Consider the following 56709-nt stretch of genomic DNA (forward strand, 5'->3'; position numbering starts at 1 on the left):
CGTCGGATTCGCCGCGACAGCGATGTCCTCGCTTTTCGGGGTGTGGCACGGGGTCAGCCTGCTCTTCTCCGACTTTGTCGAGCACCTGCGCGGCCAGACCGAGCGGAGCGAACGACCGGAACGGAACTGGCCGTTTCGCGCCTATCTTGCCTGGCTCACCTTCCCGCCGATGCTCTTGCTGTTCTTCGACGAGCCGTTCCTGCTCGTCATCGTCTATGGCGTGGTCGGGGCTTTCTTCATGCCGTTCCTCGCCGTCACCCTCCTCCTGCTGCTGAATTCGGAGCGCGTCCCGGCCCATGACCGCAGTGGCTGGCTCTCCAACGGGGTGCTGACCGTGTCCGCCCTGCTGTTCCTCGTCCTGTGTTTTCAGCAGCTCTGGTCTTTCTTCGCGGCGTGAAGGCCCGGAGGCGAAAGGATAGTTTCGCACGACCGATCGTTCCCTGTCATGTGACGCCGCCTGTGACCGAATTCGACGAACTTGCCGCATCCGCCCGGGCCTGCCGCGCGTGTTCCACAGTGCTGCCGGTGGAGCCTCGGCCGGTGTTCCAGATCTCACCCGAAGCGCGGCTGCTGATCGCGGGCCAGGCACCGGGGAGCAAAGTCCACGCTTCGGGGATCCCCTTTGCCGATGCGTCGGGTGCACGGCTCCGCGAATGGATGGGTGTCACCGAGGCCGAGTTCTACGACGCGCGGAGGACCGCCATCCTGCCAATCGGCTTCTGCTATCCCGGCCGTGCAAAAGGGGGCGATGCGCCACCGCGTCCCGAATGCGCAAAGCTCTGGCGAAACGATCTGCTGGCGCTGATGCCGCAGATCCGGCTGACTCTGCTGGTCGGCACTTACGCGCAGCACGACGCGCTGGGGCCCGGGCGAATGACCGACCGGGTACGGCGCTTTCGTGATTTCCTGCCGGACCGCTTTCCCCTTCCTCACCCGTCGTGGCGCTCGCATATCTGGATGCGGGACAACCCTTGGTTCGAGGCCGAAGTGCTGCCGGAGCTGCGCGCCAGCGTACGCCGGGCGATCGGGGAGTCGCGTGGGGGTGCGAACGCCAGCGGCATGGGCTCCGGGCGCGGTCAGCGGATGCGATAGAAGTCCGCCACTCGCTCCAAGGCGATCTTCAGCACCACCTTGCCGCTGCGCGCAGGCCAGGCGAGAGCGCGTTCGGCATCGGGTAGGCCCTCACATGCGCAAACCACACGCCAGAGAATGTCCGACAGGCCGCTGCCGGCGAGCGCTATGGCGCCGTCGAAACGCTCCTTGGCCGCGATCTGCCGCTCGGTGGGCGAGAGCCCCGGCCCTCGCCCCTCCCCTTTGATCCGGACCGGGTCCCAACGCATGGTGACGTTCGGCCCCAGCCGCGCTCGCTCGTAGTCTGCACGCAGGCACTCGCCGGCGGCGAACAGGCGGTCGCTCAGATGCCCCCGCGCATGCAGCCAGGCGAGGGGCGACTCGGCAAGGTTCACGGTCACCGTGCGCCGGCTTCTGCGGTCGATCCCCTTGCTGCCAGGGCCGGCGGGGGTGAGTTCACGTTCGGCAAGCTTTCGACGCATTGCGATCTCCTGTTCGATCTACGAATGACCACTTGCCAAAACGACACGCATGTAGGAAAGTGAAAACCAAATCGGTTATCGCGGAGAATGGCATGATCAATCGTATCCGGGACATTCGCAAGGAAAAGGGTTTGACGCTCGCCGACCTCGCCGCCGCCTGCGATCCGCCCACCACTGCGCAGACCATCGGCCGCCTCGAGACGGGAATGCGCAATCTTTCCACCAAATGGATGGACCGTATCGGCACCGCGCTCGGCGTCGATCCGGAGACTCTCGTCCGCTCCGACAGGTCCGAACATCCCCAGGTCATCGCGACTTTGGGAACGGGCGGCGCGGACGCTCTCGCCCGACCGCGCGACGCGCTCCCGCCGACTCAGCTCGGCGGCGAGGGACCGCTCGTTGTGCTTACGGTCGAGGCATCGGTGGGGCCCTATCTCGCGGGCGACCAGCTCTGGCTGCGACAGATCGATCCCGAGGCGGCCTCGCGCGCGGTCAACCGCGATGTCCTGGTGCCGCGCAAGGGCGGGCGCTTCGCCTTCGGGCGATTGATCGACCGGCAGGAGAACCTGATCGGCATCCTTCCTCCCGGAGCGGGACAGAAGCAGCAGGTCGTGGATTCGCCGTCCTGGATCGCAGTAGCCGAAATGCTGGTGCGGCGACTGTGACGACCCGCCGTCTGCTCTCGATCGCCACGCTCTACCCCAACGCCCACACACCGCAGTTCGGCACGTTCGTGGCGCGCTCGCTCGAGGCGTTGGCGGCACGCGACGACTGGCAGGTGACGGCAATCAATCCGATCGGCATTCCGCCCCTCGCGGTCGGTCGCTATCGTGCCCTCGCCAAGGCCGCCTTCGACGGGACCGAAAACGGCGTCGAGGTCTATCGGCCGAGCTATCTACTGATCCCCCGCGTCGGCGCGCGCATCAATCCGAGCATGATCGCGCGGGCCGTGCTCCCCCTCGCCCGGCGGCTGCATGAAGAGCGCCCATTCGATCTGGTCGACGCGCAGTTCTTCTATCCCGACGGTCCGGCCGCGGCGTGGATCGCGCGCCAACTCGGCCTGCCCTATGCAATCAAGGCCCGCGGAGCCGACATCTCCTATTGGGGCTCGCGAACCTTCGCGCGCGAACAGATGCTCGAAGCGGCAGCGGGTGCGCGGGGACTGCTCGCGGTTTCGCACGCGTTGAAGGATGACATGGTCGCGCTCGGAATGCCTGAAGGGCGGATCGGCGTCCATTACACGGGACTCGACCGCAACCGGTTCCGCCCGCTCGCACATTCGGGGCTGCGCACGAAGCTCGGCGCGTCGCTCGGAATCGCGCTGGGCGAGAAGGAGAAGATCGTTGCGTCCGTCGGGGCGCTGATCGACCGCAAGGCGCAGGATCTGGTGATCGGCGCCATCGCGGGCATTCCGGGTGCGCGGCTGCTGCTCGTCGGCAAGGGGGAGGACGAGAGATACCTGCGCGGCCTTGCACGCGACCTGCGGGTGGAAGACCGGGTGCATTTCCTGGGCTCGATCGATCACGACATGCTGCCGGTCGTGATGTCTGCCGCAGATGTCATGGCGTTGCCGTCGAAGAAGGAAGGGCTCGCCAACGCGTGGGTAGAGGCGCTCGCCTGCGGAACACCGGTCGTGATTTCGGATGCCGGCGGCGCGCGCGAACTCGTTACCGGGCCCGACGCCGGCTACATCGTCGCGCGCGACATCGAATCGATCGCGGCGGCGCTGCGCAAGCTGTTCGCGGATCCGCCCCCGCGCGAGCGGGTGGCGGCGACCGTCGACCGCTTCGGCTGGCCAGCCCACGCCGCGGAACTCGCGCGGCGGTACGAGGGGCTGATCTAAGGTCTCAGACCTCGCCGCGCGCCGCCTTCTCCTGCCGGTCGGCCGCAGTCTCCTGCGGCACGAAGCTGTGCGAGTCGACACCAAGCCAGATCAATATCGGCGCGGCCATATAGACCGAGCTGTAGGTGCCGACGAACAGGCCGAGCGTGATCGCGGCGACCATGCTGAACAGGCTCGCCGGACCGAACAGAAGCAGCGGGATGAGCGCGATGAACAGCGTCAGCGAGGTCATCACCGTGCGCGCCAGCGTCTCGTTCACCGACAGGTCGAGCAGTTCGGGGAGCGGCATCTTCCGATATTTCTTCAGGTTCTCGCGTATCCGGTCGTAGATCACGATCGTGTCGTTCAGCGAATAGCCGATGATCGCGAGGATCGCGGCGATGCTCTGCAGGTTGAACTCCATCTGGAACAGTGCGAACATGCCGAGCGTCAGCGATACGTCGTGGAACAGCGCGAACAGGGCACCGACGCCGAACTGCCATTCGAAGCGTATCCAGATGTAAAGCGCCACCGCCAACATTGCAGCGATCAGCGCGAAGGCTGCATCCCCCCGGAACTCGTCGGAGACTTTGCCGGAGACGTTCTCGTTCCCGTCTAGCCGAAAGTCATCGAAATTGGCCCGCAGCTCGCTCACGATCTCATTTGCAATCGACTGCGCCGCCTCCGGATCGCCCTCGGCACTTTCGGGCAGCGGAACCCGGATCGACACCTGGTTGTCCTCACCGAAGCGCTGCACCACCGGCTCGCCGTGGCCGAGGCTGGCGACCCGGTCGCGCAGTTCGCCGACCGGAGCCTCGGTGCTCTCGGTGAAGGTCGCCGTGATATTGAGACCGCCGGCGAAGTCGACGCCGTAGTTGAGCCCCTTGGTCAGCACCAGCGCCCAGCTCGCGGCGATCAGCAGCAGGCTGACGACGTAGAACGGCATGCGCCACCGGAGGAACTTGATGTTCGTGTTGTCAGGGACGAGCTTGAGCAGTTTCATTTCCCTTGTCCCCTTACAGATGGATGTCCTGCGGCCGCGCCTTGCGCAGCCAGCCGGCGACCCACATCCGGGTCAGCGACACGGCGGTGAACACGCTGGTGAACAGGCCGATCACCAGCACGACCGCGAAGCCGCGGATCGGGCCGGTGCCGAACATGAACAGCAGCGCGCCGGCGATGAAGTTGGTGATGTTCGCGTCGAAGATCGCGCGGCTGGCCTCCTTGTAGCCGTTCTCCACCGCCGCGATCACGCGCCGTCCGCGCTTGCGTTCCTCTCGTATGCGCTCGTTGATCAGCACGTTGGCATCCACCGCCGCGCCGATCGTGAGGACGAAGCCGGCAATGCCGGGCAATGTGAGCGTGGTGTTCATTGCCGCCATGATCCCGAGGATCATCAGCACGTTGAACACGAGCGCGATCATCGCATAAACGCCGAACCGGCCATAGGTGGCGATCATCAGCACGATCACCGCGACCGAGCCCACGATCATCGCGATGATACCCAGGCGGATCGATTCGGCACCGAGGTCTGGCCCGACGGTGCGCTCTTCGACCACCGTCAGATCGACCGGCAGGGCGCCGGACTGGAGCGATATCGCCAGCTGCTGGGCGGTCTCCGGTGTGAAGTTGCCCGAGATTTCCGACACGCCGCCCAGAATCTGATCCTGGATCACGGGCGCGGAAATCACCTCTCCGTCAAGAATGATCGCGAACTGCTTGCCGACATTCTCCGAGGTCAGCTTGGCGAAGCGATTGCCGCCCTGCTGGTCGAACTGGATAACCACGACGTCCTGGTTTTCCTGGTTGCGGCTCGCTTGCGCGCGGACCAGCGTACTTCCGTCGATCCCGCCGAGGCGATAGACCGCGAGGCTCTGCCCGGCAAAGCCGCTGTCCGGCGCATAAGGGAATATCTGCTGGCCCGGCTCCACGACACCCTGCGCGAGATCGGACGGAAGCGCGTTCTCGTTGACAAGCTTGAATTCGAGCTTGGCCGTCCGGCCGACCAGTTCCTTGACCTGCTCCGGATCCTGCAGGCCCGGCACCTGCACCACGATGCGGTTGTCGCCCTGCCGGATGATGGTCGGTTCGCGCGTGCCGAGCGCGTTGATGCGCCGGTCGATCACGTCCTGCGAAGAATCCATTGCCGCGTTGAGCGCAGCGTCCAGCCCGGCCTCGGTCGGCGTCAGGATGATCCGCGTCTCGTCCACCACCGAGAGATTCCATTCGCGCACCAGCCCCTCGCCGTTGAGCAACGGCTCGAGCAGTTCGCGTGCGCGATCGACGTCGGCGACGCTCTCGACCATGAAGCTCAGGCGGCGGTCGGCGGTCGACACGTCACCGATGCGGATCTGCGGCTCTGCCCGCCCCAGCGTCGAGCGGACCGATTCTTCCATGTTGCGCAGGCGCTGGCTGACGATCTCCGCCGGATCGGCCTCCAACAGGATGTGGCTGCCGCCGGCAAGATCGAGGCCGAGGTTGACCTCCGGATCGGGCAGGGCCGCGGGCCAGCGGGCGCCCGACAGCGAGAAGAGGGAAGGGAGTGCGAGGACGGTGAGCGCGAGCGTCAGGCCCCAGAACCACCCCTTCTTCCACAGCGGGAACTCGAGCATTCGCTATCTCCCGCTCAGTCGTTGGCAGCCGTGCCGCCGGGCGGGACGATGTCGCCGATCGTGTTCTTCACTGCCTTGACGCGCACGCCCTGGGCCAGCTCGATCTCCGCATAATGCTCGTCAACCTTGGTCACCTTGCCGACGAGACCGCCGGCGGTGACGACCTGGTCGCCTTTCTTGATCCCGGCGATCTTTTCGCGATGCTGCTTCTGCTGACGCATCTGCGGACGGATGATCAGGAACCAGAAGATCGCGATCATGCCGACGATCGGGAGCCAGTTGATCCACGCAGGCGGCGCATCTGCGCTGGCTGCCGCGGCAAGGAAATCGAGCATGAAAATGAGCCTATCCAGGTTGTGACCAGAATCGTCGCGGGAAACACGTGCGGCCCGCCGGTCACGGGACCCTCGCCTCCCCGGCGATCAGGTGGGCGCGCCTAGCAGCATTGCAAGTGCAGAGCAACGAATCGCGCAGCCCACACGAGCCGAAGATCGGCGCTTGCAAGCACCGCACCCCCGCCCTATAGGGCCGCCCTCCACTGGATACGGGACGTAGCGCAGCCTGGTAGCGCATCACACTGGGGGTGTGGGGGTCGCTGGTTCGAATCCAGTCGTCCCGACCAGTGGCAGCTTTCATCGCCGATATTGCACCTCCGACGCTTCGCACCTAGGCGCGGCGCGCAGGAGGATTTGTCGATGAGCATGCCCAGCATCCGCCCCCGCATGCGGTCATGGCTGTTCGCCCCCGGCGACAGCGAGAGGAAGATGGCCAAAGCGGCCGGCGGGCCGGCCGACATCGTGCTGCTCGATCTCGAGGATTCCGTGGCACCCGAGTGCAAGCCGATGGCGCGCGAGATGGTGCGCCGTTTGCTGGCGGAGCGCTCGGATCGCGAGCGGCTGTGGGTGCGGATAAATCCATTGCGGGGCGGCGAGGCGGTCGACGATCTCGAAGCGATCATGGGCGCCACACCGGGCGGCATCTTGCTGCCCAAGGCCGAGGGGCGCGCGGATCTCGAAGCGCTGGACACGCATCTGACGCGGCTGGAGAAAGCGCATGGGTTGGCGCGCGGCGCCACCAGGGTTGCCGCCCTGGTCACGGAAACCCCGAAGGCGATGTTCCGTACCGGCGACTACGACGGCGCGCCGCGGCTCGTCGCGATGAGCTGGGGGGCGGAAGACCTCTCCTCCGCGCTCGGCGCGCGCGTCCAGTTCCGGCCCGACGGCGGCTACATGCCGACCTACGAGCTCGCCCGCAGCCTGTGCCTGCTCGGCGCCGCGGCGGCCGGCGTGGCGGCGATCGAGACCATCCAGGCGGACTTCCGTGATCTCGACGGCCTGCGCGAACGCGCCACGATGGTGCGCGGACAGGGCTACCGCGGGATGCTCGCAATTCACCCGGCGCAAGTCGACGTGATCAACGAGGCCTTCACGCCAAGCGAGGAGGAGATCGCCCACGCGCGCGCCGTGATTGCAGCCTTCGCCGCGAACCCGGGGGCAGGCACGGTAGGACTCGACGGCGCAATGCTCGACCGGCCGCACCTCGCCCTGGCGCAGGCGCTACTGGCGGACGCGGGCACCCACACCTAATTCGATAAAACTATTTTCCTACATGTGCCATTTTGGTTATGTGGTTTGGCGAATCGCAATCAGCGGAGCGCAGCCATGTCCATTATCGAATCGCTAATCGGCCCGATCACCTCGATCATCGACAAGGTCATTCCCGACAAGGAAGCGCGGGCGAAGGCCAAGCTCGAGCTGCTCGCGCTCGAAGGCACGCACGAGTTGAAGCAGATCGAGGCGCGTCTCGCTGCAATCGTCGCCGAGGCCAATTCGCGCGATCCCTGGACCAGCCGTGCGCGGCCGAGCTTCCTCTATGTGATGTACGCGCTCATGCTCTTCGCGCTGCCGATGGGGATGATTTCCGCCGTCGACCCAGAGGCCGCGCAAAACGTGAGCGCCGGCATGACCGCCTACCTGCGCGCGTTGCCGACCGAGCTCTACACTCTCTTCGGCACCGGCTACCTCGGCTACACCGCCGCGCGCCAGTGGGGGAAGGCGAAGGGCGTCGACAGTTGAGGCAGATGCGCTCGATCTTGCATTTGTACATTATCTTGTACATATAGCTGCGCAAGGAGATCTGTCATGGACGTGATGACCTACAGCGACGCGCGCAAGAACCTGAAAAGCGTGATGGACAAGGTGGTCAGCGATTGCTCCGAGGTGATCGTCACCCGCCGCAATGGCGAAGCAGTGGTGATGGTCTCGCTGTCCGAATGGAACTCGATCATCGAAACCGAACACCTGCTCTCGAGTCCAGAGAATGCCAGGCGGCTGCGCGAAAGCATCGCCGAACTCGACCGCGGCGAAGGCGTCGAGCGCGAACTGATCCAGCCGTGAGAGTGGTCTTCTCATCGCACGCGTGGGAAGATTATCGGCATTGGTGCGAGAACGATCGGAAAATACTGTTGCGCCTGAATGGGCTGATCGAGGAATGCCGCAGGAATTCTTTCAAAGGATCAGGCAAACCCGAACCGCTTCGAGGCGAACTTGCTGGCCTCTGGTCACGCAGAATCAATCAAAAGGATCGCCTTGTCTATCGGGTCGCCGGGAAGCATCCTGATCAGCGACTGGAAATCCTTCAGTGCAGGGAGCACTACTAAACCTGTGGCCAACACCGTCTATGTCCTCAACGGACCCAACCTCAACCTGCTCGGCATGCGCGAGCCGGAGATCTACGGCGCAGACACGCTCGACGACATCGCCGCCATGCTCGACGACCGCGCCCGCGAGTTGGGCCTGGAGATCGAGATGCGCCAGTCGAACCATGAGGGGCATCTGGTCGACTGGCTGCACGAGGCGCAGGCCGAGGGAGCGAAGGCGGTGCTGCTCAACGCGGCGGCCTATACCCACACCTCGATCGCACTGCTCGATGCGATCAAGGCGATCCGCACTCCTGTGATCGAAGTGCACCTCTCCGATCCCTCGACCCGCGAACCCTTCCGCCACCATTCCTATGTCGGCCTCGCGGCGGCGAAAACCGTCCAAGGCCTTGGCGCGCGCTCCTATCTGGTCGCACTGGAAGCCGTCGCGGAATTGTAACTTCGCCGCCGCCCACCCCTTGCCAGTCCGGCCCGAGCCGCGCATAGGCGTCCGCCTGTAGCGAACAAGGGTTGTTTATGGCCGAAAACAAAGGCAGCGCCGGGCGCAAGTCCGGCATGGACGTCGATACCGGTCTGGTCCGCGAACTGGCCGAACTGCTCGCCGAAACCGGGCTGACCGAGATCGAAGTGGAAGACGGCGACCGCAAGGTTCGCGTCGCACGCGGCGGCACGGCCGCGGCGCCGATGGCCTACTCGGCGCCCCCTCCGGCCGCAGCGCCTGCTCCTGTCGCTGCGCCGGGAGAGGCCGTCGCTGCGCAGGACGATCATGCCGGCGCGCTCAAGTCGCCGATGGTCGGCACCGCCTATCTCGCGGCCGAGCCGGGCGCCGATCCCTTCGTCAAGGTCGGTGACAGCGTGAAGCAGGGCGATACCCTGCTGATCGTCGAAGCGATGAAGGTGATGAACCCGATCACCGCCGACAAGTCCGGCACGATCAAGGCGATCCTGGTTGAAAACGCGCAGCCGGTCGAGTTCGACCAGCCCCTGATCGTCATCGCCTGAGCCATGAGTATTTCACGCATCCTGATCGCCAACCGCGGCGAGATCGCGCTGCGTATTCACCGCGCGGCGCACGAAATGGGGATCGAGACGGTCGCGGTTCACTCGACCGCGGATGCCGATGCGATGCACGTGCGGCTCGCCGATCATGCGGTGTGCATCGGCCCCCCGCCGGCCGCCGACAGCTATCTCAACGTCGCGGCGATCATCTCGGCGGCGGAGATCTCGCAGGCCGACGCGATCCATCCCGGCTACGGCTTCCTTTCGGAGAACGCCAAGTTCGCCGAGATCGTCGAGGCGCACGATATCGCCTGGATCGGCCCCAAGCCCGAGCATATCCGCACCATGGGCGACAAGGTCGAGGCGAAGCGCACCGCCGGTGCGCTGGGCCTTCCCCTCGTCCCCGGTTCCGACGGTGCGGTTTCCGACTATGACGAGGCGCGGCGGATCGCCGCCGAAATCGGCTATCCCGTCATCATCAAGGCCGCGAGCGGCGGCGGCGGGCGCGGGATGAAGGTCTGCGCCGCCGAGGATCAGCTCGAAACGCTGATGAAGCAGGCCGGGAACGAGGCGAAATCCGCGTTCGGCGATGCCACAGTCTATATCGAGAAATACCTCGGCAATCCGCGCCACATCGAGTTCCAGGTATTCGGCGACGGGCGCGGCAACGCGATCCATCTGGGCGAGCGCGACTGCTCGCTCCAGCGCCGCCACCAGAAGGTGCTCGAGGAAGCGCCTTCCCCCGTGCTCACGCCCGAAGAGCGCGACCGCATGGGTGCGATCTGTGCCGATGCCATGGCCCAGATGGGCTATCGCGGCGCGGGCACGATCGAGTTCCTGTGGGAAGACGGCGAGTTCTACTTCATCGAGATGAACACCCGCCTGCAGGTCGAGCATCCGGTGACCGAGATGATCACCGGCATCGATCTCGTGCGCGAGCAGATCCGCATTGCCGACGGCAAGGACCTGTCGTGCCGGCAGGAAGACATCGAGTTCAAGGGCCACGCGATCGAGTGCCGCATCAATGCGGAAGACCCGTTCACCTTCGCCCCCTCGCCCGGCAAGGTGAACTACTATCACGCTGCGGGCGGCATGCACGTGCGCGTCGATAGCGGGCTCTATGCTGGCTATTCGATCCCGCCGTATTACGACAGCATGATCGCCAAGCTGATCGTCTACGGCCGCAACCGTGAACGCTGCATCATGCGCCTCCGCCGTGCGCTCGAAGAAATGGTGGTCGAAGGCGTGAAGACCTCGATCCCGCTCCACCAGGAACTGATCAAGCAGCCGGATGTGCTGAACGGCGACTACTCGATCAAATGGCTCGAGGAATGGCTGAAGGAGCGGGAGGCCGAGTAGCCTGATAAAATCCTCCCCATTTTGCGAAGCCAAATGGGGAGGTGGCAGTCGCCGCAGGCGACTGACGGAGGGGAAAGTGCCACGCGCAAAGCGCATTCGGGACATCAGCAAGGCGCGTGCGCTCCGCGCCGAGATGAGCTTGCCCGAAGTGCTTTTGTGGCAGGAACTGCGCCGGAAGGCCTGGCGATGTCAGATTTCGGCGGCAGCATCCTATGGGCCGCTACGTTCTCGATTTCTACGTTGCCTCTTCGAAACTTGCCATCGAGATCGATGGCGAAGCGCACGACATGGGCGATCGTCCGGAGCGCGATACTGCCCGCGACGAGTGGCTACGCGGGCAAGGCATTGAGGTTGTGCGCATTCCGGCGAGTGAGGTTCTGCGCGATGCTAAGGAGGTTGCGGACTCGATCGTTCGCTACTGCCTCGGCAAGTAACCCCTCCACCACCGCCCTGCGGGCGGCGGTCCCCCTCCCCATTTGCACTGCGTGAAAATGGGGAGGATCCGAACTGCGAGTGATCCTCCCCATTTTGCGAAGCCAAATGGGGAGGTGGCGCCCGCCGCAGGCGGGTGACGGAGGGGGCTACTCCAACGGCACCCCAGGCTCATGCTTCGCTGTGCGGATCGTCAGCGAGGTCTTCACGCTGGCCACGTTGGGCGCAGGGGTCAGCTTGCTGGTCAGGAATTCCTGAAAGCTCTGAAGATCGCGGCTGACGATCTTCAGGATGAAGTCGATCTCGCCGTTGAGCATGTGGCATTCGCGCACTTCGGGGAGGCCGCGCATATGCTCCTCGAATTCGCGCAGCGCGTCTTCGGCCTGGCTCTTGAGGCTAACCATGGCGAACACGGTGATCGCGAAGCCCAGCTTCGATGCGTCGAGCTCCGCGTGGTAGCCCTTGATGACGCCTTCTTCCTCGAGCGCGCGGACGCGGCGCAGGCACGGCGGTGCCGTTAGGCCGACGCGGTGCGCGAGCTCGACGTTGGTCACGCGCCCCTCGTTCTGCAGCTCGGCCAGCAAACGCCGGTCAATGTCGTCCAGATTCGCCATTGTGGGTGCCCCCAACGGACCCCGCGCGCGGACGCACGGTACGTAATGAACTAAACTGGCCCCATCGTCACCAGTTGGCTAATTTTATTAGCATTGCCAGCAATTGTCCCGCTTTGCAACGCGCTCTGCACGCCGCTGCCGCCCGCGGTGGAAAGTGGTAGAACGGTGCGTTCCCGGAACGCCTTCGGGCGCTTATATGTTGCCGTAGGATCCATGCAGTTCGACGATCGCCTTGCCACAGTGCTGCGCCACCGCGCGAGCGACGGACGTGCCGCGCGCACGCAGTTCCGGCAGTTGCTCGACCTGCTCGGCGCCCGGCGCGACGGCCATGACCGCAACCTGCTCTCCGCCGCGTGGCTGCGTCTCGGCGCCTTGGGCGAGACTGTTCCGGCAACCGACCGCGCCGCGATGATTCGCGACACCGGCTGGCGCTTCCGCAATCCCGAGCTTGCCGCCCATCTGGCTGAGGACGAACCGGAGGTGGCCGCCGCCGCGCTCGCCCGGGCCGATTTGACCGAAGACGACTGGGAGGCGCTGATCCCGCGCCTGCCGATTCGCGCGCGCGGCTTCCTCCGGCTACGCAGCGGCCTTCCGCCGCGGGCGGGGGAACTGCTCGATCGGCTCGGCATACACGATCGCGGGCTCCCGGTCCCGGACCCCGTCGCGCTGCGCCAGGAAGAGCGCGCGCACCCACCGCAGCGCGAGCCGCTCGAGCTCAACGTTCCCGCAAACGACGGCGGCGATGTCGCGCCCGAGGAGGAGAGCGCGATCGGAGCGCTCGTCAAGCGAATCGAGGCGTTCCAGCGCGCCCGCGCCGAGAGCGGCTCGACCGATACATCCCCTCGCCTGCCGCTAGGCGAGCAGGAGGAGCCTGCGCGGCCGCCACTGATGGGCTTCGGGTTCACCACCGACAGCAACGGACGCGTCGACTGGGCCGAGCCGCGCGTCGCGCCGATGGTGGTGGGGACTGTGCTGGCAACGGATGAGATTCGCCATGCGTTGAAGACCTGCCTGCGGGTCGATCGGGCACCGGTCGAGTTGCGCGGCGCTCCGCAGATCGCGGGAGAATGGGTGGTCGACGCCGCGCCGCGCTTCACCGTGCCGGGAGGGCGGTTCTACGGTCTGGCAGGCAAGTTCCGACGTCCCGCACCGCACGCGATCCCGGATGCGGTCCCCGACGCCGCGCGCGAGGCGGACCGTATCCGCCAGCTGCTTCACGAACTGCGCACTCCGGTCAACGCGATCCAGGGGTTCGCGGAGGTCATCCAGCAGCAGGTCTTCGGACCCGTACCCCACGAGTATCGTGCGCTTGCCGCCAATATCGCCGCCGACAGCGCGCGGATGCTCGCCGGCTTCGACGAACTCGACCGGCTCGCGCGGCTGGAAACAGGCGCGATCGAGCCGCTCGAAGGCGATTGCGACTTCGCGCTCCTGTGCCACGGGCTGGCGAAGCAGCTCGAAGGCGTCCTGGCGCCGCGCATGGCGGGTTTCGAAACGGACATTCCCCGCTCGCCGCTGGTCGTGCCAATGGCGCTGCGCGAGGGGGAAGCGCTGGCCTGGCGGCTGTTCGCCACGCTCGCGACCTCGCTCGGTGCGGGAGAGACGGTGGAACTCGCGATGCGTGCCGAAGGCGGCGCGATGGCGCTTACCGCGACACTACCCGCCGCACTCGCCGCCGAGGACGACGTGTTCACCGCTTCGCTGCACGCCGCGCCGGGTACATTGAGCGCGGGAATGTTCGGCGCCGGCTTCGCCCTGCGCCTTGTCAGGGCCGAGGCGCGCGCCGCGGGGGGGGATCTCGAACATGTGGACGAGCGGTTGCGGCTCACATTGCCGCTCTTGACCGCCGCCAGGGGCGATCCTAGCCCCGATCCGACCCGCCAAGAAAGGCGACGACCGCAAGCGCGCTGAACGATGCGGCCCTCGCGTCTGGAGTGCAGCGCTTGAGCCAGCCCAAGACCTCCCCGCCCCCGCCCGGTTCCAGGGCGCGCTTCGCAAGCGATTTCGGACGGCGCGTCATTCTTACCGTCGACACGGAAGAGGAGTTCGACTGGAGCGGCCCCTTCACCCGCGACCGGCACGGGCTCGACCACCTGCCGCGCCTGCGCAATTTTCAGGAGTTCTGCGAAGGCCTCGGCGTCGTGCCCAGCTACCTGGTCGACTGGCCGATCGCCACCTCGGCGCTCGCGAAGGACATTCTCGCCACGCCGCTCGCGAACGGGAGGGCGGAAGTGGGCATCCAACTTCATCCTTGGGTCAACCCTCCGTTCGAAGAGGAAGTGAACGAACGCAACTCGTTCGCCGGCAATCTTCCGCCGGACATCGAGCGTGCGAAGTTCCTGCGCCTGCGGGACGCCATTGCCGAGAACTTCGGCGTCAGCCCCCAGCTCTATCGGGCGGGACGTTACGGCTTCGGCCCGGCAACCGCCGAACTGCTGCGCGAAGCTGGCGTCGGCGTCGATACCTCTTTCCGGCCGCTGTTCGACTACAGCGACCGGCACGGCCCCGACTACAGCGGATATCCGCTCGAGCCGTTCTGGCTAGACGGGGAGATGTCGGTGCTCGAGCTGCCGCTGACCACGGTGTATTGGGGCATGCTGCGGCGACAGGGGCGCCTGCTGCACCCGATGATCTCGCGCATGCCGCGCATGAGCGGCGTCTTCGCAAAGCTCGGCCTGCTCGAACGCATTCCGTTGACGCCAGAGGGAACCTCGATCGACGAGGCGATCCGCGCACTCGACATGGCGCTCGACGACCGGCTGCCACTGATCGTACTGTCATTCCACAGCCCCTCGCTCGCGCCGGGCTACACCTCGTACGTCGAAACCGACGCCGATCTCGACGCGCTCTACGATTGGTTCCGGGCGGTTTACGCCTATCTTGGCCAGCACGGCGTGAAACCCACGAGCGTGGCGGAGATCATGCGTTCGGTAGAAACGTAGTAAGCCATCTTGCCACCCGCGGGGCCACAAGCTAGGCGCGACACGCTGAAACGGTATCCATGGGCCTGTAGCTCAGTTGGTTAGAGCTGGCCGCTCATAACGGCTAGGTCGCGGGTTCGAGTCCTGCCGGGCCCACCGGATGCCGGGATGCCACAAGGGTCGGGGAGTAGCGCAGCCCGGTAGCGCGCCTGCTTTGGGAGCAGGATGTCGCAGGTTCGAATCCTGTCTCCCCGACCAGCATTTTGTGACTCGCGAGTGTCCCGGGGACCTCCGGCCAAAATGCTCCCAAGCGAAGCGGGGAGGTTTCGAGGAGCGACGGTTATTTCCACGATCTCTCCTTCCTCCACGCGCTCCCTCGACACTCGCGCCGTCTGGGCGATCGCCCTTCCCGCGATGCTCACCAATGTCGCGACTGCGCTGATCGGGCTTGGCGACATGTGGATCGTGGGACGGCTGGAGGACGCCGCGGCGCAAGGCGCGGTGGACGTCGGCGCGCGGCTGTTCGCCGTTCTGTTCACAGTCATGAACTTCCTCAAGACGGGCACGACCGGGCTGGTCGCGCAGGCGGGCACGCGGAGCGGCGCGCAGGAACAGGCGGCGATATTGCTGCGCGGCGCAGCAATCGGGATCGCGATCGCAGCCATGCTGCTGATTGCCAAGCCGGTGCTGATGCCGGCGCTGCTCGGGGTGCTGGGCGCTCAAGGAGAGGTGCTCGCAGCCGCGCAGACTTACGCCGAGATCCGTTACTGGACCGCGCCGGGGGTCATGCTCAATCTCGCGCTGATCGGCTATCTCGTGGGGCGGCGGCGGATGGCCGCGGTGCTCGTGTTCGAGGTCGCCTACAACCTGCTCAACGTCGCGCTGGGGCTGTGGTTCGTGCTCGGCCTCGACATGGGGATCGCAGGCGTCGGCTGGTCCAGCTTCGCCGCGGAGTACGCCAAGCTCGCCGCGGTCGCGATCTTCGTGCTGCGGGCCGATCAGGGGCGCACGATCCTCGATGCCGCGCGCGAGCGCACGGTGCTGCGCTGGAACAGCCTGCGGCCGTTCCTATCGCTGAACCGCGACCTGTTCCTGCGCACCGTGGTGCTGATGGTCGCGCTGGCCGCGCTCACCCGGCTGAGCGCCGAGCGCGGCGCGGTGGTGCTCGCGGCGAACGGCATCCTCTACCAGATGTTCGTCTTCACCGCGCTGCTGCTCGACGGGTTCGAGAACGCCGCGCAAGTGCTGAACGGCGAGCGGGCCGGCGCGGCGGACCGGGAAGGTTTCGCGCGCTACATCAAGGCGATCCTGCTGCGCGGCTTTGGCGCAGCGGCGCTGGTTGCCCTCACCTTTGCAGCGCTGGCCGATCCGATCCTCGCCAGCTTCGCCGCGACCGATGCGGTGGCCGAGGCAGCGCAGCAGCAGGCCTTCTGGCTGATCCTGCTCCCCTTCGCCGGCGTCGCCGGATTCGTGTTCGACGGCGTGTTCGTCGGGGCGAGCTGGACACGGGCGCTGCTCGTTTCGATGCTCGGCGCCGTGCTGGTCTATGCCGGCGTGCTATGGCTTGCCTGGCCGCACGGCAACTGGGGCCTGTGGCTCGCCTTCACGCTGTTCCTCGTCGCGCGCGCGGCGATACAGGCGGCAATGCTTCCGAGCCTCATGCGGCGCGAACTGGGCCGCTAGTTTTCCCGCTCGACGCCCTCGAGCAGGCGCTCGCTGGTCGTTTCACCGTGCAGAACGCTGACGTCGCCGGTGGTTTCGAGCACGACCGCGCGCACTTGCGAAAGGTCGGAGACGTTGGCCTCGCGCAGCTTGGCGAACAGGTCGCTCTCTGCCACGCGAGTCCGGTCGAGCGCGTCACGCAGAATCTCGCCGTCGCGCATCAGCAGCACCGGTTCGTTCTGGATCACGTTCTCGATCGCGGGGGAGATCCTGCGCAGCCTTGCCGCGCCCCATTGCGCCAGGAACAGCCCCGCCATCGCCACCAGGGGCTGCGCGAACCCGCTCCAGTTATCCGCCTGCGACGCCCCGGCGACGAGGCTGCCCAGCGCGATCGTCATGACGAAGTCGAAGCTGGTCATCTTGGAAAGCGAACGCAGGCCGTTGACCCTGACGAGCAGCACCACCCACGCAAGCGCGGCGACCGCGAGCAGCAGGCCGCGCGCCACTATGTCGAGCGTGTCGTTCGCAAACAGGATCGGCCGGTCCTTCCGTTACCGACCGAACAACGTTACTCGCCCTTGATCGGTCCCGGTTCGTTGGCGAGGATGCCGACCACCTGGGTCCATACCGCCACGTTCTGGCGCAGCTGCACCGGATCGACCTTGTCGAGCGTGTCGTCGGGCGTGTGGTGCAGGTCGAAATAGCGCGTGCCGTCCTGCTGCAGGTCGATGATCGCTGTTTTCTGGTCGCGCGCGATGTTGATGTCCGCCCCGCCGGTGGCGACGCCGGTGCCGTTGGAGACGCCGAAGCGCGCGACGGCCGCCGCGATCCTCGCGTGCAGGTCCGGATTGCTCTCGCGGAAATTGCTCTCGAACTGCCAGATGCGGTCCGCGCCGAAATCGCTTTCGAGGCCGACCGCGATCGGCTCGTCGATATGCGCGGCGGAGTAGGCCCTGGAGCCCCACAGCCCGGTCTCCTCCGCCCCGGCCATAAGCACGCGGATCGTGCGCAGCGGCTGGCCTGCGGCAGCGACATGCTTGGCGGCCGCGGCGACGATGCCGCAGCCCGCGCCGTCGTCGATCGCGCCGGTGCCGTTCCACCAGCTATCGATGTGGCAGGCGACCAGCACCGGCGGCAGGGAGGGATCGCGCCCGACGATCTCGCCCACGACATTGCCGCTGGTGGTCGTCCCGAGCTCGCGCGGTTCGAGCGTCAGCTTCATCGTGATCGGCCCCTCGGCGCGGTCGAACATCCGCTCGAGATTGAGCGCATCAGGGATCGACAGCGCGCCCGCCGGAGTGGCGGCGACTCCTTCGGGAAAGCTCGTGCCGCCCGCGTGCGGGTTCCGATGACGATCGGTGCCGACGGACTTGATGACGGTGGCGACCGCACCCTTGCTCGCGGCGATCCCCGCACCGACCCAACGCGTGGGCCCGGCGAAGCCGTATTGCGATCCGTCCTGTGTCGGCGTCATCGCGTGGCCGATATAGGCGATCTTGCCATTCAGACTGCCCGCGGGCGCGGCCTCGAGCGCCGCGACGTTGGCGAACTCGACCACTTCGGCGGTGATCCCCTCGGGACCGGTCGAGGCACTGCCGCCAAGCGGCTGGACGACCAGCGGCTGCGGGAACGGACTGACGATCTCGGCGCGGTGCAGTTCGCCCGGCACCCAGGTCTCCATCTCGAACGGCTCGTCGGCGACGTTGGCGAAGCCATTGGCCTTGAGCCATGCAACCGCCCAGTCGCGCCCGCGCTTCTCCGCCTCGGTGCCGGCCTGGCGCGGCCCCACTTCGGTCGTGATCCCCTCGACGAAGTCCCACGCGAGCGTGTCACTTTCCAGCGCAGCATCGGCGCTTGCGGCAGCGGCGGGAGTTTCGGAAGCGACGGTCTGCGCGGCGGCGAGCGTCGGGAGCGATGCGGCGGCGAGCGCCAGTACCAGAGTCCTCATAGGCGCGCTTGCTATCGGCGTCTTGCGGCCAAGTCCAGCTTGCCCGCGCCCTCCCCAACGCCTATCTGCGCGCCAACTCTCGAAACACCCGTTTGTACCCGAAGGACGACTGATGGCCGCCCAATACGCATTCGTCATGAAGAACATGACCAAGACTTTCCCAGGTGCCGCCAAGCCGGTGCTGCAGGATATCAACCTGCAGTTCTACCAGGGCGCCAAGATCGGCATCGTCGGCCCCAACGGCGCGGGCAAGTCGACCCTGATGAAGATCATGGCCGGCATCGATACGGACTTCACCGGGGAGGCCTGGCCGGGCGAGAACATCACCGTCGGCTATCTGCCGCAGGAGCCGGAGCTCGATCCGAACAAGACCGTGCTCGAGAACGTCAAGGACGGCGCGCGCGAGGTCGCGGACATGGTCGAGCGCTTCAACGCGATCAGCGCCGAGATGGGCGATCCGCAGGACGACACCGATTTCGACGCGCTGATGGAGGAGATGGGCACGCTCCAGGAGAAGATCGACGCGGTCGACGGCTGGACGCTCGACAACCAACTCGAGATCGCCATGGAGGCGCTGCGCTGCCCGCCCGGCGACTGGCCGGTTACCGAGCTGTCGGGCGGCGAGAAGCGCCGCGTGGCGCTTACCCGCCTGCTGATCCAGAAGCCCAGCATCCTGCTGCTGGACGAGCCGACCAACCACCTCGATGCCGAAAGCGTCGAATGGCTGGAGAACCACCTCAAGGAATATGCCGGCGCGGTGCTGATGATCACCCACGACCGCTACTTCCTCGACCACGTCGTCGGCTGGATCCTCGAGCTCGATCGCGGCAACTACTTCCCCTACGAAGGCAACTACTCGACCTACCTCGAGAAGAAGGCCAAGCGTCTCGAGCAGGAATCGCGCGAGGAGAGCGGGCGGCAGAAGTCGCTCAGCCGCGAACTCGAGTGGATCCGGCAGACGCCGGCCGCGCGCCAGACCAAGTCCAAGGCGCGTATCCGCAAGTTCGAGCAGCTTCAGGAAGCGCAGAGCGACCGCAAGCCGGGCAAGGCGCAGATCGTCATCCAGGTGCCCGAGCGCCTCGGGGGCAAGGTGATCGAGGCCAAGAACATCTCCAAGGCCTATGGCGACAAGCTGCTGTTCGAGAACCTGTCGTTCATGCTGCCCCCGGGCGGCATCGTCGGCGTGATCGGCCCCAACGGCGCCGGCAAGTCCACGCTGTTCAAGATTCTCACCGGCAAGGAAGAACCCGATAGCGGCAGCGTCGAGATCGGCGACACGGTGCGCCTCGGCTATGTCGACCAGAGCCGCGACCATCTCGACCCCAAACACAACGTGTGGGAGGAGATCTCCGACGGGCTCGACTACATGAAGGTCAACGGCCACGACATGTCGACGCGGGCCTATGTCGGCGCGTTCAACTTCAAGGGCCAGGACCAGCAGAAGAATGTCGGCAAGCTGTCGGGCGGTGAGCGCAACCGCGTCCACATGGCCAAGATGCTCAAGCAGGGCGGCAACGTCCTCCTGCTGGACGAGCCGACCAACGACCTGGACGTCGAGACGCTCGGCGCGCTGGAAGAGGCGATCGAGAACTTCGCCGGCTGCGCCGTGGTCATCTCGCACGACCGCTTCTTCCTCGACCGGCTGGCGACCCACATCCTCGCGTTCGAAGGCAACAGCCACGTCGAATGGTTCGAAGGCAACTTCGAAGCCTACGAGGAAGACAAGCGCCGCCGCCTCGGCGACGCCGCCGACCGCCCCACCCGCCTCGCATACAAGAAGCTGACCCGCTGACCCTCTTCTCCCCTCCCGCTTGCGGGAGGGGCCGGGGGTGGGCCTGTACCCTCCCGCGACGGCCGAGCTGCCAAAAGAGTGCGCTCGCGGAGACGCAGAGGAGTGCGCCAAGCTCTTAACCCTGTCATCCCCGCGAAAGTACCCTGTCATCCCCGCGAAAGCGGGAATCCCGGGTCTGCGGTTCGACTATGGATCCCCGCTTTCGCGGGGATGACAGAGGGGCGCCCCCAATCGACCGTCCCACGCCGCGACACGCGCGGTCGGCGGACCGGCTCCTCCCTTTGAAACACTCGCCCAACACCGGCGTTCTTCCCCCTGAGGAGAAGCCGATGCGATCGACACGGGAAGTCATCGAGGACCATCTTGCGCTGCAGCGCGAGCACGATCTGGGTGCGGACGTCGAGCGGAACTACGCCGACGACTTGCTCGTCATGGCGAAGGACGGCGTATTCCGCGGCAAAGACGGGATTCGCAAGACGGCCCGCATCCTCCAGGAAAACCTGCCCGACGCCACCTATCGCTACGAACTGCTGCGGGTGGCCGACGACTACGCCCTGCTCGGCTGGTCCGCGACCGCCGCCAACGGCGCACGCACGCGCCACGGCGCCGACGCCTTCGTGGTGAAGGACGGCCTGATCGCCGTGCAGATCATCCACTACGACGTGGCACCGCCGAACTAGCCGGCGCGCACCAAGACCTTCAGGCCACCTGTTCGGCGCTGCGCCAGAGGTCGCGGATGCCCTCGGGCAGGATCGCCTTGATCTTCTCGATCTGCCCGGTGTCGATGTTGCGCGACAGCACGTCGAACACGGCCCGGATCGCCTCCTCCGGATCGACCGGCCGGGTGTCGGCCAGCCATTCGGTCACTTCGGCGACGAACTCCTCGCGGTTGCATCGGACTGGCTGCCGCGCGGGCTGGTACTGATCGTAGTAGACCCCGCGCACGAGCAGCGGGAGCTGCGCGCCGAGGTGCGCCGCCTCCTCCACCGGCAAGCGGTCGCGCAGCTTGTGCAGCACTGTGCTCAGCGCTTTCCACGCGACCTGCCGGTCGGGGCCTAGCCGCTCCATGATCTGGTCGAGCCAGATGTTGGTCGTCTGCAGGGTCTTGTCGAATACCTCGAGGCCGTTGGCGCTCATCGGTCTTCTCCTTGGTTGGCGTCAGGTGGCGTGCAGACCGCCCGGCTGCGCGATCTGGCTCAGCGCCTCGCCGGAGTCGCGCTCGTCCTTCTTCGCGAGATCGCCGATCGAGACGATGCCGACCAGCCGCTTGTCGCGATCGACCACGGGCATCCGGCGCAGCTGCTGGTCCCCCATGTTCTCGAGCACTTCGTCTGCATCGTCGTCGGCGTAGCAGTACAGGACCTCGCCGCTCATCGCCTCGCGCACGGGCGTGTCGCATTCGCGGCCCTTGGCAACGGCGCGAACCGCGATGTCGCGGTCGGTGATCATCCCGACGAGGCGCTCGTCCTGACCCACCGGAAGCACGCCGGCATCGATGCGGTCCATGATCTGGGCGGCTTGCTGGATGGTGTCGTCCGGGCTCGCCACCTGGACGTCTCTCGTCATACATTCGCTGACTTGCATCGTTCGTCTCCGCTAGTTGGCTGGTTCGCCCCCTCACCATCCGGCGCGGGGCGCCGGGAGGCGCGGAGCAGGACGTGGAAAAGGCCACGTCTACCTGGCCAATGGATGGCCAGCGATAACGTTGCGTCGACCGCCGCAGACAGGCCACGCCTTGGCTCGGGGCGCGCCGCTCCATACGCATATCCGTCACCCCAGCGAAAGCTGGGGTCGCGTGCCGCCAGGTTGTACGGTGCGGAGAGCGATCCCAGCCTTCGCTGGGATGACGCGATTAGCGGGGGAAGGTGGCTCTCAGCCCGCCGCCTTGACGATCTCTGCCCAGGCGGCCTCGTCGATCACCTCGATGCCGAGCTCCGCCGCTTTCTTGAGCTTGCTGCCGGCCCCGGGGCCGGCAACCACGAGGTCGGTCTTGGCGCTGACCGATCCGGCGGCCTTGGCGCCGAGGCGCTCGGCCTGGGCCTTGGCCTCGTCGCGGCTCATGGTCTCCAGCTTGCCGGTGAAGACGACCGTCTTGCCCGCCACCGCGCTGTCCTTCGTCTCGATCACGTAAGCCGGCGGATCGACCACGCCCGCGCCGGGCTCGGCGCCGATCAGGTCGTGCCACACATCGCGGTTGTGATCCTCGTGGAAGAAGTCGGCCAGCGCGAAGCCGACCGCGGTGCCGATCCCGTCGGCACGCACTTCGAGGATGTCCTTGATCGCCTCGACCATGCGGGTGTTGAACTTGCCTTCGGATTCGTCCGGCCCGCGCGGGTTCTCCTCGCGGTAGGCGTGGATCTCCGCCGCCTTGCCCGGCAGACGCCGGATGTCGCTCAGGCCCTTCATCAGGTCGCGCGCGGTGACCGCGCCGACGTGGCGGATGCCGAGCCCGAACAGCAGCCGCGCGGCATCGGGCGCGCGCTTGGCCTCGATGCTCGCCAACAGGTTGTCCACAGACTTGTCCTTCCACCCCTCGAGCGCGAGGATCTCGTCGCGCCGGCGCTCGAGGCGGAAGATGTCGGCCGGGCTTTCGAGCCAGCCGAGGGCGAAGAACTGCTCGATCGTCTTCTCGCCCAGCCCCTCGATGTCGAGCGCGCCCCGGCTGACGAAGTGCTTGAGACGCTCGGTCCGCTGCGCCGGGCAGATCAGGCCGCCGGTGCAGCGCACGTCGACCTCGCCCTCCTCGGCGACGGCCTCGCTGCCGCACTCCGGGCATTCCTCCGGGAAATGATAGGGCAGCCGCTTGGCATCGCGGGTCAGGTTCTCGACCACTTGCGGGATCACGTCGCCCGCGCGCTGGACCTTGATCCGGTCGCCCGGCCGCACACCGAGCCGCGCGATCTCGTCGCGGTTGTGCAGCGTGACATTGGTCACCGTCACCCCGCCGACGAGCACCGGCGCGAGCCGGCCGACCGGGGTCAGCTTGCCGGTGCGCCCGACCTGGATGTCGATCGCCTCCAGCGTCGTCTCGGCCTGCTCCGCGGGAAACTTGTGCGCCAGCGCCCAGCGCGGCGCCTTGGCGACGAAGCCGAGCCGCTCCTGCCAGTCCAGCCGGTCGACCTTGTAAACCACGCCGTCGATCTCGTAGCCGAGCTTTGCGCGCCCCTCGCCGATCGCGTGGTAGTGCGCGAGCATCTCCTCCAGCGACTGGCAGCGCTTGAGATCAGGGCTGATCGGCAGGCCCCATTCGCCGATCCGCCGCATGACCACGTGCTGCGTTTCGCCCGGCACTTCCGATGCCGCGCCCCACCCGTGGGCCCAGAACCGAAGGGGCCGGCTGGCGGTCACGCTCGGGTCCTTCTGCCGCAGCGAACCGGCGGCGGCATTGCGCGGATTGGCGAACTGGCGGACTTTGGCGGGGTCGAATTCCTCCCCCTTCGCCTCCGCCTGCGCCCGCGCCTCCTCCATCAGCCGCCCGTTGAGCGCAAGGAAGGCCTCGCGCTCCATGTAGACCTCGCCGCGTATCTCGAAGACTTCGGGAAACTCCCTCTCCCCTCCAGGGGAGAGGGTCGGGGAGAGGGGGATATTGTCCTCCTCCCCCTCTCGCTCCGCCGCGTCGCGGCTCCTCCCTCTCCCCTGAAAGGGAGAGGGCTTCAATTGCTGCGGAATGTCCGCAATGCACGCCACGTTCGCGGTGACATCCTCCCCCACCAGCCCGTCACCGCGGGTCGCCGCGCGGACGAGCGTGCCGTTCTCGTACCGCAGCGAGCACGACAGCCCGTCGATCTTGTCCTCCGCGGTAAAGGCGAGCGGCGCGTCCTCCGCGAGCGCGAGATAGCGCCGCACGCGCGCGACGAAGTCCGCCACCTCCTCCTCGGCGAAGGCGTTATCGAGGCTCATCATGCGAACCTCGTGCGTCACCTTCGACAGCGGCGACCCCGCAACCGCATGCCCGACCGCTCGCGACGGCGAATCCGCCCGCACGAGATGCGGAAACCGCTCCTCCAGCTCGGCATTGCGGCGCACGAGCGCATCGTATTCCTGATCGGTGATCTCCGGCGCGTCCTCGGCGTGATAGAGCCGGTCGTGCCGCGCGATCGCCTTCGCGAGCCGCATCAGCTCGTTGGCGGCCTCGGCCTCGGAGAGCGATTCAATATCCGTCATGCAGCGGCGTTTGCCACCGGCTTGAACTCCGCGCGAGTGCCGAATTCCGCAATCAGCGAGCGGCCCTTTGCGATCGCCGCCTTGACCTGCGGCAAGGCCAGCGAGGCGGCGTGAGCCTCTTCATCCGCCCATATCTCGACCACCCACAGCGCATCCGGATTGGCCGCATCCTCGCCGACGAGATAGGCGAAGTTGCCCGGCATCTTCTCCGTGCCCTCGGTCAGAATCGCCGCGAGCGCCGCGCGCTGGCCGGGCTGCGCGATGATCTGCCCGATCAGGCCGTATTGCGGTTGTTGCTCTTCCATGATCCTCCCCAGCGCTTCCACCCGCCGCGCGGGCAACACCGCCGCCGCAAAAGCGGCAAGCGCCGCCAGATGCATTCGCCGGTCCATCATCGAGCAACCTCTCCGCCCCGCAACAGATTCAGCATGGCGGGTTCGTTGGCGGCGTGGGCTTCGGAGCCGGGTGTGAGGACATCGAAGTGGCTGGCGCCGGGGTTCTCTCGAATCTCCAACCGTGTGCCCGCAGCGCGAATTGCCGCCTGCGCGGGTTCAGGCGGAGACGGGAGGACAGCCTGGACGAACAGCAGTTCCTCCAGCTGCGGTGCATGGTCCGCGGGCGTAATCGCGCCATAGCGCGCGGGCACGGCGCCCGGATCGCCGCCCATGAACGGATCGACCGCCGAAAACTCGCACAGGGCGTCGAACGCCGTGCGCTCCGCCCCGATATCCGCCGGGCCGTCGAGGACGATTGCCGCGCGCACCGCCAGTGGCTCGCGCGCGCCAAGCGGGCTGTCGCTCCCCTGCGCCATTGCCAGCCACTGGGCCGGGAGCGCGCCGGCCGAGTGGCCGACCAGCGTCACCCGCGCACGGTCGATCGGGTGCGCGGCGGATACCCGGTCGATCAGCGCGGCCGCGGCCTGCCAGTCCGCGAAGCTGCCCGGCCAGCCGCCGCCGTCGCCGACCTCGCGGTAGTCGACGTTGAGCGTGGCGATCCCCTGCCCCTGCCAGCGCGTCGCGAGCGGCGCCATGTAGGCCTGGTTGGCCACGCCGGTCTTCCAGCACCCGCCATGGAAGATCACCGCGAGCGGAAACGGCCCCTCTCCCACCGGCAATCGCAACTCCGCGAACCCGCGGTGATGATCGGCATAGCGCAGCACCGCGTCCGGCTCCGACGGCTCCAGATGCGCATCGGTGCCGAACGTGTCGCCGCCGGCGGGCGCGGCCGAGGACGTGCCCGTGGCCATCAGCAAGGCGATCCCGAGCGCGGCATGCCTCACACCCCCTCCAGCAACCGGTCCGCCTGTGCGCGTGCCTCGGGCGTCACTTCGGCGCCCGAGAGCATGCGCGCGATTTCTTCCTGCCGACCGCTCTCGTCGAGCAGCAGGACGGAGGTCTTCGTGACGGTGCCCTCGCTCGACTTCGCGATCAGGTAGTGCACGCGGCCGCGCGCGGCGACTTGCGGGCTGTGCGTCACCGCGAGCAGCTGCCCGCCTTCCGCCAGCCGCGCAAGGCGTTCGCCGATCGCGCTGGCGACCGCGCCGCCGACGCCGCGGTCGATCTCGTCGAAGATCACCGTCGCCGCCCCGCCCTGCTCGGCGAGCGCAACCTTGAGCGCAAGGATGAAGCGCGACAGCTCGCCCCCGCTGGCGATCTTGGCCAGCGGGGCGAAGTCCGCACCCGGATTGGTTGCGATCAGGAATTCGACGCTGTCCAGTCCGTGCGGCCCCCAGCGTTCCTCGGGCAGTTCGCCGACCGCGGTGCGGAACCGCGCCGCATCGAGCTTGAGCGGCGCCAGCTCCGCCGCCACAGCCTGGTCAAGTTTCGCCGCCGCCGCAAACCGCGCCTCATGCAAGGCGCCTGCGCGCCGGCGATAGAGCTCCCCCGCCTCGCGCGCCGCCGCTTCGAGCGCGTCGAGCTCGGCCTCCCCGCCTTCGATGGCGTCGAGCGCGGCGCGAAACGCGCGCATCTTCTCGGGCAGCTCGTCCACCTCACAGCGGTGCTTGCGGGCGAGCGCGCGCAAGTCGAACAGGCGCGTCTCGGCCGCCTCCAATGCGGCCGGATCGTGCACGAGGGCCTCGGCCGCAGCTTCCAGCTTCGCCTCAGCCTCGCTCGCCTCGATCACCGCGCGATCAAGCGCGGCCAGCGCTTCAGCCAGCAGCGGGTGCTCGGGCGCGATCCGGTCGAGCCGCCGCGCCGCCACCCGGAGCGCGGCGAGCGGCGAATCGGATCCGTCCCAGACATGACGCAGCTCCTCGAGATCGCCCGAAAGGCGCTCGCCTTTCTGCATGGCCGCGCGCGCTTCGGCGAGCCGCGCCTCCTCGCCCGCTTGCGGCTCGAGCGCGGTCAGCTCCGCCAGATGCGCCAGCAGCAGATCCTGGTCGGCCCTGGCCTGATCGATCGCCGCGCGCGCACTTTCCAGCCGCTCTTCGGCCCCGCGCCAGGCATCCCACGCCGCGGCGACACCCGCGGTGTCCGCCCCGGCATAGCGGTCGAGCAGGGCCCGGTGGCCGCGCGGATTGACCAGCCCGCGGTCGTCGTGCTGTCCGTGCAGCTCGACCAGCACCGGCGCGAGCGCGCGCAGCAGCGCGACGCTGACCGGCTGGTCGTTGACGAAGGCCTTGCTCCCGCCATCGGCGCGTACCTGGCGACGGACGATCAGCGGTTCGCCGGGCTCGATCGCGATCTCCGCATCGTCGAGCGCTTCGGCCACCGCATCGGGCAGCCGAGCGAACTCGAAGCTCGCGGTCACGCTCGCGCGGTCCTCGCCGCCCCGCACCAGCATGGTCTCCGCCCGATTGCCGAGGACGAGGCCCAGCGCGTCGAGCAGGATCGACTTGCCCGCGCCCGTCTCGCCCGTGAGCACGCCAAGGCCGCGCCCGAAATCGAGATCGAGCGCTTCGATCAGCACGACGTTGCGGATGGACAGGCGGGTCAGCATGACTGGCCCGATTCTCTAGCCTGTATAGGAAAGCGCGTCACCAACCGGCACGCGCTTGCGAACAGCCGCGATCAGCTCGCGCTGACACCCGCCGCGTGGTCCTGCACCAGCTCGTAAGCCTTCTCGTACCATTCGGTGCCCGGATAGTTCGCGCCCAGAACCGCGGCGTATTTCACCGCCTCCTGCGGAATACCGAGCGCCAGGCTGGTCTCGGTCAGGCGGTAAAGCGCCTCGGGCGCATGGCTGGTGGTCTGGTAGTTGTCGACCACGTTCTGGAAGCGGATCTGCGCCGCAAGCCATCTGCCGCTCCGTTCGTAGAAGCGCCCGATCTCCATCTCCTTGCCGGCGAGGTGATCGTTGACGAGGTCGAGCTTCAGCCGCGCATCGGCCGCATATGCGGTCTGCGGGAAGCGGCGGACGACCTCGTTCAGAGCGGTACGCGCCTGCTCGGTGATCGCCTGATCGCGATGCACGTCGCTGATCTGCTCGTAATAGCTGAGCGCGATCAGATAATAGGCGTAGGGCGCGTCCTTGTTACCGGGATGGATCGACAGGAAGCGCTGCGCGCTCTGAATTGCCTTGTTGTAGTCGCGCGCGACGTAGTAGCTGAACGCGCTCATCAACTGGGCGCGGCGCGCCCACGGCGAATAGGGGTGCTGACGCTCGACTTCATCGAACAGCGCGGCGGCGAACTTGGCATTGCCGTTATCGAGCCGCCGCTTCGCTTCGGCATAGAGCGTTTCCACGTCGCGCGCGACATAGGCGAGCGAATCTCCGGAGCCGCCGCCGGTCCCTGCGCAACCTGCGGTGAGGACGGTCGCCGCGCATGCGGTGGCGGCGAAAGCGAGCTTGAGCGGCGAACGCGGACGTGTGGTCATGGCAGCGGCCTATACCGCCGCACTCGCTGAACGCAAAGTGAAGTTGGCGGCGGGGACGGCCATCATCTTGTCGTCGGCCACCCCTATCCCTTCATCAATCAAGAACGTCATCCCAGCGAGCGCCGGGATGGCGGAGGGCTCTATCCCGCCCCTTCACCGCATCACGGCGACGCGGTCATCCCCGCCGGCGCGTCCCACAGGAGGTGACGGTTATCCAGCATGACGAGATTGTTCGCACGAATGATCTCGCCCTTCGTCTGGTACCCCAGCAGCTGCTCGGGCGGAGTCTCGGGATTGACGATCATCACCCGGATTTCCTCGGAGGTGAAATCGCTCAGGCCTCGCGCGCGCTCCACGCCGTCGGTGTCGTAGAGGTGCAGCACGTCGCCGCGGGTGAAATCGCCATCCATCGCCTGAATGTCCTCGCGGTGGATGGAGCGCTTGTTCTGCACCAGTTCGTCGGCGAGCTCCTTCGCCACCTCGATGCTGCCGGCCATCTGCAGGCGATTGGCGATCCAGCCGTCCTTGCCCGACATCGGATTCGGGTGGGGCAGGCACTTGGTGCAGCGCCGCTCGCCGTTCAGCACGGCGGACAGCGGGCGTTCGTATTCGCCGTTGGCGATGTAGGTCGTGCAGCCGGCCTCCTGCGCCATGTTCGCGGCCTTGAGCTTGGTGGTCATGCCGCCGGTGCCGAGCGTGCTCGTCCCGGTGGTCGCGGCCATGTACTCGCCGACGTCGCGAACTTCCTCCACCAGCTCGGCCCCGGGCTCGTCGGGGTTGCGGTCGTAGAGGCCGTCGACGCAGGTCAGGATGACAAAGTCCTTCGCGCCGACCATCTGCGCCACCTTGGCGGCCAGCCGATCGTTGTCGCCGACCCGGATCTCTTCGGTCGTGATCGAATCGTTCTCGTTGACGATCGGCACCACCCCCGCCTCCAGCAGCCGGTGAACGGTGTTGCGGGTGTTGAGGAAGCGGCGGTGATGCTCGAAGTCGCCCAGCGTGAGCAGAACCTGCGCGATCTCGAACCCGTATTCGTGGCCGACCTGCTTGTAGGCGTTCAGCAGCAGGGGCATGCCGCAGGCTGCGGCCGCCTGCTTGTCGCTGACGCCCGCGGTCTCGGGCGTTTCGCCCACGATCTTGAGGCCCAGTGCCACCGCGCCGGAGGAGCACAGGATGACGTTGTATCCCTCGTTCCGCAGTCGGGCGACATCCTCGAGCAGTCTCTGCATGAAGCCGAAGCGCGGAGTCAGGAGGTCGGAATTGGCGAGGAGCGCGGAACCAATCTTGACGACGACGTTTCGATTCTCAGCCACAGCGATAAAATCCGTTCCTTGAAAAATTCGGTCCGTTACGTAGATAGCCGTTGTGCAATGCACAACCGGGGATATGGAAAAAATCCATTCCAGCGTGGCGCGATCGCCTGCGGCAGGAATTTTATTCTATCGTCCACGCGGTTCCAGGGGATTATTCGTTTTTCGAGCTAGGGGCTTCACTTGAACTTCAACAACATAGTCATGATCGGCTGCGGCAAGATGGGTGGCGCACTCCTGAATCACTGGATGACGGGAGGCGAGAACTTCACGATCGTCGATCCAGCACTCGATTCGGCACCGTCGGGCGCGCGGTTGGTCGCTGACATCGAGGCACTTGGTGACGAAAACTTCGACGTGGTGATCGTGGCGATCAAGCCGCAGATGATCAACGAGGTGCTTCCCGGCTACGCCAGCCGGCTGGCCGAGGGCGGCTACGTGCTGTCGATCGCCGCCGGCTGTTCGGCGCAGCGGATCGCCCGTGCGATGAACGGCGCCCCGGTCGTGCGCGTCATGCCCAATCTGCCGGCGGCCGTCGGCCAGGGCGTCAGCGGGCTCTACGCCGGCCCCGAGGTTGGTGCCGACCAGGGCGCCCACGCCTCCGCGATGATGGAGCGCGCGGGCACCGTGGTGACCGTCGACGACGAGGACCGGCTCGACCGCGTGACCGCCGTCGCCGGCTCCGGCCCCGGCTATGTGTTCGAGATCGCCCGCGCCTATGTCGCCGCCGCCGAGGAGCAGGGCTTCAGCGCGGAAGATGCCCGCGCGATGGTGCTCGGGACGATGGCCGGCGCGCTCGCGATGGCGATGGAGGACGGCGCGCCCGACCTCGAGACGCTGCGCAATTCGGTGACCAGCAAGGGCGGCACCACCGCCGCCGGCCTTGCCGCGCTCAACGGGGACGAGACGCTCTCGCGCCTGATGCGCGTGACCTTGCAGGCGGCCTACGAACGGGCGGTCGAGCTGCGCTGACTCGCCGCGCGCTCCCGCTCATGACACGAACGATACGAGGATTCCGATGAACGACCAGACACTAGACCCGCAGATCCATATCCATGAGCTCGGACGCCGCGCGCGTGAGGCAGCGCGCGGGCTCCTGTCCGCCAGCACCGAGGCGAAGAACACGGCGCTGCGGGAAGCCGCCAAGGCGCTGCGCGAAGCCACGCCCGCGCTGCTCGAGGCGAACGCCGCCGATGTGGCGAGCGTCGAGGGCAAGAAGCCCGACAGCTTCGTCGACCGCCTGCGCCTGACCGAGGACCGCATCGAGGGCATGGCGAAAGCGCTCGAGGAAATCGCCGAGCTGCCCGACCCCGTCGGCCGCAAGCTCGCCACCTTCGAGCGGCCCAACGGCCTCAAGATCGAGCGCGTCGCCGTCCCCATCGGCGTGATCGGCATGATCTACGAATCGCGCCCCAACGTCGGCGCCGACGCCTCGGCCCTGTGCCTCAAATCGGGCAACGCGGTGATCCTGCGCGGCGGTTCGGAGAGCCGCAACTCGACCCGCGAGATCGTCGCCGCCATGCGCGCCGGGCTCAAGGCCGCCGGCCTGCCGGAGGACGCGGTGCAGACCGTCCAGACCACCGACCGCGAGGCCGTGGCCGAGTTGCTGCGCGCGGTCGACTACGTCGATCTCGTCATCCCCCGCGGCGGTCGCGGGCTGGTCGAACTGGTGCGCGACCAGGCGAAGGTCCCCACCCTCCTCCACCTCGACGGCAACTGCCACAGCTACGTCCACGCGGCGGCCGACATCGACGAGGCGGTGAAGGTGATCCGCAATGCCAAGCTGCGCCGCACCGGCATCTGCGGCGCGACCGAGAGCATCGTCATCGACCGCGCGGTGGCGGGCGAAGTCGTCCCCAAGCTGGCCGACGCCATGGCCGCCGACTGCGAACTGCGCGGCGACGCCGAAGCGGTCGCGCTCGACGACCGGATCAAGCCCGCGACCGGGGAGGACTGGGACACCGAGTACCTTGATCCCATCGCCAGCGTGAAGATCGTCGACGGCCTCGACGAAGGCATCGCCTGGGTCGATGAACACTCCAGCCACCACACCGACGCGATCCTGACCGAGGACGCCGAAGCCGCCCGCCGTTTCCTGACCGCGATCGACAGCGCGGTGGTGATGCACAACGCCTCCACCCAGTTCTCCGACGGCGGCGAGTTCGGCATGGGCGCCGAAATCGGCATCGCCACCGGCAAGATGCACGCCCGCGGCCCCGTCGGCCTCGAGCAGCTGTGCAGCTTCAAGTACCTGGTGCACGGGGACGGGCAAACTCGTCCGTGACGAGTTTGTTTTTTGTTTAGCCTCAAGCGCCGGCGGGCCCATCCGGCCCCTTGGCTTCCGCGCCAGTAGGCGCGGCGGCCGGTCGGCCTTGCGGTCCCTGCGGGACCGAGACATCGCCTGATAGCCATGGCCGGGAAAGCCCCGGTCGGCGATCAGCCGACCGCAAGGGCGACCGCCCGCCCGCAGGCGCCCCGTAGCGAAGCGGAAGGAGCAGCGCCGAGGACGCGCGCGCGGATGCGCGTGCGAAAGAACAAACAAAAAACATTTTCCTACAGCACACCTCGTGTGCTGTAGAATCGAAAATGACCCGCCGCACAGACAATCGCGAGGCCCGCCTGCCCGCCCCCGCAGGCGAACTGCCCGCCTTCACCCCCGTCCCCCGCCAGTGCCAGCGCCACGACGGCTGGACCGACGAACGCCAGCGCGCCTTCATCGAGGCGCTGGCCGACACTGGCAGCGTCGAGGCCGCCTGCCGCGCCGTCAACATGAGCCAGCCCGGCGCCTACGAGCTCCGCCGCCAGCCGGGCGCGGAGAGCTTCCGCCAGGCGTGGGAGGCCGCGCTCCAGCTCGGCGTCCAGCGGATCGAGGACGTCGCGATGGAGCGCGCGCTCAACGGCGTCGAGGTGCCCGTCTACTCCTACGGCAAGCTCGTCGGGACCCGCCGCACCTACAACGACCGGCTGCTCATGTTCATGCTCCGCAACCGCGCGCCCGAGCGCTTCACCGAAGGCAAGGCGAAAGGCCTGAACGCGATCGGCAAGATGGAGCTCGAGCGCCTGAAGAAGCAGTGGCGCCAGGAATGGGAGGAGGAGAAGAAGCGCGAGGCCTCCTACGAGCACGAGGACGAGGTGCTCGCCAGCATCGACCGCAAGCTCGGCAAGATGCGCGAACGCTTCCTCTTCGCCATGAGCCCCCGCACCCGCGCCCTCCACGACGCCTACGAAGCCGCCCGGCAGGAGGACGAGGCCAACGGCTACAACCCCTACGAGGACCCGGAACACCCCGCCTCGCTCGCCTACAAGAACCGCGAGCGCGAGAAGGCCGGCCTCCCCGAGCTCCCCCGGCCGCAGGGGGAATATCCCACCGTGGTGAACTACCGCGAGGAGCTGGAGAAGGAACTGGAAGGGGAGGACGACGCGGCCGGAGACGAGACGCCGGAACCCCCGCCCACCGAACCGCACGGCCCGCGCATCAGGACGCTGAAGGACGACGGCTGGTGATCTCCTCCCCTCCCGCTTGCGGGAGGGGCCGGGGGTGGGCCTGCGCAACGCCCAAGGCCTGAAGAGCTCCAATCCGCGAGCACCGAGCGGAAGCGCCGCCCATCCATCGCCGCCCATTCGACACCGAGTGATTGCGAGCCGGAACGCGTCTGTGCCCCACGGACGCGCCCGCGACCTCACGTGTGAGAGGCGGCCCGCGCTGGGTCGACGAGTGGCTGTAAATCATGCACCGGAACCGCTTCGCCAACATGCCCCCTCGCAAGCGCGCGGTACGGGGAGTTCAAGCGGATCGGGGCGGAGGACCACCAGAACGGCTCCGCCGCGTCGGAGGAGAAACGCATCGACGGCGGTTACGCTTCGGCCGCAAACTCCATTGGGAAAAGCATCTTATCCAGATACTCCGCTTCGGCATCGCTAATCCGTGTGAAGAGCTGTGGCGGATGGAAGCTTGGCCTCACTCTCTTGAACTCATGACTTGGCAAAGGAACGCCCTCGCGTACGCCCGTGAGCGTAATACAAACAGCGACACTCGAATCTAAGAAGTAGCTGTCAAAATGCTCCCGTTCGATCCCGGTGCTATCTCCAAATATCTTCCACATTTTCTCTGGCGGCCCCTTCGACACCCCACCGACCATAGCATAACCTAAGATCGCGCCGACAGGTTTGGTCGCGTAAATCCACATTCTCATTCCCGACCGAAGTCCCGGTATCCTTCGTCGAAGTTCAACTGTCTTTTCGCCGCGAAGTATCGCCTCTGCGAACTCGGGGTAGATCGAAATTAATACATCGTGTCGGCCAATCATGAAGTGAAACCCTGCTCGAGGATCGATCTACTCTGCGTCGCATCGATCTCCCGCGCGGTCACCAGATTGGCACCGTCAGCGGCGCCCAACCGACGCAGCTCCCTGAGTGTGACCGGATATTCGAGCTGAAAAAGGTTGTCGAACTTCGTCATCAGTATCTCTGCCGACGATGAAAACTCGTCTAGATCATTAACCACCAGATATTCAAACTCATTTTTTCCAACAATATCTTTCTTTACCACAGTCGCGGATACAATTTTCGCAACCGCTAAAACTGCACCAGCACCACCATTCTTCTTGGATTCGTAAAAGAAAATAAGAGATCCGGCCTCCATCCTCAGCGCACTACGGGGACTACTTACGTATCCACGCAGAGTTCGAAAGGCCGCGTCCCGACTTTCAATGAAATCGAATGCCTTGTTCGCGCGTACTCCAAGGAGTTCCTCCGCGTACTGCTTCTGAATTGGAACAATCACGGATGATCTCGAATTCCACCATATTAGCGTTGGGCCGAGCAACGCCTCGACAGAAGCCAAAGGTATCTCGCGCATCACACCGTTTGCCTCGACACTTACCCTGTCGCGTTCTTGCAGCGGTGAAGATTCCGGGAGCTTAATTCCTGTGCGTGCGGAAAGCGCACGCGCAACTCCGGTCCAATTCGCGGGGTGGAGCGGCTTACCGATGACCGATTTCTCGAAGCACGTAGCATCTGGTTGGATGAAGCCGCGCGCGCGAGCTACTTCGTTCACGACCGATTGACCCGGAATTTTTTGGAGTCGTACCGCTGTGGGCGATGTTTGGGACGAAATGCGCAGCAGCAGATCCAGCAAATGATCGACGAATAACCGTCGACTTGGGTTTTCAGGCCGACAAACTACAGCCATCTCGGCCCTCGGCCCCAGTTGTTGCGGCATTGAAGCGACGGCAAGAGCTTCAATCCGGCCGCCAAGTTCAACCGATCGAACGATCGAATGATCGGTTTCCAGTAACCTTATGATCGGATCATAGAGATTGAGGCGGCCTCCTAGTTCCGATACAAACCTCTTCGCATCCGAGACGTCGCAGACCTGAATACGAAACCCTTGACCTGATAGCTCACCCGCCACGCCGTGTAGCTCTGAAGGTAGGAGAGCGAAGAGCTCCTGTGGCGAAACGATCTCAAGCCCGATTTCCTTTAGCACCAGGGGGCTTGCTTCCAGCAAAGTGCCATCGCGCGTCACGAATGCCGTAGAGCGGGCAAGTGCAGCATGTGCCAGATGCGCACAATCGCTCAGGGACTGCGGCGTCGGGCTTAGTAGATGAGGAAATACTAGGCGATGAATCTTCGATCGAATTTCCTTAAGCTCGACCTCATCGACGCGCGGCAGCTTAGGGATGCAAAGTGCAAGGTTAAGGATCGGGTCGCAGTGATTTGCTTTGGAATTCTTCCTAAGTTCACGTACGAATTCATCAGCGACTGAGACTCTGATCGTGCCGGCTAATGCCGCTCTAAAGAGCTCTTCCGCTTGCCCCGCGTGCTCCCGCCTCTTTGTGAGATCGAAATAGACATTGAGATCGAGCGAGAACTTTGCCTCGCCCCGAGAAGCCAACTCGTGAATCTGACTCACGAGAAAGTCCTGTCTATCGAAAACCGAAAAAAGATCCTCAGTATCAAGTTCCTTGACGTGGGTGAGGATTGTTCGGCCTCGTGTTGCACCGCCTTCGCGGGTCGAAACCTGGGTGAATCCATTCGCTCGGTAGAAGGCTAACGCCCCGTCAAGGTCGTCCCTGATGTCGGCCACCAACGAGCGGTATCCAAAGTGTTCTAGATGCGACGCCAGCAATTCTAGAAGTGAAGAGCCAATTCCTTCCCTGCGAAGGTCAGGATTGACCGCGATCTGGAAGACTTTTGCTGATGGGAACACCCCGCCAAAGAAAATATATCCAGCCAGACGATCGGTAGCATCATCCACAAGGGCGAGAAGTCGTCGATTTTCTATAGCCGTTTCCATTCCTCCTGAAGGAATGAAGCCCAACGGGTTCGCTTCTCGTTTGGACAAAGCAAGAATTTCCGGGAAGTAGTCCCTCAACTTGCTAGGCTCGACCACACGCGAAAGGGATAGTTTCAATGCCATCATCGATGCATATCTGGCAAGGCTCTACTGATACAAGCGGGTTGCCACATCCCTCCCCCATCGACGCTCACAATACTCCGCCGGAGACACGCCACTTCCTCTCCGATCACGGACACGCGATCATGCCCTACCCTTTGTTACGCGATGAACAGGGCGCATCGCGATCAGATACGGCCAATTGAATGGCATCCGCTGCGGCAAAGCCGCGTCGTCGAAGGGCTCGGCTCGCTAGAGGCTTCGCCGGCCCCCGGCCGTGACGGCGCTGATTCGCGTCTAAGCTCCGGTTGCTTCGCAATCCTCGCTTACACGCGGGCGCTCGTCACTCCTCCCCCATCCGCAGCGCCGCAATAAACGCCTCCTGCGGGATCGACACGTTGCCATACTCCCGCATCCGCGCCTTGCCCTTCTTCTGCTTCTCCAGCAGCTTCTTCTTGCGCGTGATGTCGCCGCCGTAGCACTTGGCGGTCACGTCCTTGCGCAGCGCGGCGATGGTCTCTCTCGCGATCACCTTGCCGCCGATCGCGGCCTGGATCGGGATCTTGAACAGGTGGCGCGGGATCAGGTCCTTCAGGCGCTCGCACATGCCGCGGCCGCGCTCTTCGGCCACCGAGCGGTGGACGATCAGGCTCAGCGCGTCGACCGGCTCGTTGTTGACCAGGATGTTCATCTTGACCAGGTCCCCCTCGCGCAGGCCGATCTGCTCGTAGTCGAAGCTGGCATAGCCGCGGCTGATCGATTTCAGGCGGTCGTAGAAGTCGAACACGACCTCGTTCAGCGGCAGCTCGTAGGTCACCTGCGCGCGGCCGCCGACATACGTGAGGTCGGTCTGGATGCCGCGCCGGTCCTGGCACAGCTTGAGGATCGAGCCGAGGTATTCGTCGGGCGTGTAGATCGTCGCCTTGATCCACGGCTCCTCGATCCACTCGATCCGGTTGGGATCGGGATAGTCGGCAGGATTATGCAGCTCGATCGTCTTCGCCTCCTCGTTCTTCGTCTTGCCGAGGCGGATGCGGTAGACGACGCTGGGGGCGGTGGTGATGAGGTCGAGGTCGTACTCGCGGCTGAGGCGTTCCTGGATGATCTCCAGGTGCAGGAGGCCGAGGAACCCGCAGCGGAAGCCGAAGCCGAGTGCGGCCGAGCTTTCCATCTCGTAGGAGAAGCTCGCGTCGTTGAGCCGCAGCTTGCCGATCGATTCGCGCAGCTTCTCGAAGTCCGCGGCGTCGACCGGGAACAGGCCGCAGAAGACGACCGGCTGGACTTCCTTGTAGCCGGGCAGCGCTTTTTCCGCCCCGCCCTTCACCGTGGTGATCGTGTCGCCGACGCGGGCCTGTTCGACTTCCTTGATCTGCGCGGTGATGAAGCCGATCTCGCCCGGACCGATCTCCGGCAGATCGACGCGCTTCGGGGTGAAGGCGCCGACGCGGTCGATCAGGTGCTGGGTGCCGCCCTGCATGAACCTGACCTGGAGGCCCTTGCGGATCGCGCCGTCCATCACGCGCACGAGGATGACCACGCCGAGGTAAGGGTCGTACCAGGAGTCGACCAGCATGGCCTTGAGCGGGGCGTCGCGGTCGCCCTTCGGGGGCGGGATCTTGGCGACGATCGCCTCGAGCGTGTCCTCGATCCCGATGCCGGACTTGGCGCTGGTGAGCACCGCCTCGCTGGCGTCGATGCCGATGATGTCCTCGATCTCGGCGCGGACCTTCTCCGGTTCGGCGGCGGGGAGGTCGATCTTGTTGATGACGGGGACGATCTCGTGATCGTGCTCGATCGACTGGTAGACGTTGGCGAGCGTCTGCGCCTCGACCCCCTGCGCGGCGTCGACCACCAGCAGCGCGCCCTCGCACGCGGCGAGGGAGCGGCTGACCTCGTAGGCGAAGTCGACGTGGCCGGGGGTGTCCATCAGGTTGAGCTCGTAGGTCTGCCCATCCTTGGCGGTGTAGTTCAGGCGCACGGTCTGGGCCTTGATGGTAATCCCGCGCTCGCGCTCAATGTCCATGTTATCAAGGACTTGCTCGCTCATCTCGCGGTCGGTCAGGCCCCCGCAACGCTGGATCAGCCGATCGGCCAGCGTCGACTTGCCATGGTCGATATGCGCAATGATGCTAAAGTTCCGGATACGTGCGAGATCGGTCATCCCGCGCCCTTAGCCGTGGCGTGCGCAGCTGTCAGCAAGGAGAATCGAGCCTTCGGACTAGCCGGCGGCGGCGCGCCGTTCGTTCGTGTCCTCGGGGAGTGGGCGATCGTTGAACGGGTTGCCGGCCGGACCGCCGAGGTCGTCGGGGAGCGCCTGGTCGAACTCGACGCCCATGCGATTGTCGACGCACCAGCGCGCGGTCGCTTCGGCGACCAGGGTGTCGGAGATGGCGATGCGGAAGCGCGTCCCCTCGGGCACGTTCCACAGCCCCTCGATCAGCGCGCCGCGGGCGGAGACGTTGCGGATGGTGCCGGCGTAGTGCTGCCCGGCGTGCTCGAGCACGATCTTGCGCAGCATGGTGCGGCGCGGAGCGCGGGCGGAGCGCGGGCCGACGGCCTCCATCGCGAGGCCTCCCGCAAGGCGCTCGTCGGCGTCCTGGGGACTCAGCGGCTTCGAGTAGATGTAGCCCTGGATATGCGTGCACCCATGCGCCCGCACGAGATCGAGCTCGTCGAGCGTCTCGACCCCCTCGGCCGTCACGTCCATCCCCAGCGCCTGCGCCAGGCTGGTGATCGACGCGATGATCGCGCCGTTGCGGCTCCCCGGCTGGGTCGCGCCGCGCACGAAGCTCTGGTCGATCTTGATCTTGTCGAACGGCGCCTTCTTCAGATAGCCGAGCGAGGAATAGCCGGTCCCGAAATCGTCGAGCGCCAGCCGCACGCCGATCCGCTTGAGCGCCGCGAACATGGCTTCGTTGTCGGCGTCGTCGTCGAGGAACACGCTCTCGGTGATCTCGAGCTCGAGCCGCGAGGGCGCAATCCCCGCCTGGGCCACGGCATGGGTGATGATCGCAGGCAATTGCGGGTTGGCAAACTGGAGCGGCGAGACGTTGACCGCGCAGCGCACTTCCTCCGGCCACTTCGCAAGCGCGCCGCAAACGGTGCGGATCGCCCACTCGCCGATCGCGGCGATCAGGCCGGTGTCCTCGGCGATCGGGACGAACTTCTCCGGCGAGAGCCAGCCGCGCCGAGGATGGTTCCAGCGCAGCAGCGCCTCGAAGCCGGCGATCCGCGCCGTAGCGGCATGCACGACCGGCTGATAGAACAGCTCCAGCCCCCCGTTAGCGATCGCATCGCGCAAGTCCCGCTCAAGCGCGCTGCGCTCTTCGGCGGCGGTGTGCAGGTCGTCGGAATAGAAGTGATACCGGCCGCGTCCGGCATCCTTCGCGGCGTAGAGCGAGAGATCGGCATTGCGGATCAGCGATTCGCTCGAGACCCCGTCGTCGGGACAGACCGCGATCCCGACCGACGATCCGATCACCACCCGCTGCCCGTCGATCGAATAAGGCTGCGAAAGGGCGTGGATGACATCCTGCGCCAGGTGCGCCAGCTTCTCGCGTGTGACGCGGCCGGGCAGGATGACCTCGAACTCGTCGCCTCCGAGGCGCCCTACTCTGCCTACCTGGCCCACGGTCCGCTCGAGCCGCTGCGCGACCTGCTTCAGCAATGCGTCCCCTGCAGGGTGACCCAGCGTATCGTTGACATGCTTGAAACGGTCCAGGTCAAGCAGGAGGATCGCACATTCCCGCTCACGCTCCTGCGGACTGTTGAGAATCTTGTCCAGGGTCTGCGACATCTGGAATCGGTTTGCGAGGCCGGTGAGCGAATCGTAGCGCGCCAGACGCGTGGCGTTTTCCTGGCTGCGCTTCCTCTCGGTCAGGTCGGTGCCCGAACCGCGGAAGCCGCAGAAGTTCCTGAATCCGTCATAGACCGGCCGTCCGTTGATCGACCACCAGCGGTCGCCACCCTCCACCGCCGCCTTCACGGCGAGTTCCTGGAACGACGACCGGGCCGACATGTGGAACGTCAGCGTCCGCTCGCCTTCCCGGTTCTCCTCACCCAGGTCGAACAGCTGCGAGAACGGGCGTCCGATGAGCTCGTTCTCGGCGCGACCCAGCGTAGTCGCGACGGAAGGTGAAAGGTAGGTCAGGTTGCCGCGCCGGTCGGTTTCCCAAAACCAGCCCTGCCCGGTCTCCTCATAGTCGCTGAGGATGCTCTGCGCGCGATTGCGGATGCGGGCGAGCGCCTCGTCCTCTTCGGCGCGCGCGCGTTCGAACCGGGTCTGGTAAGTTGCGACGATGGCGCTCGCGATCACGGCCATCGAGAGCCCGGCGTAAGCGGAGGACGAACCGTCCACGACGGCCGCGGGCGCCCAGCAGCCGATCTTGCTGACGAAGACGAGCACGATCCTGCCGCTCAGCAGGGCGGCGAACAGGATGCTGACGGTAACCAGCCCCGCGACCCCGATCCGCCAGTCGAGCCCGCCCTCATACATCCAGTCCGCGAGACCGAGCCCCACCCCGGCAGACGAGATGCCGACCAGCGCGGTGCCGAGTGCCTGCTTCAATCGAGGCGATCGCTCGGCCGCGTCGCCCCATGCGTTGATCGGCTGACCTGCCGCCGCGCAGGTGACGGCAATCGCGGCGCAGACCAGTGTGAGCAGGGGCGGGAGCTCCAAGGCGACCACCCCCGCGAGGGCGAACGCAGATGCGATGGCGACGGCCATCCATGGCAGACTGGGCGGAACCACCGAGAGAGCAGCCGCGGTAGGGGCGATTCTTGCCCGCTTCGTCTCGCGGCGGTCATGCTCGCTTCGGCGTTCGGAGGATACGGAGCTACCCTTCGCGCCCCCTGCCGTGCGCAACGGTGGGGAGAGCGAGCGCCGCCGCTCGGCCCCGTTCGGTTCCGCTCCCCCTTTGGCTGACCCTCCACCCATGGGGTGAGCATGCAGCCAATCCCTTGAAAAATCGGTTAACCGCTCGAGGGCGCCGAACGGATCGAAAGTCGGGCCAAGTCTCCTTGCCAAGGCAATGGGGGCCGTGCATGAGGCTGTGGGCGAACATGCCGCCACGGAGGAGAGGATGGCAAACTCCACCGCCGCGCTCGAGACGGAGCTTCGACCGGTCGAGAACGCGGCTCGAAGGCAGAGGCGATCCCTTCCTGCCGGAGTACGGCACTGACATGCGCCATATCGCTATCATCGGCTCGGGGCCGGCCGGCTACTACACTGCGGAAGCCGCGCAGAAGCAGTGGGGGGACGAGGTCCGCGTCGACATCTTCGACACGCTGCCCGTCCCCTACGGTCTGATCCGCACCGGCGTCGCACCCGATCACCAGTCGATCAAGGGAGTCAGCCGCCGCTACGAAGCGACCGCGCTCAGCGAGAACGTGCGCTTCGTCGGCAATGTCACCGTCGGCGACCAGGTGAGCATGGACGAGTTGCGGGACCTCTACGACGCCGTCGTCCTCGCCACCGGCGCGCCCAACGACCGTCCGCTCGGGATCGAGGGCGAGAGTCTCGACAACATCTTCGGCAGTGCGGCGTTCGTGGGATGGTACAATGGTCATCCGCAGTTCGCCGGACTGAATCCCAGCCTCTCCGGGACCAATGCGGTTGTCATCGGCATGGGCAACGTCGCGCTCGACGTTGCCCGCATTCTCGCCAAGACCGAAGCCGAATTCGCCGGATCCGATATCGTCGCGCATGCGCTCGACGCGCTGCGAACGTCGAACATGCGCACGATCACAATCGTCGGACGGCGCGGGCCTCACCAGATCATGATGACGCCCAAGGAGCTGGGCGAATTGATGCATCTCGAGCGTGCGACGCCGCGGGTCGATCGGAGCGACCTCCCTGACGAGGCGGAAGACGCGATCCTGGAGCCGGGGCTGCGCAAGTCGGTCGCGCATCTCAGGAGCTTCGCCGCCATTCCCGAGAGCGAACGCGCCGACAAGGCGATCGAGATCGACTTCGACATGTTCGCCTCCCCGCTTCGCTTCGTCGGCGAAGGCAAGGTGACCGGGCTGGAGGTCGAACGCACCACGGTCGAGGCCGGCCGGGCGATAGGTACGGGCGAGACATACGTGATCCCGGCCGATCTGGTGGTCAGTTGCATCGGCTATCGCAGCTCGCCGATCCCCGGCGTGCCCTTCGACGAGCGCGCGGGACGCTTCGCCAATGACGATGGGCGCATCCTGCCCGGCATCTACTGCGTCGGCTGGGCACGGCGCGGGCCGACCGGCACGATCGGCACCAACCGCCCCGACGGCTTCGGCGTGGTCGAGAAGATTGCCGAGGACCTGAACACCGGCGCGCTCGGCGCAGGCGGCAAGGAAGGCCGCACCGGCTTCAACTCGCTTGCCGAGCAGCGCGGGCTCGACATCGTCACCTTCCGCGACTGGAAGAAGATCGAGGAAGCCGAAGCCAGGGCCGCCCGCGAAGGCGCCCCGCGGGAGAAGTTCGTGGACATCGAGGCGATGATCCGGGCGCGGGGGTAGGCTCCGAGAATTCAGCCCCCGTTCGCCAACCGCCTTCTCTCCGTTGTACTCTGTCGTCCCCGCGAAGGCGGGGCCACCGATGTTATAACTCGGCCTTCTTCAGGGGCTGGGTTGTCATTGACGAAGTCGAGAATGCCCATGAGCGAGCCATGCAGCGTCGCGTGAACCTGGCCCCGCTTCTCGCCGGGATGCAGCACGATCTTGCCGACCAGCGTTCGAATGTCGCTTGAGGCATCGAGCCGCGTGTCAGGGTCATCGAGTGTATCAGTGAGCCGAGCCACCTTGCGCTTGTAGATCGCGGCAATGCCGGGATGCACGGCGGGGATATCAGCGGGCCCTTCGGCGAGGCGCGCGGTGATCTCAGCCTTCTCGCGCTCCAGCTCGGCCATGCGCGCTTTCATAGCTGGTTGATAGAGCCCGTCCTCTATCGCTGCCATGAGACCGGCAATCGCGCGCTCGATCTTTGCGAGCGCACGGGTATCGGCATCTGCCTGAACGCGCCGCTCGCGGTTCTCCTGGTCGATGTGCGCGGCATAGGCAGCGACCGCCGCCTCGATCTTGTCGGCCGAGACCAGCTTGTCCGCGATGCCTGCGAGCGCCCGCCGTTCAAGCTCGGCACGTTTGATCGTGCGGTTGTTGGTGCAAGTGCCTCGGCGATACCGGCCGACGCAGCCGTAGCGTTCGGTGACGACGATGGCATATCTTTCTCCGCACGCGTGAACGGCAGTGGCCCGAGGTCTTCGCCCCGGCGCAGGATGGCATCGAATGGCTCGCTGTCGATGGGTTCGGGCGCGGAGTGGCCGACACCTGAATGACCGGCATCTTGATAGCTGTAGCGATGATGGCCGGTCAGCCGCGTGACCTCGGCGATGTTGCTGGCCGCAACGATCGTGCGGGCGGGTGCGCGGGCGAACAGCTCGCTGTTCTCCCAAAAGGCGGCCGAGGCGTAGACGACGGCGGCGCGCCCGGCCGTCGCGGCGGCGACCTTTTCGAGCACGCTCTGCTGGCGCGGTTCAGTTTCGTAGCGAAAGTAGGCTCCGTTCCAGCTCGACCATTCGGACGCGTTGGATCGCGACATGTAGTGAGGTCGCTTGTACTGGATGATAAGATTTAGCCGAAACCCGGGCAGCCGACCGTCGAGCTTGGCACCGATATCATGGATCAAGCCGAGCGGCAGGCCGGCGAGCCTTGGCCAGCCGGGGCCGATGATGCCCGTGAGCACGCGCATAGGCAGATGAAAGGCGCCGTCGAAACCGACATAGGCTTCGTCGGTCTGACCAGGCGCGAAACTGTACCTCGTGCGGCGCCCGAGCTCGATCTGGAAATAGTTCTCGTAGGTCTTTTCGCTGAACTGTGCCTTCATCTGTCCCCCCGGCCCTGTGGCGCAAAGCTTCTAGCCCGGCGTCGGAAGGCTGCAAGAATTGCGAGCGCGCGTGATCGGAAATCGTGGCCGCTATCGGGTGTCGGGAAGCCCTCAGCGATGACGCGGTGTCCGTCGACGACGTGCCGCGCGGCCTGCCCACAATCTTGAACAGACGACCGCTATCAGGAAAGCATTCTTTCGGCTTGAACGGCGGCTAAGTTCGCGGTTGCTGACGGCATCATCGGGTCGGCCGAGTGTCAGCTTCCCCGAATTTCCGTTCCTAAAACCGGACAAGCAGAAGACGGCCCATAGGCGGACCTCGCGTCTCAGAAGAGCGATCGGTGCGTTGGTCCGCGCTCAGCCAGGCACCTCTTGATTGGAAGCTCGGTTCCGTGGCCATCGCCGGTGGATTTTACAGCATCAGTTCGCGGCAGTGACGCGGTGCGCCAGGCGCTGCCTCAGGAGGCTTCCTCCTTAGCCTGGCGACCGGCGAAGAAATCGCGCAGTTCCATTGGAAATGGGAACACGATCGTCGAGCTCTTCTCGCCAGCCAGCACATTGAGCGTAGAGAGATAGCGCAGCTGCATGGCCTCGGGCGCCTGCCCAAGGATGCGCGCCGCCTCGAGCAACTTCTCCGCGGCCTGTGCCTCGCCCTCGGCGTTGATCACCTTGGCTCGCCGCTCGCGCTCGGCTTCGGCCTGGCGAGCGATCGCGCGGACCATAGACTCGTCAATGTCGACGTGTTTGATCTCTACGTTGGCGACCTTGATGCCCCACGCGTCGGTTTGCGAGTCGAGTATCTCCTGGATATCAGCATTGAGCTTGTCCCGCTCGGCAAGCATCTCGTCGAGCTCGTGTTTGCCGAGGACCGAGCGCAACGTGGTCTGGGCGAGCTGGCTGGTCGCGGACATATAGTCTTCGACCTGGATCGTCGCATTTTCCGGGTCGATCACGCGGAAGTAGATCACCGCATTCACACGCACGGAGACATTGTCGCGTGAGATCACGTCCTGGGTGGGAACGTCGAGCACCAGAGTGCGCAAGTCCATCCGAACCATCTGCTGCACCATCGGCACGAGCAGGATGAGACCCGGCCCTTTGACGCTGGTGAAGCGGCCCAGCGTGAACACCACGCCTCGTTCGTATTCGCGCAGGATTTTGACCGCCGCCAGGAGGAACAGGAACAGGAGGATGACTATCGGCACGTAGAGGGCGTAGTTCTCGAGATATTCCATCTATTCCTCCGTGAGTTGCGCGGGCCGCACCATTCCGCGGTGTTCTCCGCCGGTTGCCGGTTCGACGTCCAGCGTGAGGTTGCGCACGCCAGTGACGCGCACCGCATCGTCCGCTTCTATCGTGTCAACGCCTGTCGCCCGCCAACGTTCACCATTAACGAAGACGTGCCCTCGTTCACCGTTCCAATCCACGACGGTGCCGACCATGCCGATCAGCCCTTCGCGGCCGCTCGTGACGTGTCGCCGGTGGGAGGTCACCGCGAGCCGCGCGATGAGCACTGTCGTGCCCACACTGAACGCGGCCACCCCGGCAATGACCGGCCAGCCGATCTGGAACTGCGGCACGTCGCTGTCGATGACGATGGTCGTGCCGAGCACAAAGGCGACCAGTCCGCCTATGCCGAGCGCGCCGAAGGAGGGCGCGAACGCTTCCGCCGTCATGAAGGCGATGCCGAGAAGGATGAGCGCGATACCCGCATAGTTCACCGGCAGTGCTGCAAGCGCATAGAGCCCGACCAGCAGGCAGATGGCGCCGATGGTTCCCGGGTACAGCGCGCCCGGGTTCATGAACTCGAACATCAAACCGTAAACACCGATCATCATCAGGATCAGCGCGATGTTCGGATCGGTGATCGCCGCAAGCAGCTCGGTCCGCCAGGTGGGCTCGACACGCGTGAGAGCGAGTTCGCTCGTTTCGAGCGTGCGCTCCACGCCGCCAGCGCTGACGCTCCGGCCGTCGAGCTGCGCGAGGAGGTCGTCGAGGTCCTCGGCGACGATCTCGATCACGCCTGCCTCGAGCGCGGCATTGGCCGACAGGCTATCCGCGGTTCGCACCGCCGCTTCGGCCCAGTCCGCGTTCCGGCCGCGCAGTTCGGCGAGCGAACGGATGTAGGCGACGGCGTCGTTCACCGCTTTGGCTTCGCTCGCGTTGGCGGGCGCTGCGGCCTCGCCTGCCGGCTCGCCATCCCGCGCATCGTCCTGCGCCGGCGCCATGCTGCCGAGCTGGACGGGGGTTGCGGCCCCCACGTTCGTTCCCGGCGCCATCGCGGCGACATGGCTGGCGTAAAGGATGTATGCCCCCGCGCTGGCGGCGCGGGCTCCGCTCGGGCTGACATAAGTCGCCACCGGCACCGGCGACCTGACGATGTCGCGGATGATGTCGCGCATGGAGGTGTCGAGTCCGCCGGGAGTGTCCATGCGCAGGATCACCAAAGGCGCATCCGCTTCTGCCGCGCGCGCAAGGCCCTGCGCCAGATAGTCCGCCGTGGCCGGCCCGATCGCGCCGTCGACTTCAAGCACGATCGCGGAGCGTTGCTCCTGAGCGGGCGCTGGAGCGCTGATCCCGAAAAGCGCGAACACCAGCATCGCCAGAGCGGCGACGATGCCCCGTTTGGCCCGAGGCTCGGCCTTGATGCGCGCACGCGCCACCATTCTGCTCCTCGGGTTGCTTATCCCCTCACAGTTGAGGAGACCTCGGAACGCAGTGCGAAGGCTCTCACGTGAGCTCAACGTATAACGGGCCGGAATTGTGCCGACGGGCTGCGTCACCAGAAACGCAGCCTGACGGGCGGAGCGTCCGCAATTCGGTCGGGCGCAGGCATCCTCTGATACCCGCCATTCGTCCCCGGTGTTTCTGCGTGAACGTTTGGCCGGTTCCGGATGGCGCAGTTGTCCAAGTCGGCAAGCGAAACCGGACGGTCGCCAAGGGGCTCAGGTTCTACCGCTCAGCTAAGCAATGGACCGTCCATCGTTGGCCGAGCAGCCGCGCCACAAATATGTGCGGCTCCTATTCCAATGATCCGCCATCTTCCGGCATTGAGTTCTCACTGTCGAAGGCTCCTCCGAGAGCGAGATGCAGGTCGACGCGGTTGGCCAAGCGCAGCCTGTGCACCGCTAGCAGGGTAGAGCGGGCGTCCAACGCGCGTTGTTGGCTCTCGAGCAGGGTCAAGAGGGGTTCCTTCCCCACCTCGTAGCGGTTGCGGGAAATCTCGACTGCGCGCTCGGCCGCGGCCGAGGCCGCCGCAAGCTCCCGCTGCTGCCCGACGAGGAACTCTTCCACTGCCAGCGCCGTTTCGACCTCGGACAAGGCGGTCAGCACGGTATCGGCGTAAGTTTGCAGCGCCTCATCGCGCTCGCCAGCTCGGAGTTCGAACTGCGCCCTCAGGCGCCCGCCCTGAAAAATTGGTTGCAGCAACCGTCCGGCGATCGACCAGACGAAGAAGTCCGGATCGAGGAGGTTGGAGAGCTCCATGCTGGAAGTGCCGGCCGAGCCGGTCAGCTCGATGCTCGGGAGGAACGAACGTTCGGCCGCGGTCAGCCGGTAACCGGCCGCCTGCAGGTCGAGCAACGAAGCGGCAACGTCTGGCCGGCGGGAGAGCAGTTCGGCCGGAACGCCCGCAGGCGGCGCGGGCGGCACAGGAGGAAGCTTTGCGGCGGCAGCAACATCGCCGTCGGGATAGTCGCGCATGATGATCTCGAACTCGCGCGTCAGCCTGGCCAGGGTTTCGCGCCGCTGTTCGAGATTGGCGCGGGCGGAACGCAAGTTGGCGGCAGCCAGCTCACCCTCGATGGGCTGGGCGGAGCCGATATCCATCCGATTGCCGATCTGCCGCGCGACCTCCGCGTAGTTGGCGGCGGTCTCCTCGGCCAGTTCGACCTGATCCTGCGCCTCGACGACTGCGAAATAGGTGCGAGCCGTCTGCGCGGCGACGGCCTGGCGCGCGGCCTGCAGGTTCGCTTCGCTGCTCAGGAACGCGGCGCGTGCGGCGGCGGACTGGGCTGACAGCTTGCCCCACAGGTCGATCTCCCAGCTCACGTTTGCCGACAGGTCGTAAGTCTCGATCGTGTAGGCCGAGGGCCCCTCCGGGGCTTCTTCGCCCGGCACGACGATGCCGAGGCTTTCCAGCGATAGCCGCCGCTTCGTCGCCGAGAACGTGGCATCGACCTGTGGCAATCGGTCGGCTCCGGCGATGTCCGCATGTGCCCGCGCCTGGCGGACGCGCGCCGCCGCCTGACGGACCGCGGGGCTGTCGGCCACCGCCCTTTCGACGAAGCCGGTCAGCTGCGGATCGCCGAACCGCGTCCACCACCGGTCGTCCACCGGCCCTTCGGTTCCGGCCGGAGCAACAAAGGCCGGAGGGATGGCGACCCCAATCTTGGGCGATTGGTCGCTTGGCGCCGCGCAAGCGGCAAGGAACAGGCAGACCGCCGCCACGAATGCCGGTTTCGCGACAGACCTATTCCACATTGCGCCGCTCGACCGAGGTGCCGTCCGTTATCTCGGCGGCGGGATAGAGGATCACCGTCTCGCCCTCGTTTAGCCCCTCGATAACCTGGGCCTGGGTGCCGTTGTTGCGGCCGATCCGGACTGCTCTGCGCTCGGCCTCTCCATCGGCGACGACGAACACCGCCCAGTCCCCTTGCTCCCTGAACAGAGCGCTGGAGGGGACGATGATCGCATCGTCGTCTTCCCAGACGACAATCCGCGCCTCGACCCGGAAACCGCTTCCAAGATCGATTTGCCCAATGCGCGGGTCGGTAAGCCGAACGATCGTGTTGACCCGCTGCTCTTCCACCCCGAGCGCCGAGACTTTCGTGAAGCCCTGCGGTTCGATCCGCGCGACTTCGCCCTCGAGAGGTTCGCCGCCGCCCCAGTTGTCGATCAGTACCCGGTCACCCGGCGAGACCTGCACGGCATCGGTCGAGAGAAGTTCGACCAGAACCTCGAGATCGCCGTCGATATTGCCGACCTCCATGATCGGCGCCCCCGCCGCGAGCGTGGTCTCGCTTTCCTGCTCGACGCTGAGCACGCGGCCCGAAGCGGGTGCGAAAATGGCTATGGCGCCTCCGCCCGAGAGCTCCGCGCGAGCACGCTCCAGCTCGGCGCGCCGCGACGAGATGGTGGCGTTGGCCGCGCCGGCGGCAGCGGCGGCGGTGGCGGCGTCGCGCCGGGCGGTTTCGAGCGCTTCGCGGCTGGTGGAATCGAGCTCCCACAACTTCTGCTCGCGGGCCAGATTGTTGGCGGCAAGCTCCCTTTCCGCCGCTGCCCGGGCGGCCTCCTCACGCGCCGCGCGCAGGCTCGCCTCGGCCATTGCCACTCCGGCGCGGGCCTGCGCCCGGGCCCGCGGATCGAGGGGGGCGGGGAGCAGGCGCGCGACAACCGTCCTGCCGCCGATGACCCGGTCGCCCGGCTCCACCTCGACCCTTTGCAGCCGTCCCGCGGCGGGAGCGGACACGGCGTAGCTGTCATCAACCCGCGTCCGCCCTTCCTCGTCGATGGTCAGCTGCATCGGCCCCTGCGTCACCGTGCCCATGTCGACCATCGTCGCGCTCGGCCAGAAGGCGTAGATCAGCAGCAGGACGAGCAGCACGGCGGCGCCGACCGTCAGATAGAAGCGAGAGGTCTTTTTTCGGGCCATCCGGTTACTCTCTGGTCTTCAGGGCGCTGACGAGCTCGAGCCTATCGACATCGCGCTTCACCAGCCACCCCGAGGCGATCGAAGCGCCCAGCACCGCGAGAACCGCCGTGCCGAAGTCCGCTCGCCCGAAGGTAGCGGGAATCTGATAGAGGTCACTGCTGAACCCGGCCGCAATGCCGAATGATAGCGCATAGCCGAGCAGCGCGCCCACCGGCAGGGCGACGAACATCACCACCGCCAGCTCGCCCAGCAGCACGAACGCCGCCTCCCCTTTCGAAAAGCCGAGCACGCGCAGGCTGGCGAGATCGCGTTCACGCTCCGCCTGGGCGATGCGCGCCGAATTGTAGACGATGCCGAAAGTGATGATGAAGGCAATGCCGGCCATCACATAGCGCATCGCGCCTGCGCCGCTGTCCATCAGTTCCTGCAACGATGCCCGAGCGTCCTCCTTCAGGCTGACCGCGGCGACGGCCGGCATATCCTTGAGCTCGCGGTAGATTGCGTCGCTTCGCGCAGAATCGATCCGCAGCGAGGCTCCCGATACCCGGTTCGGTTCGCGCAGGGCCCGGTTGAGCGCATCGATTTCCATGTAGGCCGGGGAACCGAGCAGGCTCTCCGTTGTCCCGATGACCGGCAGGTGGAGCACCGGCTGGCGGCCCTCCCGCACTTCGACGGTCAGCACCTCGCCGGGCGCGATCTCGAGTTTGTCGGCGAGCGAGTTGGCGAGGATCACGCCCTCCTTGCGCATCTCAATCCCCTCGAGATCCCTGGTCACTGCGCGGTTGAGGCGAGGGTTCATGACGCGGCCCCCGACCGCGCCGCGATGGGTCATCAATCCGTTCCGCAGCACGACCGAAACGTTTCGCACCGGCTCCACTTCGATCACGCCCGGAATGCGTTGCAGTTCGAGGATCGTCTTGTCCGATTTGGGATCGGTGAAGCTGACGGTCAGATCGCTGCGATCGATCACGTTGAAGTTGAGGTCCATCGTCCGGCCGAAGCCCGACATCACCGAAGTCATCGCCGCTGCGAGCGCCATGCCCGCGGCAATGCCAAGCACCGCGCCGCCCATGCGGAGAGGCTGCCGCGTAACCCGGCGCATGACCATCCGGCTAGGCTGGTCGAGCAGCCGGGCGATGGCCTGCCCCACGCGGCCGGTGCGGCTGTAGTCGGCCGGTGCCGGAGGCCGCATCGCGACGGCCGGCGTCAGCGCGAAGACGCCGCGCAGCACCAGCAGGCCGCCCGCCGATGCCGCGCAGACGCTGACCAGAAAGCCGAGGATGAACGAGGAAGGGCGGAGCTCGAACAGCAGGAAAGGAAACTTGTAGTACTGCAGATAGAGGACCACCATGCCCCGTCCCGCCGCGATGCCGGCCAGGCAGCCGACGATCGCCCCGCCAATGGCGATGAACAGGATAAGCTTGAAGTAGTGCGCGCCGACCTCGAGGTTGGTGTAGCCGAAGGCTTTCATCAGCCCGATCTGCTCGCGCTCGGCCTGCACCATCCGCGACACGACGATGTAGAGCAGGAACGCCGCCACCGCGAGGAACAGCGGCGGGACGATCGTGCTGGTGCCGCGCAAGCCGTTGATTTCCTCGCTGACGTAGCGATCCGAAAGATGGTCCTCGAGACCGTAGGCGCCGAGCCCTCCATAAGGTTCGACCACCCGGTCGACCGCCTCGAGCACAGCCGGCTCGCTGGCGTCCCGCGCGAGCGAGATCAGCGCCTCGTTGAACGCGCCTTCCATGTCGTAGGCCGCTCCGGCGGTGGCACGGCTCATCCAGATCACCGCATAGCGGGCATCGTCGGGAGCCAGCTCACCGGGTGCGGTCACGTAGAGGAATTCGGGCGCCTGGACGAGGCCGACGACCCGAAACGCCCGCTGCGCCCCGCGGATCGTCACGTCGAGCGATTCGCCCGGCCGGATGTCGCGCGCGTCGGCAAAGCCTTTCAGCAACAGGATCTCGTCGGGATTGGCCGGATCGAGGCTGCGTCCGCCAGTCAGGAAGACGTCGTTGAGCCGCGGCGCTTCGAAATCGGGTAGCGAGACCACCCTGGCCTGGATCGGCAAGTCGACCCCTTCCAGATCCACCAGCGCATAGCCGGCGACCCGGCCCTCCGCCGCGGCGACGCCGGGAAGCGCCGCAAGCTCATCGATCACGCTGTCGGGCGCGCGGGTAACCGGCGCGAAGACGTCGGCGAGGCGGTAGCGCTCGTAGTAGGCCTGCCGGGTCTCATCGAGCGAGGTGACGAGGCCGGTCATCATCACCAGCAGCAGGACGCCGACCGCGATCACCGCGCCGATCGCCGCGGCCTGCCCCTTGATACGCCATAGATCGCGCAGCAGCTTGCGGTCTAGCGGGCTCACGGTGGCGTCACCACTCAATCTCCTCCGGGTCGAGCCTGGTCTCGTTCTCCTCGATCTCGCGAATGTCGCCATCGGCGAAGTGGATCACCCTGTGCGCCATCCCGGCGGTTGCCGCCGCGTGGGTGACGATCAGAACTGTCGAGCCCAGCGTCTCGTTGACGTCCTTGAGGACCTTGAGCACCGTGCGCCCGGTCGTGCTGTCGAGCGCCCCGGTGGGCTCGTCGCAGAACAGGACCTTGGGGCGTTTGGCGACGGCGCGCGCGATCGCCACCCGCTGCTGCTCGCCGCCCGAAAGCTGAGCCGGGAAATGGTCGGTCCGTTCATGCAGGCCGACCAGTTCGAGTGCCTCGCCGGACTCCATCGAACCCTCGGCAATCTCGGTCACCAGTTCGACATTCTCGCGCGCCGTCAGGCTCGGCATCAGATTGTAGAACTGGAAGACGAACCCGACGTTGTCCCGCCGATAGCGCGTCAGGTCGGCATCGCTTATCGCGCTCAGTTCCTGGTCGCGGAACCACACCGTTCCCTCGGTGCCCCGATCGAGCCCGCCGATGATGTTCAGCAGGGTGGACTTCCCGCTCCCCGAGGGGCCGAGCAGAACCACGATTTCGCCGGCCGGTATCTCCAGGTCGACGCCGCGCAGCGCGTGAACCGCAGCCGCTCCCTCGCCATAGATCTTCGTAAGACCCTGGGTGCGATAGGCGCAGTCGAGCGACCGGTCCGACTGGTCGAAATTTGTCATACGACGATTGGCATGTCTCGTTCGTTTTTGTGTGATGCAGTCTGCTTCACTAACAGTTATCGGCCCGCGGTGTAATGCATGTTGACGGCCGACAACGAGGAATAGCGGCACCTATCAACGTCTTGCTCTCTAACGACATCAGCGATTAGCACTGCGTGATGACGCCTGAGAAGAGCTTCTGTTGCAGGTGTTGCTGTTACAACTTTGGCACGTGAGCCATTGGCAGGTTACAAAGTTTGAATGATCACTCAGCCCTCTCGTGAACTTAAGCCGCCGGTGCGCTGGCTGCTCAGTTGCGCCTTTGTTTGGAAGACGACCGGAGGGCAAGTTTCGACAGGCCAACTTGGCCAGCGAATGTCCGCTATGTCGGCGATTGAAGGCGCTTGCGAATCCCAGGGATTCGTCGTTCGATCCCGGTATGGTATAGGTGATGACGGCTGCCATTGCTCATTCGATCGGCTCCTCGTGGTCACAGCTTTTGCGCAGCCGAACGCTTCATCGTGTTGAGCCGATATCTTGCCGAAGGGGACGATGCTCCCCGACGTCGAGGCGCGCCGGAGGTGTGCCATGCGAACTTTTATCTTACGTCTTGAAGCCGATGCGAGTGGCGGAGCCAAATCGATCGAATTTGACGGCCAGGACGCTCATCAGGCCTTCGCCATACTGGCGAGCGAACCCGAGCTCCGCCGGGCCACGGTCTGGGAAGGCCCGAGATGCCTCGGCTCGGTGCTTCGCACCGGAAGGGATAGTTGGGAAATCGGGCAGCGTCGCAAACCGAGCGGACACGGGCGGGTGGTTCAAGACCGGATCGTCCCAGCCGTGCGCGAACGAATTGAATCTCGAGAGTAGAGGCAGACTCGATCCTGGCTGAACGCTCCTTCTTCATGAAGCGAACCGTTCTTAGTGCGCGGAACGGCTTGGGGTGGGAGGCATTCAACCAGGCGAGGAGGCTTTCCTGCGGAGCACCGACATGCACCTACGGACATTCGTATTTGTCCAAGTTCCCGTGCCGATAATCGCCTCCCCCCGCCGCTGAGGCCGAACGATGGTGGTGCAGGCACAAACGGCGTCGCGCGGCCGAATGGATCTCACACCGGCCCCCGTCCACGACTGCCCCCACGTCGTCATCGTCGGTGGGGGCTTTGGCGGCCTCGCTTGCGCGCAAGCGCTAGGAAGCAAGCGCGTGAGAGTGACGATCATCGATCGGCACAACTATCACCTCTTTGTTCCCCTGCTCTACCAGGTCGCGACGGCTGCACTTTCTCCGGCCGACATCGCGGAGCCCATTCGCAAGGTGCTCCGCCGCCACGACAATGTCGACGTCGTTATGGGCGAAGTATCGGGGATCGACGTCGCAAGCCGCCGGGTGCTGGTGGGCTCCGACGGGTACATCCCCTACGACCGACTCGTTCTGGCGACTGGGTCCGTCTACAACTATTTCGGCAATCAGCGGTGGGCGTCGGTCGCCCCGGGGCTCAAAACGGTGGCAGACGCGCGCCGCATCCGTGCGAGCGTATTGCGCGGGCTCGAGCGCGCGGAACTCACGAAAGATCCGGACGAGCAACAGCCCCACATGACCTCGGTCATTGTTGGAGGTGGGGCAACCGGGGTCGAGATGGCCGGCGCGATTGCCGAGTTGACCCGATGCAGCCTGCACCGCGACTTTCGCAACATCGACCCGACCACCGCGAGGACGATCCTGCTCGAGGCGGGCGAGCGCATCCTCACGCCGTTTCCGGAAGAGCTCGCCCGATACGCTCACCGGCGTCTCGAGAAGATGGGGGTGTCGGTGCGGGTTCAGTCGCCGGTGGAGAATATCAGTCCCGGCACGGTGACCGTCGCCGGCGAAGTCATTCCGGCATGCACCATCGTTTGGGCGGCGGGCATCCGCGCGTCGCCTGCGGCGTCGTGGCTCGACGTGGAGTCGGACCGGCTCGGCCGAGTGCCGGTGGACGCTACGCTCGCAGTCGAGGGGCGCCCAGGCGTGTTCGCGATCGGAGATACCGCGGCCGCAGCGGACGAAGACGGGCGGCCGCTTCCCGGGCTGGCGCAGGTCGCCAGGCAGCAAGGCACCTATCTCGGGCAAGCGCTCGCGGCGGAGCTGGAGAGCGGGACGGCATTGCCGCCCTTCCGGTTCAGAAGCAGAGGCAATGCCGCTGTGGTCGGCCGCAGCGCCGCCCTGTTCGACTTTGGAGGGCATCGCCTGAAGGGCTGGATAGCCTGGATCCTCTGGGCGCTCGTGCACGTCTATCTGCTGGTCGGCTTCGAGAAGCGGCTGCTCGTCTCGATCCAGTGGTTCTGGCAATGGCTGACATACCAAAGCGGCGTGAGGATCATCAGCGACGAGGAGGTCTGCGAAACGGACGCGGTCGAGGCCGCCGCTTCGAACGCCGACGATGACGGCAGAGGTTCGCGATGAGCGCTCGGTGTTCCGGTGTGTTCCGAGGAACCCGGTGTCGCTCCAGATGCTTTCCCTAGACGGACGGCCAATCAGAAGGGAAGCGAACATGCATGACCAAGCGCCGAGGCCTGGAAGGCGAGTGTACTGGAACGAAACCGTACACCCGGACACATTTCCCGAGCTCTCGGGCGAGGTCTCCGTGGATGTCGCCGTGGTTGGCGGCGGCATCGTTGGCGTCACTACGGCGCGCCTGCTGAAGGATGCGGGACTGACGGTCGCAGTCGTCGAAGCACGGCGCGTGGGCCGGCAGGCCACGGGTAAGTCGACAGCCAAGGTCACGTCGCAGCACGGCCTCGTTTACCAGACGCTCGTCCGGAAGTTCGGGGAAGACAGCGCCAGGCTCTATGCGCAAGCGCAAGAGGCAGGGGTCGCGAAGATCCGCGATCTGGCCGCGCAGTGGTCGATCGATTGCGATCTCGAGGCTCGCCCGCATATTACTTACACGCGCGATCAGAGCTACGCCTCCAAAATCGAGGAGGAAGTGGAGATCGCGCGCAGGCTCGGGCTTCCAGCAAGCCTCGCCCGTGATACCGACCTGCCCTTCGAGGTGCTGGCGGCCCTCCGGTTCGAGAACCAGGGGCAGTTCCATCCGGTCAAATATCTCGCGGGATTGGCCGCGACCATCCCGGGCGACGGCTCCCACGTCTTCGAGAACAGCCGCGTGGTCGATTGGGATCCGACCCGGGTGGCGACCGACAATGGTGCTGTATCGGCCCGAGTGGTGGTCATGGCCACGCATCTGCCGCTCGGTCAGATCGGTGGCTACTACGCGCAGGCCTACCCCCATGCGCATCCCGTAATCGCCGCGAAGATCGGCCGGGTCCCCGCCGCCAACTACATCAGCGCTGAGCAGCCGAAACGCTCCATCCGAACCCATCGATGGGAAACCGGCGAGGTCTATGGCATTGCGACCGGTCCCTCCTTCAAGCCGGGCCATGTGGACGAGGAAAGGAAATCCTTCGAGGAACTGGAAAGCTGGCTGGCCGAACATTTCGACGCAGGTCCGGCCGAATATCGCTGGGTGAACGAGGACTACACGCCCATGGACGGCGCGCCCTTCGTGGGCTGGGCCAAAGGGCAGGATTATCTCGTCGCTACCGGGTTCGACGCCTGGGGGATAAGCAACGGCACGGCGGCAGGCATGATCCTCGCCGAACTGGCGCAGGACAGGGATCATCCGTGGATCGAAGTCTTCGACGCTAAGCGGGTGAAGCCGCTTGCCGGGGGTACCGAGTTCCTCAAGGAGAACGCGGCCGTCGCCAAGCATCTCGTCGGTGGCCATCTCTCTCAGAAGCCGGAGAGCTTCGGCGAACTCGCGCCCGGCGAGGCCGCGGTCATGAAGATCGATGGTGAGAACGTCGCCGCTTTCAAGGACGAGCAAGGCACGGTGCACGCCGTCTCTGCAGTTTGCAGCCACATGGGCTGCCTCGTGGGATGGAACGAGACCGACCGGACGTGGGACTGCCCCTGCCACGGCAGCCGGTTCGAGCTCAGCGGCGAGGTCCTCCACGGTCCTGCAATCCGGCCGCTCGGATCCAAGATCACCGGGTAATCTGGCTCTC

The 56709-nt window shown here is 65.9% G+C and carries 50 protein-coding genes and 3 tRNA genes (1 of these 53 cut by a window edge); 26 read left to right on the forward strand and 27 right to left on the reverse strand.

The features are described 5' to 3' along the window. On the forward strand, window positions 1-397 hold the 3' portion of the coding sequence (locus tag ETX26_RS07735) for an Nramp family divalent metal transporter (RefSeq protein WP_129524017.1). 890 nt of this gene lie to the left of the window's left edge; the window shows 397 of its 1287 coding nt (coding positions 891-1287); its start codon lies off the left edge, out of view; its stop codon occupies window positions 395-397. A 62-nt stretch (window positions 398-459) separates the two neighbouring features. After that, window positions 460-1092, forward strand: a complete 633-nt coding sequence (locus ETX26_RS07740; RefSeq protein ID WP_129524018.1) for a uracil-DNA glycosylase family protein — start codon at window positions 460-462, stop codon at window positions 1090-1092. Here the strand turns inward: ETX26_RS07740 and ETX26_RS07745 are convergent. Continuing rightward, complete coding sequence (locus tag ETX26_RS07745) at window positions 1077-1553, reverse strand: DUF6456 domain-containing protein (protein WP_129524019.1); 477 nt, start codon at window positions 1551-1553, stop codon at window positions 1077-1079. The two genes, ETX26_RS07740 and ETX26_RS07745, sit on opposite strands and share 16 nt — an antisense overlap. A gap of 92 nt (window positions 1554-1645) precedes the next feature. On the opposite strand from ETX26_RS07745, the gene ETX26_RS07750 reads away from it, so the two are divergent. Further along, on the forward strand, window positions 1646-2218 hold the full coding sequence (locus ETX26_RS07750) for a helix-turn-helix domain-containing protein (protein WP_129524020.1): 573 nt from the start codon (window positions 1646-1648) through the stop codon (window positions 2216-2218). Continuing rightward, the gene (locus tag ETX26_RS07755; RefSeq protein ID WP_129524021.1) at window positions 2215-3396 is read left to right on the forward strand and encodes a glycosyltransferase; all 1182 of its coding nucleotides are present in this window, start codon (window positions 2215-2217) and stop codon (window positions 3394-3396) included. Before ETX26_RS07750 ends, ETX26_RS07755 begins: the two co-directional genes overlap by 4 nt. A gap of 4 nt (window positions 3397-3400) precedes the next feature. Here ETX26_RS07755 and secF read toward each other — a convergent pair whose 3' ends face one another. The 3 genes from secF to yajC are packed head-to-tail and all read right to left on the reverse strand — an operon-like array spanning window position 3401 to window position 6322. Beyond that, window positions 3401-4378: a protein translocase subunit SecF gene (secF, locus tag ETX26_RS07760; RefSeq protein ID WP_129524022.1), complete on the reverse strand. Its 978-nt coding sequence runs from the start codon at window positions 4376-4378 to the stop codon at window positions 3401-3403. A 13-nt stretch (window positions 4379-4391) separates the two neighbouring features. Next, the gene (gene secD / locus ETX26_RS07765) at window positions 4392-5987 is read right to left on the reverse strand and encodes a protein translocase subunit SecD (protein WP_129524023.1); all 1596 of its coding nucleotides are present in this window, start codon (window positions 5985-5987) and stop codon (window positions 4392-4394) included. A 14-nt stretch (window positions 5988-6001) separates the two neighbouring features. Continuing rightward, window positions 6002-6322, reverse strand: coding sequence for a preprotein translocase subunit YajC (yajC, locus tag ETX26_RS07770; protein WP_129524024.1), 321 nt, complete (start codon window positions 6320-6322; stop codon window positions 6002-6004). Window positions 6323-6532: 210 nt separating this feature from the next. On the opposite strand from yajC, the gene ETX26_RS07775 reads away from it, so the two are divergent. From ETX26_RS07775 to ETX26_RS07815, 9 genes are all read left to right on the forward strand, one after another. After that, window positions 6533-6609, forward strand: a tRNA-Pro gene (locus ETX26_RS07775). Window positions 6610-6682: 73 nt separating this feature from the next. After that, the gene (locus ETX26_RS07780; RefSeq protein ID WP_129524025.1) at window positions 6683-7573 is read left to right on the forward strand and encodes an HpcH/HpaI aldolase/citrate lyase family protein; all 891 of its coding nucleotides are present in this window, start codon (window positions 6683-6685) and stop codon (window positions 7571-7573) included. A 75-nt stretch (window positions 7574-7648) separates the two neighbouring features. Then, the gene (locus ETX26_RS07785; protein ID WP_129524026.1) at window positions 7649-8062 is read left to right on the forward strand and encodes a holin family protein; all 414 of its coding nucleotides are present in this window, start codon (window positions 7649-7651) and stop codon (window positions 8060-8062) included. Window positions 8063-8128: 66 nt separating this feature from the next. After that, complete coding sequence (locus tag ETX26_RS07790; RefSeq protein WP_129524027.1) at window positions 8129-8383, forward strand: type II toxin-antitoxin system Phd/YefM family antitoxin; 255 nt, start codon at window positions 8129-8131, stop codon at window positions 8381-8383. Window positions 8384-8385: 2 nt separating this feature from the next. Beyond that, on the forward strand, window positions 8386-8646 hold the full coding sequence (locus ETX26_RS07795; protein ID WP_318531655.1) for a Txe/YoeB family addiction module toxin: 261 nt from the start codon (window positions 8386-8388) through the stop codon (window positions 8644-8646). A 4-nt stretch (window positions 8647-8650) separates the two neighbouring features. Beyond that, window positions 8651-9085 carry a type II 3-dehydroquinate dehydratase gene (gene aroQ / locus ETX26_RS07800; protein ID WP_129524029.1) on the forward strand — a complete coding sequence of 145 codons (435 nt, stop codon included), beginning with the start codon at window positions 8651-8653 and terminating at the stop codon, window positions 9083-9085. A 77-nt stretch (window positions 9086-9162) separates the two neighbouring features. Continuing rightward, entirely contained in the window at window positions 9163-9648 is a 486-nt protein-coding gene (gene accB / locus ETX26_RS07805) for an acetyl-CoA carboxylase biotin carboxyl carrier protein (RefSeq protein ID WP_129524030.1), read from the forward strand. A gap of 3 nt (window positions 9649-9651) precedes the next feature. Then, window positions 9652-11004: an acetyl-CoA carboxylase biotin carboxylase subunit gene (accC, locus tag ETX26_RS07810; protein ID WP_129524031.1), complete on the forward strand. Its 1353-nt coding sequence runs from the start codon at window positions 9652-9654 to the stop codon at window positions 11002-11004. Between the two features lie 212 nt (window positions 11005-11216). Then, window positions 11217-11438, forward strand: coding sequence for an endonuclease domain-containing protein (locus ETX26_RS07815; protein ID WP_318531650.1), 222 nt, complete (start codon window positions 11217-11219; stop codon window positions 11436-11438). A gap of 147 nt (window positions 11439-11585) precedes the next feature. Here ETX26_RS07815 and ETX26_RS07820 read toward each other — a convergent pair whose 3' ends face one another. Continuing rightward, entirely contained in the window at window positions 11586-12050 is a 465-nt protein-coding gene (locus tag ETX26_RS07820; RefSeq protein ID WP_129524032.1) for an Lrp/AsnC family transcriptional regulator, read from the reverse strand. A gap of 213 nt (window positions 12051-12263) precedes the next feature. Here ETX26_RS07820 and ETX26_RS07825 point away from each other — a divergent pair, with 213 nt between their 5' ends. From ETX26_RS07825 to ETX26_RS07845, 5 genes are all read left to right on the forward strand, one after another. Beyond that, window positions 12264-13961 carry a histidine kinase dimerization/phospho-acceptor domain-containing protein gene (locus tag ETX26_RS07825; protein ID WP_129524033.1) on the forward strand — a complete coding sequence of 566 codons (1698 nt, stop codon included), beginning with the start codon at window positions 12264-12266 and terminating at the stop codon, window positions 13959-13961. Window positions 13962-13993: 32 nt separating this feature from the next. Then, window positions 13994-14992: a polysaccharide deacetylase family protein gene (locus ETX26_RS07830; RefSeq protein WP_129524034.1), complete on the forward strand. Its 999-nt coding sequence runs from the start codon at window positions 13994-13996 to the stop codon at window positions 14990-14992. A gap of 61 nt (window positions 14993-15053) precedes the next feature. Continuing rightward, a tRNA-Ile gene (locus tag ETX26_RS07835) sits at window positions 15054-15127 on the forward strand. A 25-nt stretch (window positions 15128-15152) separates the two neighbouring features. After that, window positions 15153-15229: transfer RNA gene (locus ETX26_RS07840), tRNA-Pro, on the forward strand. A 156-nt stretch (window positions 15230-15385) separates the two neighbouring features. Then, window positions 15386-16654, forward strand: a complete 1269-nt coding sequence (locus ETX26_RS07845) for an MATE family efflux transporter (RefSeq protein WP_165271718.1) — start codon at window positions 15386-15388, stop codon at window positions 16652-16654. Here the strand turns inward: ETX26_RS07845 and ETX26_RS07850 are convergent. Together ETX26_RS07850 and ETX26_RS07855 are read right to left on the reverse strand one after the other, a co-directional pair. Further along, window positions 16651-17139 carry a DUF421 domain-containing protein gene (locus ETX26_RS07850; protein WP_225425542.1) on the reverse strand — a complete coding sequence of 163 codons (489 nt, stop codon included), beginning with the start codon at window positions 17137-17139 and terminating at the stop codon, window positions 16651-16653. The two genes, ETX26_RS07845 and ETX26_RS07850, sit on opposite strands and share 4 nt — an antisense overlap. 62 nt (window positions 17140-17201) lie before the next feature. Beyond that, window positions 17202-18581, reverse strand: a complete 1380-nt coding sequence (locus ETX26_RS07855) for a M20/M25/M40 family metallo-hydrolase (RefSeq protein ID WP_129524037.1) — start codon at window positions 18579-18581, stop codon at window positions 17202-17204. Between the two features lie 112 nt (window positions 18582-18693). Here ETX26_RS07855 and ettA point away from each other — a divergent pair, with 112 nt between their 5' ends. Next, window positions 18694-20373: an energy-dependent translational throttle protein EttA gene (gene ettA / locus ETX26_RS07860; protein ID WP_129524038.1), complete on the forward strand. Its 1680-nt coding sequence runs from the start codon at window positions 18694-18696 to the stop codon at window positions 20371-20373. A 329-nt stretch (window positions 20374-20702) separates the two neighbouring features. Continuing rightward, entirely contained in the window at window positions 20703-21053 is a 351-nt protein-coding gene (locus ETX26_RS07865) for a nuclear transport factor 2 family protein (RefSeq protein WP_165271719.1), read from the forward strand. Between the two features lie 19 nt (window positions 21054-21072). Here the strand turns inward: ETX26_RS07865 and ETX26_RS07870 are convergent, their stop codons facing one another. From ETX26_RS07870 to proB, 8 genes are all read right to left on the reverse strand, one after another. Continuing rightward, window positions 21073-21510: a DUF2267 domain-containing protein gene (locus ETX26_RS07870; RefSeq protein ID WP_129524040.1), complete on the reverse strand. Its 438-nt coding sequence runs from the start codon at window positions 21508-21510 to the stop codon at window positions 21073-21075. Between the two features lie 21 nt (window positions 21511-21531). Then, window positions 21532-21957: a CBS domain-containing protein gene (locus ETX26_RS07875; protein ID WP_129524041.1), complete on the reverse strand. Its 426-nt coding sequence runs from the start codon at window positions 21955-21957 to the stop codon at window positions 21532-21534. A 288-nt stretch (window positions 21958-22245) separates the two neighbouring features. Further along, window positions 22246-24537, reverse strand: coding sequence for an NAD-dependent DNA ligase LigA (ligA, locus tag ETX26_RS07880; protein WP_129524042.1), 2292 nt, complete (start codon window positions 24535-24537; stop codon window positions 22246-22248). After that, on the reverse strand, window positions 24534-24932 hold the full coding sequence (locus tag ETX26_RS07885) for a putative quinol monooxygenase (RefSeq protein WP_225425543.1): 399 nt from the start codon (window positions 24930-24932) through the stop codon (window positions 24534-24536). Before ETX26_RS07885 ends, ligA begins: the two co-directional genes overlap by 4 nt. Beyond that, window positions 24929-25783, reverse strand: coding sequence for an alpha/beta hydrolase family protein (locus ETX26_RS07890; protein ID WP_129524043.1), 855 nt, complete (start codon window positions 25781-25783; stop codon window positions 24929-24931). Before ETX26_RS07890 ends, ETX26_RS07885 begins: the two co-directional genes overlap by 4 nt. A gap of 29 nt (window positions 25784-25812) precedes the next feature. Further along, window positions 25813-27477 (reverse strand): DNA repair protein RecN, encoded by a 1665-nt coding sequence (gene recN, locus ETX26_RS07895; RefSeq protein WP_129524044.1) that lies wholly within the window; start codon window positions 27475-27477, stop codon window positions 25813-25815. A 71-nt stretch (window positions 27478-27548) separates the two neighbouring features. Next, window positions 27549-28355 (reverse strand): outer membrane protein assembly factor BamD, encoded by an 807-nt coding sequence (locus tag ETX26_RS07900; protein ID WP_129524045.1) that lies wholly within the window; start codon window positions 28353-28355, stop codon window positions 27549-27551. A 161-nt stretch (window positions 28356-28516) separates the two neighbouring features. Further along, complete coding sequence (gene proB, locus ETX26_RS07905; RefSeq protein ID WP_129524046.1) at window positions 28517-29668, reverse strand: glutamate 5-kinase; 1152 nt, start codon at window positions 29666-29668, stop codon at window positions 28517-28519. 180 nt (window positions 29669-29848) lie between these two features. Here proB and ETX26_RS07910 point away from each other — a divergent pair, with 180 nt between their 5' ends. The 3 genes from ETX26_RS07910 (at window position 29849) to ETX26_RS07920 (ending at window position 33169) form a co-directional block, all read left to right on the forward strand. Beyond that, the gene (locus ETX26_RS07910) at window positions 29849-30637 is read left to right on the forward strand and encodes a pyrroline-5-carboxylate reductase family protein (protein WP_225425544.1); all 789 of its coding nucleotides are present in this window, start codon (window positions 29849-29851) and stop codon (window positions 30635-30637) included. 46 nt (window positions 30638-30683) lie between these two features. After that, a complete protein-coding gene (locus ETX26_RS07915; protein ID WP_129524047.1) occupies window positions 30684-31949 on the forward strand; it encodes a glutamate-5-semialdehyde dehydrogenase in 1266 nt (421 codons plus the stop codon). A 302-nt stretch (window positions 31950-32251) separates the two neighbouring features. After that, on the forward strand, window positions 32252-33169 hold the full coding sequence (locus ETX26_RS07920) for a hypothetical protein (RefSeq protein ID WP_191984693.1): 918 nt from the start codon (window positions 32252-32254) through the stop codon (window positions 33167-33169). A gap of 350 nt (window positions 33170-33519) precedes the next feature. Here the strand turns inward: ETX26_RS07920 and ETX26_RS07925 are convergent, their stop codons facing one another. The 4 genes from ETX26_RS07925 to ETX26_RS07940 form a co-directional block, all read right to left on the reverse strand. Then, window positions 33520-33972: an ASCH domain-containing protein gene (locus ETX26_RS07925; RefSeq protein WP_129524048.1), complete on the reverse strand. Its 453-nt coding sequence runs from the start codon at window positions 33970-33972 to the stop codon at window positions 33520-33522. Further along, the gene (locus tag ETX26_RS07930; protein ID WP_129524049.1) at window positions 33969-36089 is read right to left on the reverse strand and encodes a GNAT family N-acetyltransferase; all 2121 of its coding nucleotides are present in this window, start codon (window positions 36087-36089) and stop codon (window positions 33969-33971) included. The genes ETX26_RS07925 and ETX26_RS07930 overlap by 4 nt, the downstream gene beginning before the upstream one ends. Before the next feature lie 316 nt (window positions 36090-36405). Then, on the reverse strand, window positions 36406-38223 hold the full coding sequence (gene lepA, locus ETX26_RS07935) for a translation elongation factor 4 (RefSeq protein WP_129524050.1): 1818 nt from the start codon (window positions 38221-38223) through the stop codon (window positions 36406-36408). Window positions 38224-38280: 57 nt separating this feature from the next. Then, entirely contained in the window at window positions 38281-40788 is a 2508-nt protein-coding gene (locus ETX26_RS07940; protein WP_129524051.1) for an EAL domain-containing protein, read from the reverse strand. Window positions 40789-41243: 455 nt separating this feature from the next. On the opposite strand from ETX26_RS07940, the gene ETX26_RS07945 reads away from it, so the two are divergent. Beyond that, window positions 41244-42560 (forward strand): FAD-dependent oxidoreductase, encoded by a 1317-nt coding sequence (locus ETX26_RS07945; protein WP_129524052.1) that lies wholly within the window; start codon window positions 41244-41246, stop codon window positions 42558-42560. Between the two features lie 11 nt (window positions 42561-42571). On the opposite strand, the gene ETX26_RS07950 is transcribed toward ETX26_RS07945, so the two are convergent. The 8 genes from ETX26_RS07950 to ETX26_RS07985 form a co-directional block, all read right to left on the reverse strand. After that, window positions 42572-42949 carry a hypothetical protein gene (locus tag ETX26_RS07950; RefSeq protein ID WP_129524053.1) on the reverse strand — a complete coding sequence of 126 codons (378 nt, stop codon included), beginning with the start codon at window positions 42947-42949 and terminating at the stop codon, window positions 42572-42574. A gap of 35 nt (window positions 42950-42984) precedes the next feature. Further along, window positions 42985-43923, reverse strand: coding sequence for a hypothetical protein (locus ETX26_RS07955; protein WP_129524054.1), 939 nt, complete (start codon window positions 43921-43923; stop codon window positions 42985-42987). Between the two features lie 458 nt (window positions 43924-44381). Beyond that, on the reverse strand, window positions 44382-45158 hold the full coding sequence (locus ETX26_RS07960; RefSeq protein WP_129524055.1) for a slipin family protein: 777 nt from the start codon (window positions 45156-45158) through the stop codon (window positions 44382-44384). Continuing rightward, on the reverse strand, window positions 45159-46589 hold the full coding sequence (locus tag ETX26_RS07965) for an NfeD family protein (RefSeq protein WP_129524056.1): 1431 nt from the start codon (window positions 46587-46589) through the stop codon (window positions 45159-45161). A gap of 355 nt (window positions 46590-46944) precedes the next feature. Continuing rightward, window positions 46945-48405, reverse strand: coding sequence for an efflux transporter outer membrane subunit (locus ETX26_RS07970; RefSeq protein ID WP_129524057.1), 1461 nt, complete (start codon window positions 48403-48405; stop codon window positions 46945-46947). Continuing rightward, window positions 48395-49576, reverse strand: a complete 1182-nt coding sequence (locus ETX26_RS07975) for an efflux RND transporter periplasmic adaptor subunit (RefSeq protein WP_129524058.1) — start codon at window positions 49574-49576, stop codon at window positions 48395-48397. Before ETX26_RS07975 ends, ETX26_RS07970 begins: the two co-directional genes overlap by 11 nt. Window positions 49577-49580: 4 nt before the next feature. After that, window positions 49581-51944: an ABC transporter permease gene (locus ETX26_RS07980; RefSeq protein ID WP_225425546.1), complete on the reverse strand. Its 2364-nt coding sequence runs from the start codon at window positions 51942-51944 to the stop codon at window positions 49581-49583. A gap of 7 nt (window positions 51945-51951) precedes the next feature. Then, the gene (locus ETX26_RS07985; RefSeq protein ID WP_129524060.1) at window positions 51952-52686 is read right to left on the reverse strand and encodes an ABC transporter ATP-binding protein; all 735 of its coding nucleotides are present in this window, start codon (window positions 52684-52686) and stop codon (window positions 51952-51954) included. 1045 nt (window positions 52687-53731) lie between these two features. Between ETX26_RS07985 and ETX26_RS07990 the strand changes: the two genes are divergently transcribed. Continuing rightward, complete coding sequence (locus tag ETX26_RS07990) at window positions 53732-55105, forward strand: NAD(P)/FAD-dependent oxidoreductase (protein ID WP_225425547.1); 1374 nt, start codon at window positions 53732-53734, stop codon at window positions 55103-55105. A 121-nt stretch (window positions 55106-55226) separates the two neighbouring features. Next, entirely contained in the window at window positions 55227-56699 is a 1473-nt protein-coding gene (locus tag ETX26_RS07995; protein ID WP_165271720.1) for an FAD-dependent oxidoreductase, read from the forward strand. The last annotated feature ends 10 nt before the right edge of the window (window positions 56700-56709 follow it).

The organism is Pelagerythrobacter rhizovicinus (assembly GCF_004135625.1).
Classification (GTDB): domain Bacteria; phylum Pseudomonadota; class Alphaproteobacteria; order Sphingomonadales; family Sphingomonadaceae; genus Pelagerythrobacter; species Pelagerythrobacter rhizovicinus.

Excerpts from the sequence above, each read along its gene's own strand:
- yajC (WP_129524024.1), bottom strand. The coding sequence starts at position 6,322 with ATGCTCGATTTCCTTGCCGCGGCAGCCAGCGCAGATGCGCCGCCTGCG.
- ETX26_RS07900 (WP_129524045.1), bottom strand. The coding sequence starts at position 28,355 with ATGACCACACGTCCGCGTTCGCCGCTCAAGCTCGCTTTCGCCGCCACC.
- ETX26_RS07930 (WP_129524049.1), bottom strand. The coding sequence starts at position 36,089 with ATGATGGCATTGAAACTATCCCTTTCGCGTGTGGTCGAGCCTAGCAAG.
- ETX26_RS07970 (WP_129524057.1), bottom strand. The coding sequence starts at position 48,405 with ATGTGGAATAGGTCTGTCGCGAAACCGGCATTCGTGGCGGCGGTCTGC.
- ETX26_RS07940 (WP_129524051.1), bottom strand. The coding sequence starts at position 40,788 with ATGGCCGTCGCCATCGCATCTGCGTTCGCCCTCGCGGGGGTGGTCGCC.
- ETX26_RS07785 (WP_129524026.1), top strand. The coding sequence starts at position 7,649 with ATGTCCATTATCGAATCGCTAATCGGCCCGATCACCTCGATCATCGAC.
- ETX26_RS07865 (WP_165271719.1), top strand. The coding sequence starts at position 20,703 with ATGCGATCGACACGGGAAGTCATCGAGGACCATCTTGCGCTGCAGCGC.
- secF (WP_129524022.1), bottom strand. The coding sequence starts at position 4,378 with ATGAAACTGCTCAAGCTCGTCCCTGACAACACGAACATCAAGTTCCTC.
- ETX26_RS07920 (WP_191984693.1), top strand. The coding sequence starts at position 32,252 with ATGACCCGCCGCACAGACAATCGCGAGGCCCGCCTGCCCGCCCCCGCA.
- ETX26_RS07855 (WP_129524037.1), bottom strand. The coding sequence starts at position 18,581 with ATGAGGACTCTGGTACTGGCGCTCGCCGCCGCATCGCTCCCGACGCTC.
- ETX26_RS07975 (WP_129524058.1), bottom strand. The coding sequence starts at position 49,576 with ATGGCCCGAAAAAAGACCTCTCGCTTCTATCTGACGGTCGGCGCCGCC.
- accC (WP_129524031.1), top strand. The coding sequence starts at position 9,652 with ATGAGTATTTCACGCATCCTGATCGCCAACCGCGGCGAGATCGCGCTG.
- ETX26_RS07820 (WP_129524032.1), bottom strand. The coding sequence starts at position 12,050 with ATGGCGAATCTGGACGACATTGACCGGCGTTTGCTGGCCGAGCTGCAG.
- ETX26_RS07745 (WP_129524019.1), bottom strand. The coding sequence starts at position 1,553 with ATGCGTCGAAAGCTTGCCGAACGTGAACTCACCCCCGCCGGCCCTGGC.
- ETX26_RS07985 (WP_129524060.1), bottom strand. The coding sequence starts at position 52,686 with ATGACAAATTTCGACCAGTCGGACCGGTCGCTCGACTGCGCCTATCGC.
- ETX26_RS07890 (WP_129524043.1), bottom strand. The coding sequence starts at position 25,783 with ATGGCCACGGGCACGTCCTCGGCCGCGCCCGCCGGCGGCGACACGTTC.
- ETX26_RS07885 (WP_225425543.1), bottom strand. The coding sequence starts at position 24,932 with ATGATGGACCGGCGAATGCATCTGGCGGCGCTTGCCGCTTTTGCGGCG.
- ETX26_RS07915 (WP_129524047.1), top strand. The coding sequence starts at position 30,684 with ATGAACGACCAGACACTAGACCCGCAGATCCATATCCATGAGCTCGGA.
- ETX26_RS07960 (WP_129524055.1), bottom strand. The coding sequence starts at position 45,158 with ATGGAATATCTCGAGAACTACGCCCTCTACGTGCCGATAGTCATCCTC.
- ETX26_RS07925 (WP_129524048.1), bottom strand. The coding sequence starts at position 33,972 with ATGATTGGCCGACACGATGTATTAATTTCGATCTACCCCGAGTTCGCA.
- ETX26_RS07750 (WP_129524020.1), top strand. The coding sequence starts at position 1,646 with ATGATCAATCGTATCCGGGACATTCGCAAGGAAAAGGGTTTGACGCTC.
- ETX26_RS07845 (WP_165271718.1), top strand. The coding sequence starts at position 15,386 with ATGCTCACCAATGTCGCGACTGCGCTGATCGGGCTTGGCGACATGTGG.
- ETX26_RS07825 (WP_129524033.1), top strand. The coding sequence starts at position 12,264 with ATGCAGTTCGACGATCGCCTTGCCACAGTGCTGCGCCACCGCGCGAGC.
- ETX26_RS07780 (WP_129524025.1), top strand. The coding sequence starts at position 6,683 with ATGAGCATGCCCAGCATCCGCCCCCGCATGCGGTCATGGCTGTTCGCC.
- accB (WP_129524030.1), top strand. The coding sequence starts at position 9,163 with ATGGCCGAAAACAAAGGCAGCGCCGGGCGCAAGTCCGGCATGGACGTC.
- ETX26_RS07790 (WP_129524027.1), top strand. The coding sequence starts at position 8,129 with ATGGACGTGATGACCTACAGCGACGCGCGCAAGAACCTGAAAAGCGTG.
- ETX26_RS07950 (WP_129524053.1), bottom strand. The coding sequence starts at position 42,949 with ATGGCCGAGCTGGAGCGCGAGAAGGCTGAGATCACCGCGCGCCTCGCC.
- recN (WP_129524044.1), bottom strand. The coding sequence starts at position 27,477 with ATGCTGACCCGCCTGTCCATCCGCAACGTCGTGCTGATCGAAGCGCTC.
- ettA (WP_129524038.1), top strand. The coding sequence starts at position 18,694 with ATGGCCGCCCAATACGCATTCGTCATGAAGAACATGACCAAGACTTTC.
- ETX26_RS07945 (WP_129524052.1), top strand. The coding sequence starts at position 41,244 with ATGCGCCATATCGCTATCATCGGCTCGGGGCCGGCCGGCTACTACACT.
- ETX26_RS07875 (WP_129524041.1), bottom strand. The coding sequence starts at position 21,957 with ATGCAAGTCAGCGAATGTATGACGAGAGACGTCCAGGTGGCGAGCCCG.
- ETX26_RS07990 (WP_225425547.1), top strand. The coding sequence starts at position 53,732 with ATGGTGGTGCAGGCACAAACGGCGTCGCGCGGCCGAATGGATCTCACA.
- ETX26_RS07870 (WP_129524040.1), bottom strand. The coding sequence starts at position 21,510 with ATGAGCGCCAACGGCCTCGAGGTATTCGACAAGACCCTGCAGACGACC.
- ETX26_RS07815 (WP_318531650.1), top strand. The coding sequence starts at position 11,217 with ATGGGCCGCTACGTTCTCGATTTCTACGTTGCCTCTTCGAAACTTGCC.
- ETX26_RS07965 (WP_129524056.1), bottom strand. The coding sequence starts at position 46,589 with ATGGTGGCGCGTGCGCGCATCAAGGCCGAGCCTCGGGCCAAACGGGGC.
- ETX26_RS07955 (WP_129524054.1), bottom strand. The coding sequence starts at position 43,923 with ATGAAGGCACAGTTCAGCGAAAAGACCTACGAGAACTATTTCCAGATC.
- secD (WP_129524023.1), bottom strand. The coding sequence starts at position 5,987 with ATGCTCGAGTTCCCGCTGTGGAAGAAGGGGTGGTTCTGGGGCCTGACG.
- lepA (WP_129524050.1), bottom strand. The coding sequence starts at position 38,223 with ATGACCGATCTCGCACGTATCCGGAACTTTAGCATCATTGCGCATATC.
- ligA (WP_129524042.1), bottom strand. The coding sequence starts at position 24,537 with ATGACGGATATTGAATCGCTCTCCGAGGCCGAGGCCGCCAACGAGCTG.